At 44.6% G+C, this 55,964-nt stretch carries 60 protein-coding genes, 2 tRNA genes and 1 riboswitch (1 of these 63 running past the window's edge); of the genes, 47 read left to right on the forward strand and 15 right to left on the reverse strand.

Features of this window, described 5'->3' with window-relative positions:
• Nucleotides 1-345: 345 nt before the first annotated feature.
• The 8 genes from ICN26_RS06420 (at nt 346) to ICN26_RS06455 (ending at nt 9,095) form a co-directional block, all read left to right on the forward strand.
• Entirely contained in the window at nt 346-900 is a 555-nt protein-coding gene (locus ICN26_RS06420; protein ID WP_216267680.1) for a demethoxyubiquinone hydroxylase family protein, read from the forward strand.
• Nucleotides 901-941: 41 nt separating this feature from the next.
• Complete coding sequence (locus ICN26_RS06425; RefSeq protein WP_216267681.1) at nt 942-1,550, forward strand: DsbA family oxidoreductase; 609 nt, start codon at nt 942-944, stop codon at nt 1,548-1,550.
• A gap of 428 nt (nt 1,551-1,978) precedes the next feature.
• Nucleotides 1,979-4,765: a phosphoenolpyruvate carboxylase gene (gene ppc / locus ICN26_RS06430; protein WP_255534420.1), complete on the forward strand. Its 2,787-nt coding sequence runs from the start codon at nt 1,979-1,981 to the stop codon at nt 4,763-4,765.
• Between the two features lie 125 nt (nt 4,766-4,890).
• A complete protein-coding gene (locus ICN26_RS06435; protein WP_046330019.1) occupies nt 4,891-5,235 on the forward strand; it encodes a nucleotidyltransferase domain-containing protein in 345 nt (114 codons plus the stop codon).
• Complete coding sequence (locus ICN26_RS06440) at nt 5,232-5,612, forward strand: HEPN domain-containing protein (RefSeq protein ID WP_216267683.1); 381 nt, start codon at nt 5,232-5,234, stop codon at nt 5,610-5,612. The genes ICN26_RS06435 and ICN26_RS06440 overlap by 4 nt, the downstream gene beginning before the upstream one ends.
• Before the next feature lie 135 nt (nt 5,613-5,747).
• The gene (locus ICN26_RS06445) at nt 5,748-6,545 is read left to right on the forward strand and encodes a hypothetical protein (RefSeq protein ID WP_216267684.1); all 798 of its coding nucleotides are present in this window, start codon (nt 5,748-5,750) and stop codon (nt 6,543-6,545) included.
• 18 nt (nt 6,546-6,563) lie between these two features.
• Complete coding sequence (locus ICN26_RS06450; RefSeq protein ID WP_216267685.1) at nt 6,564-7,394, forward strand: hypothetical protein; 831 nt, start codon at nt 6,564-6,566, stop codon at nt 7,392-7,394.
• A gap of 12 nt (nt 7,395-7,406) precedes the next feature.
• Nucleotides 7,407-9,095 carry an amidohydrolase gene (locus ICN26_RS06455; protein WP_216267686.1) on the forward strand — a complete coding sequence of 563 codons (1,689 nt, stop codon included), beginning with the start codon at nt 7,407-7,409 and terminating at the stop codon, nt 9,093-9,095.
• Between the two features lie 798 nt (nt 9,096-9,893).
• Here ICN26_RS06455 and maiA read toward each other — a convergent pair.
• The 4 genes from maiA to ICN26_RS06475 are packed head-to-tail and all read right to left on the reverse strand — an operon-like array spanning nt 9,894 to nt 13,614.
• Nucleotides 9,894-10,547: a maleylacetoacetate isomerase gene (gene maiA, locus ICN26_RS06460; RefSeq protein ID WP_216267687.1), complete on the reverse strand. Its 654-nt coding sequence runs from the start codon at nt 10,545-10,547 to the stop codon at nt 9,894-9,896.
• Nucleotides 10,547-11,335, reverse strand: a complete 789-nt coding sequence (locus ICN26_RS06465; protein ID WP_216267688.1) for an alpha/beta fold hydrolase — start codon at nt 11,333-11,335, stop codon at nt 10,547-10,549. Before ICN26_RS06465 ends, maiA begins: the two co-directional genes overlap by 1 nt.
• A gap of 47 nt (nt 11,336-11,382) precedes the next feature.
• Nucleotides 11,383-12,903: an aldehyde dehydrogenase gene (locus ICN26_RS06470; protein ID WP_216267689.1), complete on the reverse strand. Its 1,521-nt coding sequence runs from the start codon at nt 12,901-12,903 to the stop codon at nt 11,383-11,385.
• Between the two features lie 30 nt (nt 12,904-12,933).
• Nucleotides 12,934-13,614 (reverse strand): GntR family transcriptional regulator, encoded by a 681-nt coding sequence (locus ICN26_RS06475; protein ID WP_216267690.1) that lies wholly within the window; start codon nt 13,612-13,614, stop codon nt 12,934-12,936.
• A 209-nt stretch (nt 13,615-13,823) separates the two neighbouring features.
• On the opposite strand from ICN26_RS06475, the gene ICN26_RS06480 reads away from it, so the two are divergent.
• From ICN26_RS06480 to ICN26_RS06505, 6 genes are read left to right on the forward strand one after another with little or no spacing between them, the layout of a single operon-like run.
• Complete coding sequence (locus ICN26_RS06480; protein WP_216267691.1) at nt 13,824-15,071, forward strand: ABC transporter substrate-binding protein; 1,248 nt, start codon at nt 13,824-13,826, stop codon at nt 15,069-15,071.
• A 10-nt stretch (nt 15,072-15,081) separates the two neighbouring features.
• The gene (locus ICN26_RS06485) at nt 15,082-15,942 is read left to right on the forward strand and encodes a branched-chain amino acid ABC transporter permease (protein ID WP_216267692.1); all 861 of its coding nucleotides are present in this window, start codon (nt 15,082-15,084) and stop codon (nt 15,940-15,942) included.
• Entirely contained in the window at nt 15,939-16,874 is a 936-nt protein-coding gene (locus ICN26_RS06490) for a branched-chain amino acid ABC transporter permease (RefSeq protein ID WP_255534421.1), read from the forward strand. Before ICN26_RS06485 ends, ICN26_RS06490 begins: the two co-directional genes overlap by 4 nt.
• A 3-nt stretch (nt 16,875-16,877) precedes the next feature.
• Complete coding sequence (locus ICN26_RS06495; RefSeq protein ID WP_216267693.1) at nt 16,878-17,618, forward strand: ABC transporter ATP-binding protein; 741 nt, start codon at nt 16,878-16,880, stop codon at nt 17,616-17,618.
• Complete coding sequence (locus ICN26_RS06500) at nt 17,608-18,327, forward strand: ABC transporter ATP-binding protein (protein ID WP_255534422.1); 720 nt, start codon at nt 17,608-17,610, stop codon at nt 18,325-18,327. Before ICN26_RS06495 ends, ICN26_RS06500 begins: the two co-directional genes overlap by 11 nt.
• Nucleotides 18,327-19,145, forward strand: a complete 819-nt coding sequence (locus ICN26_RS06505; RefSeq protein WP_369411801.1) for an alpha/beta fold hydrolase — start codon at nt 18,327-18,329, stop codon at nt 19,143-19,145. Before ICN26_RS06500 ends, ICN26_RS06505 begins: the two co-directional genes overlap by 1 nt.
• Nucleotides 19,146-19,911: 766 nt before the next feature.
• Here ICN26_RS06505 and ICN26_RS06510 read toward each other — a convergent pair.
• Complete coding sequence (locus ICN26_RS06510; protein WP_216267694.1) at nt 19,912-20,241, reverse strand: hypothetical protein; 330 nt, start codon at nt 20,239-20,241, stop codon at nt 19,912-19,914.
• Nucleotides 20,219-20,509: a hypothetical protein gene (locus ICN26_RS06515; RefSeq protein WP_216267695.1), complete on the reverse strand. Its 291-nt coding sequence runs from the start codon at nt 20,507-20,509 to the stop codon at nt 20,219-20,221. The genes ICN26_RS06510 and ICN26_RS06515 overlap by 23 nt, the downstream gene beginning before the upstream one ends.
• A gap of 460 nt (nt 20,510-20,969) precedes the next feature.
• On the opposite strand from ICN26_RS06515, the gene ICN26_RS06520 reads away from it, so the two are divergent.
• From ICN26_RS06520 to ICN26_RS06530, 3 genes are all read left to right on the forward strand, one after another.
• Nucleotides 20,970-21,812, forward strand: coding sequence for a methyltransferase domain-containing protein (locus ICN26_RS06520; RefSeq protein ID WP_216267696.1), 843 nt, complete (start codon nt 20,970-20,972; stop codon nt 21,810-21,812).
• Between the two features lie 11 nt (nt 21,813-21,823).
• Nucleotides 21,824-23,176, forward strand: a complete 1,353-nt coding sequence (locus tag ICN26_RS06525; protein WP_216267697.1) for an APC family permease — start codon at nt 21,824-21,826, stop codon at nt 23,174-23,176.
• Between the two features lie 485 nt (nt 23,177-23,661).
• A riboswitch (glycine riboswitch) is annotated at nt 23,662-23,766 on the forward strand.
• 118 nt (nt 23,767-23,884) lie between these two features.
• Entirely contained in the window at nt 23,885-24,070 is a 186-nt protein-coding gene (locus ICN26_RS06530) for a hypothetical protein (RefSeq protein ID WP_216267698.1), read from the forward strand.
• A 302-nt stretch (nt 24,071-24,372) separates the two neighbouring features.
• On the opposite strand, the gene ICN26_RS06535 is transcribed toward ICN26_RS06530, so the two are convergent.
• Complete coding sequence (locus ICN26_RS06535) at nt 24,373-24,696, reverse strand: hypothetical protein (protein WP_216267699.1); 324 nt, start codon at nt 24,694-24,696, stop codon at nt 24,373-24,375.
• Between the two features lie 305 nt (nt 24,697-25,001).
• Between ICN26_RS06535 and ICN26_RS06540 the strand changes: the two genes are divergently transcribed.
• From ICN26_RS06540 to ICN26_RS06560, 5 genes are all read left to right on the forward strand, one after another.
• Nucleotides 25,002-25,610, forward strand: a complete 609-nt coding sequence (locus ICN26_RS06540) for an alternative oxidase (protein ID WP_216267700.1) — start codon at nt 25,002-25,004, stop codon at nt 25,608-25,610.
• A 427-nt stretch (nt 25,611-26,037) separates the two neighbouring features.
• Nucleotides 26,038-26,922, forward strand: a complete 885-nt coding sequence (locus ICN26_RS06545) for an amino acid ABC transporter substrate-binding protein (protein ID WP_255534483.1) — start codon at nt 26,038-26,040, stop codon at nt 26,920-26,922.
• 46 nt (nt 26,923-26,968) lie between these two features.
• Nucleotides 26,969-27,757: an amino acid ABC transporter permease gene (locus tag ICN26_RS06550; RefSeq protein ID WP_216267701.1), complete on the forward strand. Its 789-nt coding sequence runs from the start codon at nt 26,969-26,971 to the stop codon at nt 27,755-27,757.
• A gap of 20 nt (nt 27,758-27,777) precedes the next feature.
• Nucleotides 27,778-28,446, forward strand: a complete 669-nt coding sequence (locus ICN26_RS06555) for an amino acid ABC transporter permease (RefSeq protein WP_216267702.1) — start codon at nt 27,778-27,780, stop codon at nt 28,444-28,446.
• A 30-nt stretch (nt 28,447-28,476) separates the two neighbouring features.
• On the forward strand, nt 28,477-29,211 hold the full coding sequence (locus ICN26_RS06560) for an amino acid ABC transporter ATP-binding protein (protein ID WP_216267703.1): 735 nt from the start codon (nt 28,477-28,479) through the stop codon (nt 29,209-29,211).
• A gap of 1 nt (nt 29,212) precedes the next feature.
• Here the strand turns inward: ICN26_RS06560 and pcaC are convergent, their stop codons facing one another.
• Complete coding sequence (gene pcaC / locus ICN26_RS06565) at nt 29,213-29,590, reverse strand: 4-carboxymuconolactone decarboxylase (RefSeq protein WP_216267704.1); 378 nt, start codon at nt 29,588-29,590, stop codon at nt 29,213-29,215.
• Nucleotides 29,591-29,676: 86 nt separating this feature from the next.
• Between pcaC and ICN26_RS06570 the strand changes: the two genes are divergently transcribed.
• The 3 genes from ICN26_RS06570 to ICN26_RS06580 are packed head-to-tail and all read left to right on the forward strand — an operon-like array spanning nt 29,677 to nt 31,018.
• Nucleotides 29,677-30,024, forward strand: coding sequence for a hypothetical protein (locus ICN26_RS06570; RefSeq protein ID WP_216267705.1), 348 nt, complete (start codon nt 29,677-29,679; stop codon nt 30,022-30,024).
• Nucleotides 30,025-30,059: 35 nt separating this feature from the next.
• Nucleotides 30,060-30,746, forward strand: coding sequence for a DUF3313 domain-containing protein (locus ICN26_RS06575; RefSeq protein WP_216267706.1), 687 nt, complete (start codon nt 30,060-30,062; stop codon nt 30,744-30,746).
• 8 nt (nt 30,747-30,754) lie between these two features.
• Nucleotides 30,755-31,018, forward strand: a complete 264-nt coding sequence (locus ICN26_RS06580) for an EF-hand domain-containing protein (protein ID WP_255534423.1) — start codon at nt 30,755-30,757, stop codon at nt 31,016-31,018.
• A gap of 1 nt (nt 31,019) precedes the next feature.
• Here ICN26_RS06580 and ppk2 read toward each other — a convergent pair whose 3' ends face one another.
• The gene (gene ppk2 / locus ICN26_RS06585; RefSeq protein ID WP_369411803.1) at nt 31,020-31,793 is read right to left on the reverse strand and encodes a polyphosphate kinase 2; all 774 of its coding nucleotides are present in this window, start codon (nt 31,791-31,793) and stop codon (nt 31,020-31,022) included.
• Nucleotides 31,794-31,817: 24 nt separating this feature from the next.
• Nucleotides 31,818-32,111 carry a serine/threonine protein kinase gene (locus ICN26_RS06590; protein WP_216267707.1) on the reverse strand — a complete coding sequence of 98 codons (294 nt, stop codon included), beginning with the start codon at nt 32,109-32,111 and terminating at the stop codon, nt 31,818-31,820.
• A 219-nt stretch (nt 32,112-32,330) separates the two neighbouring features.
• Here ICN26_RS06590 and ICN26_RS06595 point away from each other — a divergent pair, with 219 nt between their 5' ends.
• Nucleotides 32,331-33,323, forward strand: a complete 993-nt coding sequence (locus ICN26_RS06595) for a sulfurtransferase (protein WP_216267708.1) — start codon at nt 32,331-32,333, stop codon at nt 33,321-33,323.
• A gap of 75 nt (nt 33,324-33,398) precedes the next feature.
• Here the strand turns inward: ICN26_RS06595 and ICN26_RS06600 are convergent, their stop codons facing one another.
• The 3 genes from ICN26_RS06600 to wrbA form a co-directional block, all read right to left on the reverse strand.
• The gene (locus ICN26_RS06600; RefSeq protein ID WP_046330073.1) at nt 33,399-33,584 is read right to left on the reverse strand and encodes a hypothetical protein; all 186 of its coding nucleotides are present in this window, start codon (nt 33,582-33,584) and stop codon (nt 33,399-33,401) included.
• 119 nt (nt 33,585-33,703) lie between these two features.
• A complete protein-coding gene (locus ICN26_RS06605) occupies nt 33,704-34,096 on the reverse strand; it encodes a DUF2069 domain-containing protein (RefSeq protein ID WP_216267709.1) in 393 nt (130 codons plus the stop codon).
• Between the two features lie 8 nt (nt 34,097-34,104).
• Nucleotides 34,105-34,701: an NAD(P)H:quinone oxidoreductase gene (gene wrbA / locus ICN26_RS06610; protein WP_216267710.1), complete on the reverse strand. Its 597-nt coding sequence runs from the start codon at nt 34,699-34,701 to the stop codon at nt 34,105-34,107.
• A gap of 30 nt (nt 34,702-34,731) precedes the next feature.
• On the opposite strand from wrbA, the gene ICN26_RS06615 reads away from it, so the two are divergent.
• The 4 genes from ICN26_RS06615 (at nt 34,732) to ICN26_RS06630 (ending at nt 38,450) form a co-directional block, all read left to right on the forward strand.
• Entirely contained in the window at nt 34,732-35,580 is an 849-nt protein-coding gene (locus tag ICN26_RS06615; RefSeq protein ID WP_216267711.1) for a YihY family inner membrane protein, read from the forward strand.
• A gap of 77 nt (nt 35,581-35,657) precedes the next feature.
• Nucleotides 35,658-36,113, forward strand: a complete 456-nt coding sequence (locus tag ICN26_RS06620; RefSeq protein WP_216267712.1) for a CBS domain-containing protein — start codon at nt 35,658-35,660, stop codon at nt 36,111-36,113.
• A gap of 43 nt (nt 36,114-36,156) precedes the next feature.
• The gene (gene aroC, locus ICN26_RS06625) at nt 36,157-37,272 is read left to right on the forward strand and encodes a chorismate synthase (protein ID WP_216267713.1); all 1,116 of its coding nucleotides are present in this window, start codon (nt 36,157-36,159) and stop codon (nt 37,270-37,272) included.
• Between the two features lie 32 nt (nt 37,273-37,304).
• Nucleotides 37,305-38,450, forward strand: a complete 1,146-nt coding sequence (locus ICN26_RS06630) for an MFS transporter (protein WP_216267714.1) — start codon at nt 37,305-37,307, stop codon at nt 38,448-38,450.
• A gap of 24 nt (nt 38,451-38,474) precedes the next feature.
• Here ICN26_RS06630 and ICN26_RS06635 read toward each other — a convergent pair whose 3' ends face one another.
• Entirely contained in the window at nt 38,475-40,145 is a 1,671-nt protein-coding gene (locus ICN26_RS06635; protein ID WP_216267715.1) for an electron transfer flavoprotein-ubiquinone oxidoreductase, read from the reverse strand.
• A 214-nt stretch (nt 40,146-40,359) separates the two neighbouring features.
• Between ICN26_RS06635 and ICN26_RS06640 the strand changes: the two genes are divergently transcribed.
• The 16 genes from ICN26_RS06640 (at nt 40,360) to ICN26_RS06715 (ending at nt 54,377) form a co-directional block, all read left to right on the forward strand.
• Nucleotides 40,360-41,058, forward strand: a complete 699-nt coding sequence (locus ICN26_RS06640) for a CoA transferase subunit A (RefSeq protein WP_046330080.1) — start codon at nt 40,360-40,362, stop codon at nt 41,056-41,058.
• 50 nt (nt 41,059-41,108) lie between these two features.
• On the forward strand, nt 41,109-41,759 hold the full coding sequence (locus tag ICN26_RS06645; RefSeq protein WP_215356471.1) for a CoA transferase subunit B: 651 nt from the start codon (nt 41,109-41,111) through the stop codon (nt 41,757-41,759).
• A 65-nt stretch (nt 41,760-41,824) separates the two neighbouring features.
• Complete coding sequence (locus tag ICN26_RS11095; protein ID WP_216267716.1) at nt 41,825-43,645, forward strand: alpha/beta fold hydrolase; 1,821 nt, start codon at nt 41,825-41,827, stop codon at nt 43,643-43,645.
• Between the two features lie 14 nt (nt 43,646-43,659).
• Complete coding sequence (locus ICN26_RS06655; protein ID WP_216267717.1) at nt 43,660-45,681, forward strand: RelA/SpoT family protein; 2,022 nt, start codon at nt 43,660-43,662, stop codon at nt 45,679-45,681.
• A gap of 19 nt (nt 45,682-45,700) precedes the next feature.
• A tRNA-Val gene (locus tag ICN26_RS06660) sits at nt 45,701-45,777 on the forward strand.
• A gap of 112 nt (nt 45,778-45,889) precedes the next feature.
• Entirely contained in the window at nt 45,890-47,812 is a 1,923-nt protein-coding gene (thrS, locus tag ICN26_RS06665) for a threonine--tRNA ligase (RefSeq protein ID WP_216267718.1), read from the forward strand.
• Between the two features lie 33 nt (nt 47,813-47,845).
• Nucleotides 47,846-48,379 carry a translation initiation factor IF-3 gene (gene infC, locus ICN26_RS06670; protein ID WP_370624483.1) on the forward strand — a complete coding sequence of 178 codons (534 nt, stop codon included), beginning with the start codon at nt 47,846-47,848 and terminating at the stop codon, nt 48,377-48,379.
• 138 nt (nt 48,380-48,517) lie between these two features.
• Nucleotides 48,518-48,715 (forward strand): 50S ribosomal protein L35, encoded by a 198-nt coding sequence (gene rpmI, locus ICN26_RS06675; RefSeq protein WP_046330084.1) that lies wholly within the window; start codon nt 48,518-48,520, stop codon nt 48,713-48,715.
• 26 nt (nt 48,716-48,741) lie between these two features.
• Entirely contained in the window at nt 48,742-49,107 is a 366-nt protein-coding gene (gene rplT, locus ICN26_RS06680; protein WP_216267719.1) for a 50S ribosomal protein L20, read from the forward strand.
• Between the two features lie 29 nt (nt 49,108-49,136).
• The gene (pheS, locus tag ICN26_RS06685) at nt 49,137-50,183 is read left to right on the forward strand and encodes a phenylalanine--tRNA ligase subunit alpha (protein WP_216267720.1); all 1,047 of its coding nucleotides are present in this window, start codon (nt 49,137-49,139) and stop codon (nt 50,181-50,183) included.
• Nucleotides 50,184-50,214: 31 nt separating this feature from the next.
• Entirely contained in the window at nt 50,215-52,674 is a 2,460-nt protein-coding gene (gene pheT, locus ICN26_RS06690; protein ID WP_216267721.1) for a phenylalanine--tRNA ligase subunit beta, read from the forward strand.
• Between the two features lie 41 nt (nt 52,675-52,715).
• The gene (locus ICN26_RS06695; RefSeq protein WP_046330087.1) at nt 52,716-53,039 is read left to right on the forward strand and encodes an integration host factor subunit alpha; all 324 of its coding nucleotides are present in this window, start codon (nt 52,716-52,718) and stop codon (nt 53,037-53,039) included.
• Entirely contained in the window at nt 53,017-53,367 is a 351-nt protein-coding gene (locus tag ICN26_RS06700) for a MerR family transcriptional regulator (protein WP_216268411.1), read from the forward strand. The genes ICN26_RS06695 and ICN26_RS06700 overlap by 23 nt, the downstream gene beginning before the upstream one ends.
• Before the next feature lie 25 nt (nt 53,368-53,392).
• Nucleotides 53,393-53,469, forward strand: a tRNA-Pro gene (locus ICN26_RS06705).
• A gap of 22 nt (nt 53,470-53,491) precedes the next feature.
• Complete coding sequence (locus ICN26_RS06710) at nt 53,492-53,893, forward strand: PaaI family thioesterase (RefSeq protein ID WP_216267722.1); 402 nt, start codon at nt 53,492-53,494, stop codon at nt 53,891-53,893.
• Between the two features lie 199 nt (nt 53,894-54,092).
• On the forward strand, nt 54,093-54,377 hold the full coding sequence (locus ICN26_RS06715) for an H-NS histone family protein (RefSeq protein WP_216267723.1): 285 nt from the start codon (nt 54,093-54,095) through the stop codon (nt 54,375-54,377).
• A gap of 87 nt (nt 54,378-54,464) precedes the next feature.
• On the opposite strand, the gene ICN26_RS06720 is transcribed toward ICN26_RS06715, so the two are convergent.
• Nucleotides 54,465-55,166: an excisionase family DNA-binding protein gene (locus tag ICN26_RS06720; protein WP_216267724.1), complete on the reverse strand. Its 702-nt coding sequence runs from the start codon at nt 55,164-55,166 to the stop codon at nt 54,465-54,467.
• 299 nt (nt 55,167-55,465) lie between these two features.
• On the opposite strand from ICN26_RS06720, the gene ICN26_RS06725 reads away from it, so the two are divergent.
• Nucleotides 55,466-55,964, forward strand: the start of a protein-coding gene (locus ICN26_RS06725; protein WP_216267725.1) for a 2-oxoglutarate dehydrogenase E1 component. Its footprint extends 2,357 nt past the window's final position; 499 of the gene's 2,856 nt are visible here — the first part of the coding sequence; its start codon is at nt 55,466-55,468; its stop codon lies off the right edge, out of view.

A 55,964-nucleotide genomic window follows, 5' to 3' on the forward strand; every position in this document is an offset into this window, starting at 1 on the left:
GTGTTAGGGTTAACACTTAAGTAGTATGCGCTCAATTTATTGATGGTGCAGAGCGACAAAAACCCCTTTATTAGTAGTTTTATACGTAAAAGCCTCGACAGGTAGAGAATGTTGTTTGACTTTTGAACGGCCTCAAAAGTCCTTCAGTCGCCTTTAGGCGACTTCTTTTTTAAAGTAACCGCAAAAGCGTAATGGAAATCAGAGTAACGACGTAATAAGCCCCAAAGCTTGGCCCTAACATCCATTTTGATTCCAGTGATTACCTTCAATAATAAAAATGAGATTGATTCAAAAAATGCGACAGTTTTATGACGAGATAGTCAGTTACATCAGGGCATGTTTAAGATGAGCGCCGTGATTGAGCCTGGCATAGCTCCATACTCTGAATACCTAGAGCAAGAACTTCGATCTGATCATGCGGGTGAAACAGGCGCTGTCTATATTTACAAAGGAATCATCGCTATTGCAACCCTATTTAAGAATCAGGAGCTCATCTGTTTTGCAAAAGAACATGGAGCAACTGAGGCAGAGCACTTGCGGCTAATAGAGGCTGTCTTTGAGGAAAAGTATCGTAGCCGTTTGTTAGGGCCATGGCGGATAGCGGGATGGCTAACAGGAGCCATACCAGCATTATTTGGCAGAAAAGCGGTCTATGCCACTATTGATGCAGTTGAGACATTTGTAGAGCAGCACTACCAAGAGCAGATTAATCACCTTAAAACACATAGCGGCTATGAGCAATTGCTTGACCTCTTAGTCCGTTGTCAAGCCGATGAGATTAATCATAAAAATGAGGCACGATCAAAAGTCTCCCCCTCATTACCCTTAGCCCTAAGAGCATGGTGCGCTATGGTGGGTAGCGGCTCAGCCGTAGCAGTTTTGCTGGCAAGGCGTATATAAAAAAATGATGAATGTAGTGAGTTACTAAAGGTAAAAATACGATGATTCAGATCCAGGTCTGGGCTGATTTTGAATGTCCATATAGTTATTTTCAAACTATTGTTCTTGAAAAAATACAAGCGCAGTATCAAGACAGAGTGGAGATAGTGTGGAGGGCATTTGAGTTAACTCCAGTCGATGGCAATATTTTGCCGTCAAAGTCCTATATCAATACTTTTGATGAGGCCAAGCTAGAGCTCATTGTTGTAAATGAGGGGCTTAAGCTCTTAACGCCAAAATTTCTGACCTATACATGGCTTGCACAAGAGAGTGTGTACTTTGCTAATTCACAGGGGTTATCGCTAAAGCTTGCTAGAGCATTATTCGATGCATTCTTTTTAGAAGGACTTGATATTGGCAATGAAGAGGTGGTCATGCAAATTGCTTCCCAGAGTGGAATTGATTGCCAACTGTTAAGGCAGGCTCTTGATAGCAGTGAGCTGACTAAGCACGTCATGGCTGATGAACAAGAATTTAAGACCTATGGTTTCCAAGGATTACCGGCAATGTTAATCGGTGAGAAAGATTTTTCACCTAAGAGTTTTATGCCCATTAATGGATATAAAACGTTCGATGAATTATCTGCAATTATTCGAAGTCTTAATATCTAAAGGCGTAGGCCGCACGTTTAGATTGTACTTTCTGAGTCATGTTCCACCAAGGTCCGCTTTGGGTCGGCCTCTACCGGCCATTAGCAGTTACAGCATAGGGCTGCTTTGTGATCAGCAACAGTCCATTACTATTCCTGACGCTGCGATGTCGGTTTAACCGACAGTAGATAATTCGGGTCTCCCAAAGACTCAAAACTGCATTGCACAGTTTATTACACAGTCCTGATTTATGCGTCTAAGTTATTGAAATATATAAACTATTGAGCAGCCACAAATCCTTCTAAGGCGTAGGTCGCACGTTCGAATCGTGCTGGGCAGGCCAAAGGCCTGACTGGCCCTTGATATTTAGTCAAATTACCTGCTCGATTGGCTTTAGCATCGATGAGTTCACATAGCATATGGACGGCCTTGCTATAGTGATAGTTAATATGAAAAATACTGAATTACCGTTAATTGATGATATTCGTCTATTGGGAAAAATTCTAGGCGATATAGTTCGTGAGCAAGAGGGCGAACCTGCCTATGCTTTGGTAGAACAAGTCAGAAAATTATCTGTAGCCTTTCATCGTGATGCAAATCAAAAAGCTAATCAAGAGTTAGGCAAACTACTTAAAGGCCTTACTAGCGAAAGCGCTGTAAAAGTACTTCGTGCTTTTACTTACTTTAGTCATTTAGCTAATTTGGCTGAAGATAGGCATCACATTCGTCGTCGCATAGCGCATGAGCGCGTTGGTAGTTATCAAGATGGCAGTATTCCCATGGCAATGAAAAAGCTTCAAGCTGCAGGGGTGACTAGCAAGATGATCTCCAAGGCATTAGAAGAAAGCTTGATCTCGCCAGTACTCACTGCACATCCAACTGAAGTGCAAAGAACGAGTATTTTGGAGGCTGAGCGAGATATTGCTAATCTATTAACTGCACGCGATCAGATTAAAGAATCATCTAGAGCAAACAACCCTAAAAAAGATGCCTTGTTAAATAAAGAGCTTAAGGCAAATGAAGAGCAAATTCGCACACGAGTACTTCAGCTCTGGTATACGCGTTTATTGCGGTTTACTAAGCTCACGGTTGCTGACGAGATCGAGAATGCTCTCACCTATTACGAGACCACTTTTTTAAGAGAGATTCCCAAGATCTACGCTCAATTGGAAGACTCGCTTTCTGGGAATGCTGTAGCTAGTTTTCTGAAGATGGGTCAATGGATTGGTGGCGATCGCGATGGGAACCCCAATGTCAGCGCTAAGACACTAGAGTACGCTGTTTCAAGACAGGCTGAAATGGTCTTACGTCATTACTTAACAGAGGTGCATTACTTGGGTAGAGAGCTATCTGTATCTGCATTGCTTCTGAAATTTCCAAAAAAGATGCAAGAGCTTGCAACAAGTTCGCCAGATACGAATGAGCATCGTCAGGATGAGCCTTATCGAAGGGCGCTAACTGGCATTTATTCAAGACTTGCAGCTACTTTAAAGCAATTGACCGGTACTGATGCAGCTCGCCATGCAGTCCCGCCTCAAAACTCCTATATCAGCGCACAGGAATTTATATCTGATCTCAAGACAATTGAAGCTTCACTCATTTCTCAGGGTGCAAAAGTACTAGCGGATCGCCGCTTACGTGGCTTAATCAGAGCGGTTGAGGTTTTCGGCTTTCATTTAGCTACTGTTGATTTGCGTCAAAGTTCAGATATGCATGAAGCTGTTTTGGCTGAGTTGCTTGGTATGGCGTCGATTCAAAAGGAATATCCAAATCTCTCTGAACAGCAAAAACGTGAGCTTTTGCTATCTCTCTTAAAAGATCCAAGACCACTGCGAGTAGTTGGCCATCAATACTCTGAGTTTGCACTTTCTGAAATCGTTATTTTTGAAATGGCTAAGAGGATACGCAAGCTTTTTGGTAATGACGCTATTCGCCACTACATCATTAGCCATACCGAGACTGTCAGTGATCTACTAGAAGTTTTATTGCTGCAAAAAGAAGTGGGCTTAATGCATGGAACTTTAGGTAAGAAGTCCTCAGCTGACCTCATTGTTGTACCTTTATTCGAGACAATTGAAGATTTGCGCAATGCTGCGCCAATCATGCAGGATTTTTATGCCTTGCCTGGCATTTTAGATTTAGTAAAGCGCTCTGGTGCTGAGCAAGACATTATGTTGGGCTACTCCGACTCCAACAAGGATGGCGGTATTGTCACTAGTAATTGGGAGTTGTATTGCGCAGAGCTTGCTTTGGTTCAGGTATTTGAGCCTCTAGAACAAAAGCATGGGGTGAAACTGCGCTTATTTCACGGTAGGGGTGGCACAGTAGGCCGTGGTGGTGGCCCAAGTTATGAGGCAATCCTCGCTCAGCCTCCAGGCACGGTTCGGGGTCAAATTCGTTTAACCGAGCAGGGTGAAGTGATTGGATCAAAGTATGCCAACCCTGAAATTGGTAGACGTAATTTAGAAACATTAGTAGCCGCCACCCTAGAGGCCACGTTATTAAAGCCAACTAAACAAGCTACCAATGCTTTTTTAGATGCTGCCGCACAAATTTCTCAAACGAGTATGGATGCGTATCGACGTCTCGTATATGAAACCCCGGGATTTGCAGAGTATTTCTTTGATGCAACGCCAATTCGAGAGATTGCAAAGCTCAATATTGGTTCTAGGCCGGCTAGTCGAAAGGCTAGTCAGAAAATCGAAGACTTAAGGGCGATTCCATGGGGATTTAGTTGGGGTCAGTGTCGTCTAACACTCCCAGGTTGGTTTGGCTTTGGTTCTGCTGTTGATGAGTTCTTAGATCATCCTCAGGCTGCAGACAAGAAAGCGGCACTCGCTCTTTTGCAAAAGATGTATAAGGATTGGCCATTCTTTAGGACCTTGTTATCGAATATGGATATGGCCCTAGCCAAGAGTGATTTAGCATTGGCTTCTCGTTATAGCGAGCTAGTCCCTGATGTGAAGCTGCGCAAGAGGATATTTATTGCTATCGAAGCTGAGTGGAATAAAACAGTAGATGCCTTAAACTTGGTCACTGGTGAAAAAGTACGTCTAGCCAACAATCCATCCTTAGCAAGATCGATACGGACCCGCTTTCCTTATATCGACCCACTACATCATTTACAGATCGAGTTAGTAAGACGCTATCGAGCAGGCAAGCATGATGATAGGGTGCAGAGGGGTATACATATTGCTATTAATGGAATTGCGGCCGGACTTAGAAATACTGGCTAGATTAAAGCTTCTAAGGCCCAGGCCGCACGTTCGAATCGTGCTGGGCAGGCCAAAAATCCAACTAGTACCCCTATTTAGTGCGTATCTGTTGCTCAGATACCTATTTCTTAGCATAATTACATCATATGAATACAGCTCTGATCGACTTAGCTACTCAAAATGCAGCTCATGCATTTATGGAAAAAATTGCACATCAATATGATGTCAGCAAGGCTTTTTTGTTCGGTAGTCGTGCTCGCAATACGCACCAAGGTGAGAGTGATGCTGATATTGCTATTTTATTGCGAGGCAAACCGGGCCGCTTTATGGCTACTAAGTTTGCGATGGATGATCTGGCCTATGATGTTCTATTGGACTCCGGCATTCGCATTCAGCCTCTACCTATTTGGCAGGAGGAGTGGGATCACCCAGAAAATTATTCCAATCCGAGTCTTTTAAGGAATATTCAAAATGAAGGCATTGTTCTTTGAGGGCGAAAGAACTTTTTACTAAAGCTCAAACTGCAGCAGCTTCAGCTCGAATTTTGTTAAATGCTGGGGATGTTGATGGTGCTTGTAACCGTGCTTATTACGCCATGTTTGATGCTGCTAGGGCAGCTCTTTTGGCATCTGGTATCGATGAATCAACAGTCAATACAAAGACCCATAGTGGCCTTATATCAAAATTCAGTCTTGAGCTTGTTAAATCTGGTCAAGTTTCCGTAGAGCTTGGCAAGTCACTAAACAAAGTCGAGGATCTGAGATTGATGGCGGACTATAAAGGGGATGCCATTTTGGAAGAGGATGCCACTTGGGCAGTTAATCAGGCCGATATATTTGTTGAGACCTTACAGACCACTTTTAGCTAAGGCGTAGGTCGCACGTTCGAATCGTGCTGGGCAGGCCAAAAACTTCAAAAATATTGGTAACTACTACCTAGGAAGTACTAAAGTACCTTCTATATCTAATAACTTTAATTAACATATAAATTCAAAGGGGTAGGGATGTCAATATTCTCAAAAAAACTAGTTGGATTTTTGTCGATTTTAATGGTGACTTCACCAGTGTTTTCTCAAGATAGCAATGTTTCAAATCCACTACCAAAAGTCTCGCAAGAATGGCGTTTTGAAGCAACTCCCTATGTATGGGCGCCTGGCATTAAAAGCACTATAAATTTTGATAATGGCCTTGCTAAAACTGCTGATTTTTCTTCAAGCAATGTGCTTAATAATCTAAAGTCTGGCGCGATGATGACTGCTGAAGCACACAAGGGTAATTGGGGCATCATGGGCGATCTTGTCTCGGCAACCTTACAAAATTCAGGATCAATTCCCGTATATGGCGGCGCTGCCACCGTGGCAGACAAAATTACGCTGCAGCAAACGGTTTTAACTGGTGCTGCGACTTATACACTTGCTAATACACGGGACATATACGTTGACGCCTTGCTAGGAGCTCGAGCAATTGATATCACGGCTACCTTAAACGGCAATTTAGTGGGTACTGCTGAAAAAGAAACAATTTCAAAGAAAACCTCAACGGTCGACCCTATTATCGGTGCTAAGGGACGCTACCGTATCGCAGACTCTAGTTGGTATCTACCTGCCTATGCTGATATCGGCGGCGGTGGTGGCACTACGAATTTGACATGGCAGGTGATGGCTGGCATTGGTAAATCATTTGGTAGCTTGATTGATGCGTCATTGACGTATCGCGCGCTGTATTACGACATGAAGGCTGGTGGTGTTTTGCAAAAGACCACGATGCAAGGCCCGCAAATGGCCATTACTTTTAAATTTTGATTCTGAACGACTGGTCCCATGAAAATATTCAAATGTATTCTTGTAGTTATCGCAGCGACTGCATGGTCTAGTCTAGTATCTGCTCAAAGTAGCAGTACTCCCGATGGGGGTGTGGATAAGGTCGGCATTGCTAAAAAACTAGCCAACCCGATTGCCAATATGATTTCGGTGCCACTGCAATACGAATTTAGTCGTGGTGTTGGCAAAAATCAGGGGGGCTCAGAGCAGACCTTACTCTTTCAACCGGTGATGCCATTTAATTTGGGTGGTGGAGATACTTTCATTGTTCGCCCAATTGTCGCCGGTGTAAGAGAGGTCAGTGTTCAGGCTGCGAATGGACAAAGCTTTTCTGGCTATGGCATTGCCAGCGTTACGGTGGAATCGTTTTATGCACCCAACACTAATTCATCTTGGATCTGGGGGGTAGGTCCCTATGCCGTATCTCCCTCGGGCAATAGCGGCAAGTTTGGCTCACAAGAAACTGGTGCTGGTGTGACGGGTGTAGTACTCAATCGTCATGGCCCCTGGACGTATGGATTGCTAGGTTATCAGTCTTGGAGTGTAGGTGGCAATCCAAGCTTTGGCACGCAAAACAATTTATATGGCCAACCGTTTGTCGCTTTCACCAACAAGGACGCATTTACTTATACCGTGAATATGGAGGCGCAATATAACTACGACACGCATCGCACATCCAACCCCCTATATGTCGGCGTATCGAAATTAATGGTATTTGATGGTGTACCTTTGCAGTTTGCCGCTGGCCCTATGTATTACATCAGTAATACTCCAGGTGGTCCGTCAGGATGGGGTGCTCGCGCCACAGCAACCTTAGTTATTTTAAAATAAATAAAAGCATTTATGAAAAAATTTCAATGTTATCTATCGGCACTCCTTCTTTTAATTGCCACCCAAGTCTTTGCCGACAATGCAGCGATTTATTTCAATGGTGACATCCTGACGATGGAGGGTGATAAGCCACAGTATGCTGAAGCTGTTGTTGTAAAGGGTAAGAAAATTACTTTTGTCGGCAATCTGCGAGACGCTTTAAATGGAGCCGGCGCTAATCCAGTAATGCAGGATTTAAAAGGTCAAACTTTACTACCAGGATTTATAGATGCCTGGGGCCACTTTACCCTGATTGCTCAGAACACTCTCGCTGTCAATCTAGGGTACTTTTCAAAGAATCCGCCAAAAACTACCAAGCAGCTAATAGACCGCTTGAAAGCAGAAGCAAGGCCATTTAACGGTTGGATTATTGGCGCAGAGTATGCAGACGCTTTTCTTACCGATGGCCCTTTAACCATTGCTCAGTTAGATGCAGCATTTCCTAATCAATCAGTATTTGTTAATAATATTTCTACCCTGACCGGGATCGTGAATACTGCGGGACTCAAGAAGCTAGGATTTACCACAGCCACTAAAGTGACACAAGGCATGCTGCCCGTTGATCCAAAGACAGGAAAACTTACTGGTGAGTTGATTGGTGACCCTAATTTCGAGGCAACAGTGAAGGTATTCGGTAAGTATTCTCAAGATTTAATGATGGAAACTTATCGCAAAGCCGAACAGATCTATGTCTCAAATGGATACACTACTGCGCAAAGCTATGAAACTACGATTCAAGATATTAGTAATATGCGCCAAGCAGTTGATCGCAATGTGATCAGCTTAGACCTGATTGCGCTACCCACCTATGATGTGGTTGATCAATTGCTTGCAACTAATAAAAATTATCCTTTTGGAGTCTATACCAAGGGTGATGGCGGCTTTAAGGTTGCTGGAATATTGGTTTCTACAGATGGTGCGCCACAATTACGTTTGGCCTATTTCACCAAGCCTTATAACGACACCACAGGATTTCCAAAAGAATGGCGCGGGATGGCTGTTGCTTCTCAGGATTTGGTTAATAAGTACGCAAAGTTAGCTTATGAAAAAAATATTCAGTACTTCGGCTATTCCAATGGCGATGCTGGTATTGATATGGCGCTTTCTGGAATTTCTAAAGCAATAAAAGAAACAGGCGTTACTGAAGATCGTAGATCAGTGATCTCCCATTCATTCTTTGTTCGTGATGATCAATTGGACCAATATAAAACCCATAAAATCCTGCCTCAATTTATGCCTAACCATATTTGGATGTATGGCGATGTATATAGAAAGATTCTAGGGGACGAGAGGGCTAACAATATGGTTCCGCTGAATTTGGCTAAGACAAAAGGAGTTCAATTTGGCCTTCACAATGACACGCCTTCATCTGGCCCCAGTGCATTGTTCACGATTTGGACTGCGGTTAATCGCAAGACCTATGGAGGCAGTACTTTAGGACCCAATCAACGCATAGATCCATATACCGCTCTGCGTGGCTTTACTGCTATGCCTGCATATCAGTACAAAGAAGAGGCATCAAAGGGCACTATTACAGCTGGAAAACTTGCGGATATGGTGATTCTTGACCGCAATCCAATGAAAGTGGACCCAATGGAAATTAAGGATATTCAGATTGTGAAGACCATTAAGAATGGTAAGGATTTGTTTATTCGTCCATAGTTGGACAAATTGTTTTTTTGAGGTTAAGTAAACTTCGTGCGATAGATTGCTTTGTGATTAGCAACAGCCCATCGCGGCCCTGACGCTGTAATGTCGGTTTAACCGACACTAATTAATTCAGGTCGCCCAAAGACCCCAAACTGCACTGCACAGTTTATTACACAGTCCCGATTTATTAATCTAAGTCATTGAAATATATAGACATTCCAGTAGCCACGAATTCTTCTAAGGCGTAGGTCGCACGTTCGAATCGTGCTGGGCAGGCCAAAGGCCTGGCTGGCCGATGAGATGACTCCAAAAAACCTTGTTTTATTTAATTCAGTTGACCAAGCTCGCCCATCTTATGGAGCGCCCGGGCAGGGCGTAGGTTGATTCTGGATGACTGCTTTCGGCCAATTGCGGACTTTCAAGAAATGATATAAAAAATGATCGTTATGTTGAAAGCATGACTTTAAAACACAATTTATATCTACGATTACGCAATGACCGTATTCCAGGACTTTTAGCACCCGAACTAATAGTTTTTTTCGAAGTCTGCCAACCTTAACTTCAAGGTTATTTTTAGTAGTGTTCGGTTCGCCGCTTAAGTGCTGCGCCACTTGCTAATGCTCAAGCGAATTTGAGGGGGCCAGGAGTCTGAGTTATTAAATGCTGTGAAGGATAGACATCCAGCTTGGACTGATTGAGCCAAAAGCTACCTCATTTTTAATCGGGAGCTTACTGCTTAAAGGGCTAAGTCGACTCAGTTGCTGCCAAGCGTGCTTTGAAATTCTGATAGATTTTTATAGGACTTGAATACTATACTTGATTGGGCGCACCTGTTTGTTTCAGGGGGTGGGCGTTTGAAAAGCTGTCCAGCTTCATACAGTTTTCAAAGATGCCGTTCAGAATGGGGGCCGTATTCATATCTACACCAAAAATTTTAGCGCCAATGACGTGGGATACCAGGGCAATATCAGCTATGGTTAGCTCATCACCAAATGAGTAGACCTGAGACTTTGCCAACTTCTTCAGCATATTTTCGATGGCTTCATTGCCTTCAGAAAACCAATGTTGAGCCCATCTAGTTTGATGAGACTCATCCAAACCCCATTCTTGATTCAGAAAGTTTCTAACTCGCGGTATGATGAGGGGGTGGGTATCGGCGATAGCTATCAGAGCTAGCGCTCTGACCTCTGCTTTGTCGATAGGCATACTGGGGATCAGTTTTGGATTAGGCCAAACATCTTCGATGTATTCAAGAATGGCTAGCGACTGACCAATTTCATGGCCATCATGCTTAAGCAATGGCACTACATGCTGAGGATTGATTAAGCTGTATGCTTCTCCAAATTGTTCCCCATTCGCTAAATTGATCGATATCTCTTCAAAGGGGACTCCCTTCAGCGATAGCGCAACCCTAACTCGATAAGCTGCTAGGGATCGCCAGTATCCGTAAAGAGTGACTTTCATTATTTGGTGTTTATGAAGTTTCGAATCGCATCCATAAAGATGGCTGGTGCCTGCAACTGTGGTACATGCGCTAAGCCTGGCAGGATATTTAATGTTGCGTTTGGCAGCCCAGCATGAAGTTCTACAGACATGGATGATGGAGTGGCTTCATCCAATTCTCCAACTAGCACGAGCACTGGTTGGAACACTTTTGAAAGTTGATCGCGAATATCAAGTCCAGCTAAAGCGGAGCAGGCACCGTGAAAGGTTTCGGTATCGAGAGCTAAGAAGCGTTTTTTTCTATCCGCAACCAAGCTTGGGTTCTGTTCCTGAAATTCTGGAGCAAATAAGCGGCGCATTGCCACATCTGCAATCGCTTCCAACCCTTTTTCTTTAGCAGCGGCTGACATGCCTCTGAAGGCTGCACGCCCTGGTTCAGTGAACATCGCACCGCAATCAGCCAAGATTAAGCGTGCGGCTAATTGTGGGTGGCGAATGCTGGTAATTAAGGCTATAAATCCGCCATAACCGTTACCCAAGAATATTGGCTTTTCAGAAAGTTTCAGGGATTCAATGCCTTTAGCAATATGATCAGCGATCACATTAAGGTCACCGCCCACAAAGTCAGAGCCTTCAAATCCGGGAAGATTTAAAGTGATAACTTGATGAGTTTTTTCTAACTCATGAGCTAGTGGCTTAAAAGAGCTGCTGTCTGCAAGCAATGAGTGGAACAAAATAACTGGGGTGCCTGTGCCTGTAATTTCCAGACTCAACTTTTTGTTGTCGATATTTAGCGTTTGATGTGCCATATTATATTGTTCCTTTAGTTCTTATATTCTTAAAACTACTTTTCGTATTAGTTCAGTCGTGGCTGGCTAGCAGTATCTTTGTACCAGTCAAATGGCGCATCATCCAATCGAATCATGACACTCTTAGTTTCAAAGTGTTGGTCAAATGACTCTGTTCCGCACTCGCGGCCAATTCCTGAGTCTTTGATGCCGCCCCAAGGTGAAGCTGGATCCAAGCGATGATGGTCGTTTACCCAGACAATGCCGCATTTAAGTTTTGCAGCAACACGGTGGGCTCTAGTGACATCATTTGTTCGAATTGCACCAGCCAAACCGAACGGAGAGTCATTTGCCAGTTCAAGACCCTCTTCTTCGGTTGTAAATTTAGTAACCGATACAAATGGGCCAAATACCTCCTCTTGGAAGATGCGCATGTTTCTAGTAACGTCAGCAAAAACAGTCGGCTCTACAAAGAAACCATTCTGAAGACTTGGGTCAGTAGGCACCTTGCCTCCGGCAACCAAGCGTGCTTTATCTTCATTTAATCCAATATCGATATATTTCAGAACGCGCTGCTGCTGGCGAGCTGAAACTACAGGTCCAAGTTGCACACTAGCGTCAATGGGGTTTCCGATACGAATCGATTTTGCCTTAGCTGCCAACTTTTCTACGAACTCATCGTAAATGCTTGCCTGAACAATTTGACGGCTACCACAAATACAAGTTTGTCCTGCGCCAATGAAGGCGCCAAAAGCAGCGTAGTTCACTGCTTGATCAACATTGAAGTCGTCAAACACGAGAACAGGAGTTTTGCCGCCAAGTTCTAATGTTTGGTGGGCGAAGTTACTACCTGCTAAAGCCCCGGTAATACGTCCAGCTTCGGTGCCGCCAGTCAGCACCCATTTTGCTAAACCAGGATGCTCAGCTAGCGCTTTGCCAGTAGAGGGCCCAAGTCCGGTGATCACATTAAACACTCCAGGCGGCAAGCCTGCTTCAACGAATAGTTGCGCGAGGCGCAGTGTGGTTAGTGGAGTGTACTCAGATGGCTTCACTACGGTAGTACAACCAGATGCCAGCGTAGGGGCTAAGCTTTTCACCATGATCATTAAAGGATGATTAAATGGTGTGGAATTACCGACAACACCAATTGGAGTGCGCAAGGTGTAGTTAAGGTAGTTGCCATCTACTGGAATGACGGAATCACGGCGCGCAATGGCAAGACCTGCGTTGTAGCGAAAAAAGTCAGGTAGACGCGAAACTTGTGCACGCGTTTCATTTAAAGAGCGACCATTGTTAGCAGTTTCTAAGGTGTAGATCTCTTCTAAGTTGGCTTCAAACACATCCGCTAATTTATTAATTAATTTAGCGCGTGTGCGATTAGACATTGAACTCCACTCGGGACTAGCAAATGCTTTTGCTGAGCTCTTCACTGCCTTGTCAACATCGGCATCAGTTGCGTGTGAAATTTGCGCAAGCATCTCACCAGTCGCTGGATTTAATACATCCAGTAAATCAGGCTGGGAGGCCGGAACTTCCTTACCATCGATAAATAGTCCACGGATAGGTGCTTGCTTTTGAGTTGTTGGCATGAGGATCCTTATTAAAAAATATGTGTTGAATTAACTGACGATCATTCCGCTTGACACAGCATTGCTGACACGCTTACCTGCTGCAAGCACATGCTGCTCCGCTAATCTCTGGGCGGTCTTGACGGATCTAGATTGAATACCATCTATGATTTCGCGATGTTCTGCTACCAATGCTTCCGGAGTTCCATGATCTATATTTCTAACGCTAATTTGCACAGCTCTTTCCATCAGATCAATGAGGTCGATCAGTTGATCACGCATTCTTGGATTGCCGCCTAATTCAGCTAAGAGTCGGTGGAATTTTTTGTTGTAACCGATAAAACCATCGGGCCATTGGTCCCGATGAAAGCTCTTGAATTGATCAAGCATTTGAAGTTGCTCATCACTGGCATTACGAATGATGCGTTCAATATTGGCGCGCTCAAGGGCAGCTCGCAAATGAAACATGTCCAACATATCAGAGATGGATACTGGTGCAACGCGGTATCCTTGACGGGGAATAGTAATCACAAGACCTTCGCGCTCTAGGCTAATGAGCGCATCGCGGACGGGGGATTTACTGACCTCAAAACGAACCGCTAACTCAGCCTCTCGTATTTCAGCGCCAGGCATAAGATTGCAAGTCAGAATGTCATGACGCAACTCTTCGTAGACTCTTTCTCGAAGCAGTCGGCCGTCAGATTCTATGGGTTCTATGGTGGTACTTGCCATGGGCTTAAAAATATTAGGTAGTCCTTAATGATCCCTGCTAATATATCACAAGAGCTTTTTACGGGTATAGGTAAAAATATAAGCAATTGATTTTAAACAATAAATAAATTTTCAAAGGACTTATTGATTTAATTAAATTTTATTGTAGTATATCAAGTAGATCTACAAAACAATTTTAAAAGACTACCAAACATCGTGAGGAGACATTCATGTTGAACAAGATACGTTTAAAGGCTGTAGCACTTGCCCTAGTAGGCGCGTTATTGGCACCAAGCTCTTTTGCCGCTGATAAGGCGCCAATTAGAGTCGGATTTCTAACTATCAAATCAGGCGCTCTTGCTGCTGGTGGAAAGCAGATGGAAGAAGGCATTAACTTGTTCATGAAGGAGCGTAACAATACGATTGCAGGCAGAAAGATTGAGCTTTTTGTCGCCGATACATCTGGTCAGCCAGCAATTACCAAAACCAAAATGCAAGAGCTCGTTGAAAAAGATAAAGTTCAAGTCATCATTGGACCATTAGCTGCATTTGAGGCATTAGCTGTGGATGACTATATTAAGAAGGTAGGGGTTCCAGTGATATCCCCTTCAGCTGGAGCTGAAGATTTAACCCAGCGCAAGCCAAATCCTTGGTTTGTTAGAGGCGTTGGAACTTCTGCCCAACCAAGTCATGCTCTTGGAGAGTATGCCGCTAAAGATTTGAAGTACAAGCGCATTGCTATCATTGCCGATGATTTTGCTTTTGGCCATGAAATTGCCGCCGGATTTCAGAGAACTTTTGAAGAAAATGGCGGCAAGGTAGTTCAAAAGCTATGGTCTCCTTTGAACGTAGCTGACTATGGTACTTACATTGGTCAGATTAAGCCAAATGTGGATGCGGTATTTGCGGCCTTCGCTGGCGGTAACGGCGTGAAGTTTGTAAAGCAATATAGCGAGTACGGTTTAAAGGGAAAAATTCCTCTCCTCGGCGCAATGACCACTGTAGATGAGGGTATCTTGCCTTTCATGGGTGATGATGCGCTAGGCGTAATTTCTACTGGCTGGTACTCTGCGAACTTAAACAATGCAGCTAATACAAAGTTTGTTAAGGATTTCAACGCAACGTATAAAAAAGATCCTGGCTACTATTCTATGGGTGCATATGGTGCAGCTTTAATGCTTGAGCAAGCACTTAAGGATGTCAAAGGCAATATTGAAGATAAGAATGCATTTATGGCTGCATTACGTGCAGTTCAGTTGCCAAATGATCCAAGAGGTAAGGTTACCTTGGACGCCTTGGGCAACCCGATTATGGATATTTATATTCGTAAGGTTGAGAAAAAAGACGGTAAGCTCAGCAACGTTGTGATTAAGACTTATCCATCGGTTAGTCAGTTCTGGACATATAAAACTAAAGACTTTCTCTCCAATCCCGTCTATTCAAGAGATTACCCGCCAGCGACGAATTTAGAGAACTGATTCTTTAATAATGTCTTTTTGGCTAATTCAGAGCCTCAATAGCCTTGCTCTAGGGGGAGTTCTTTTCACCCTAGCAGCAGGCTTTTCATTAATTTTCGGATTAATGCGTATCGCTAATCTTTCACATGGTGCTTATTTCATGTTGGGCGCTTATGTTGGGTTAAGCGTGATCGAGGCGGGGCACTCTTTCTATTTAGCCATTTTGGCTGCAGGGATAGCGATTGGTCTTTTGGGCTGCATTGTTGAGTGGTTAATTTTGCGTCGCCTTGCCGGCAACAGCTTGTCTCAGGTATTGGCGACTTTAGGGGTTGCTTTCGTCATTGCCGATTGTAGTCTTTGGTTTTGGGGTGGTGATCCTCGTCCAGTCGCTGCACCCAGTTTTCTGAGTGGCGGTGTTCAGATATTCGGGCAAACGTTTCCTCTTTACAGAATTGCTTTAGTAATTTTTAGTATCTTTATTGCGCTTGGTTTGTGGCTATTACTAGAAAAAACCAAACTTGGTGTCATGATTCGTGCCAGTGTTGATGATCGCCAAATGGCACAAGGTATTGGTGTACCAGCTACCAAATTGTTTTCAATTGTTTTTTGTTTGGGTGCTGCATTAGCAGGGGTGGGTGGTATTGCTGCAGCCCCAATTCTTTCAGTTTACCCAGGCTTAGATGCGGATATGCTGCCAATTGCATTGGTAGTGGTGATCTTGGGGGGTCTCGGTAGTTTAATGGGTGCATTCATTGGCAGCTTCCTCATTGGATTTATCTACAGTTTTGGTCAAGCGCTTTTTCCAGACTTGGCTTACATCATCTTGTTTTTACCAATGCTCATCATTCTGGCAGTTAGACCACGTGGCTTGTTCGGAAGGATAACTGCTTGAACCGCATTTTTTATATTGCCATTTTCGCGGTACTACTTGCCCTCCCTTTGATTCTTGGGGGCACTTATTACACTAACTTAGCGAGCCAAATTCTCATTGCTGCAATTTTTGCAATGAGCTTGAATTTACTTGTGGGATATGCTGGCTTAACCTCTCTAGGCCATGCAGGGTATCTTGGCCTAGCAGCCTATATCAGTAGTTGGCTGACAGTAAAGTTGGGATGGGATCATGCAAGTACTGCGGCGATTGCAATCATCGGAACTACCGTCATTGCAGGAATCTTTGGTTTGATTGCCCTGCGTGCAACAGGCATTAGTTTTTTAATGATTACTTTGGCGTTCGGTCAGATTCTATGGGGCTTAGCTTATCGCTGGGCTAGCGTTACCGGTGGCGATAATGGAATATCTGGTATTACAAGACCGCCATTTTTTGGTTTGGATTTGGGAGAGGCTAGTTATTTTTATTACTTTACTCTGTTCATCTTTTTGTTGGTTTGGATTGCGATTGCAGTCTTAGTGCGATCTCCTTTTGGAGCCACTATCCGAGGAACTAAAGATCAGCCTCGTCGTATGAGTGCGCTCGGTTTTAATGTCTGGTTAATTCGCTGGATTACTTTTACAGCCTGCGGCTTCTTTGGGTCTATTGGCGGCATCATGTACGTCTACTATCACCAATTTATTAGCCCCCATAGTCTGTCATTGGCCAATTCTGCTGAAATGCTACTGATGGTGATTGCTGGTGGTGCTGGCACTTTAGCTGGGCCAGTCATTGGAGCTGCCTTGGTGATGCTACTAAAGAATGTGGCAAGTCAATATGTTGATCATTGGGTCACTCTCCTCGGCTTGGTATTTATTTTCATTGTGATGTTTATTCCAGGTGGAATTGTTGCTGGATTTATGCGCATTAAAAGCGCATTTAATACACCCAAGTAAAAAATGAGTCCTATTCTTGAAGTTTCTGATTTAAGCAAATCTTTTGGTGGCCTTAAGGTAACCAAAGGAGTTAATCTTAGTGTGAACCCAGGAGAGCGGCACTTGTTAATTGGGCCAAATGGCGCAGGCAAAACGACACTATTTAATTTAATCGCAGGAGACTTAGCCTCTGACTCAGGTTCCATTAGGCTCAATGGGAAAAATATTACCAAGCTCACGACTGCTAAGCGTGCGCAACTCGATCTAGCTAGAACTTATCAAATCTTGACGCTCTTTGGTAAGGATAATTTAATCTCGAACGTGAAATTGGCATTGTTAGGAAAAATGTCGCTGCGTTGGAAGTGTTGGGGCGCATTCTCGACAGAGCGTGCCTTAGATAAAAAAGCGCTAGATATTTTAGAAAAGGTAGGGCTGGACTCCAAAGCCTATTTGCCTTTAGAGCAAACATCGTACGGTGAGAAGCGTCGACTTGAGATTGCTATGGCCTTGGCTCAAAATCCAACTATCTTATTGCTGGATGAGCCTTTAGCAGGCCTGTCTACTGAAGAGCGTGAAACGATTACGACATTGCTACAAGGCATTAATCGCGCTATCACCATACTGATGATTGAGCACGATATGGCAGTTGCCTTAGCTTTCGCTGATCGAGTAACGCTATTGCACTATGGTGAAGTGATTACAAGTGGTACGCGTCAAGAGGTAGTAAATGATCCCCGTACCAAGGAGATATATCTTGGCCACTAATACTATTTTGAGGGTCGAGGGCTTGAATGCTTTTTATGGCGATAGCCATATTCTTTACGACGTTTCCTTTGACTTAAAAAGAGATACTGTACTTGCACTCCTTGGAAGAAACGGCGCTGGAAAAACAACCTGTATTAGTTCTATTATTGGCTTTCTAGCTGAGCGTAATGGCTTAATTGAGCTTGACGGGGTGCCATTGCAAAAACTCTCTCCTGAGAAGATTTGCAAAGCAGGCATTGGGATTGTTCCGCAAGGGCGACGTATTTTCCCTAGCCTATCGGTGAAAGAAAATCTTGAGGTAGCCTATCAAACGCCTCGTTCCGCAAGTTGCCGAAAATGGGTTCTTGAAGATATATTTCAGTTTTTCCCGCGCCTTCAAGAACGTCAAAATCAAGTTGCAGGGAGCTTGTCAGGGGGCGAGCAGCAGATGCTTGCTATTGGTAGGGCGTTGATGACCAACCCAAAAGTATTGTTGTTAGATGAGCCATCTGAGGGTTTAGCTCCGCAAATCGTTAAAGAAGTTGGCAATATTATTGCGATGCTCAAGCCATTTATTTCGATTGTATTGGTTGAGCAAAATCTCAGTCTTGCTTTAAGTGTTGCAGATGATATTGTTTTGCTCAATGGAGGCAAGGTAGTGTTTTCTGGAACTAAGGCGCTTTTTAATGAAAAGCAAAATGAATTACAAAGTCATTTGAGTGTGGAATAGTGAGCGGAGCAATGGAAGAGCACTTAAAAACTAGCAAAATTGGTAAATACGATATTCAGTATTTAGATATTGGTGAAGGTATTCCTGTTGTCTTGATTCATGGCTTGGCTGGCGATTACAGTGCCTGGACTAGTCAGATTCAAATCTTGAAAGATCATTACAGGGTTATTGCTTTTGATAACCGTGGAGCAGGAAAAAGCACCCAAATTGATGAGCCTATTAGTACCCAAGATTTGGCAAAAGATACCTTGGGCCTGATGGATTCTCTTGGTGTGCAGTCGGCACACATCGTCGGTCGCTCGATGGGTGGTGCGGTAGCGCAGCATATGGCACTAATGTCCCCTGAGCGTGTGAAATCCTTGGTGTTGTGTGCATCATTCGCTATTTTGGATCCTCTAGGGCGTCGTGTTCTGTTTAATATGCGGGAGGCGCTTGAATGGCGCATGAATTGGGCGGATCATGCCCGTCACTCAGTACAAAACTTTGTATCTGCTGATTTTTTTAACCACAAGCAAGAGCAAGTGAAAAAGATTGAATCCTTAATTGGTGGCGAAACCAGATTACCAGCATGCTACATTCGTCAGAATGAAGCATGTCAAAATCATGATACAAGCACCCAATTGGCTCTGATCAAGCAGCCAACCTTAATCATGGCAGGAACAAGCGATCCTATTTGTTCATTAACTGCTACGCATACTCTCAGTAGTGGAATTCAGGATTCGCAAACCATCTTATTTGAAAATGCTAGCCATTTTTTCTTAATGGAGCAAGCAGAAAAATTTAATCACAGCCTCTTAAGTTGGCTTAACTCGCATTAATTAAAAAGCCCTCTTAATAGGGGGCTGGTTCACTGTCTAGGATCGTTTTGTAGTCAGATGAGTATGGCAGCTAGATACTTATATAGCGCATAAAGGATTTAAAAAATCTTTTAAATGCGGTTTAAGCATACACAGAAATCCTTAATTACTATTGACGCATATTAAAAAGACCTTTTGTAAAGACTAACTATCAAACCTCTTATTTAGATCGTAGCGCCGGCACCATAAGATAGTCTGTAAGAAAGCCGGATCAAGGCGCTGTGCTGGCAGAATTTCTTGGGGAAACTCAGCTACGTAGTTGTAGTTACTTAATCCTAGTTTGGTGACGATGCTGCCATACTAGTGGCGCTGCATCCCCATCAAAGCCATTCGCCTTTTATTAAACCGCTAAATCTATTTTCTAGTTGTTTTTTGAGAGGCTGCTTTGGGTCGTTTTGAGCCTACCATCGGTAAGTAAGGCGAAGATCTGCTTTATGTAAAGCAACACTTTATCTCAGCCCTGGTGCAACGCTGTCGGGTGAACCGACAGTAACCAATGCAGGTGGCCAAATATCACCCAAAAATAATTGCACAGTTTATTGCACAGTCCCGATTTATGAGTCTAAGTCATTGAAATATAAAGACTTTTGAACAGCCACGAATTCTTCTAAGGCGTAGGTCGCACGTTCGAATCGTGCTGGGCAGGCCACTTTACTAGGGTCCGGACCGGACACATGGTTTACATCCAGCACCGAGCGCATAAATTTACAGCTGCTAGTCACCCTAACTATTTTTTCCCATAAGCGGCATCATGGTCTGGCTCTATCAATAAGACTCGTAAAAAGTGATTTTCTCTAAAGCCAATCCCTCGAATCGATTTGCTTACACGAAAGGAGTAGAGCGCTTCAATATTTTTAGGGGCTGCAATACTGTGAATCTTTTCCCATTTCAAGCCCTTATCTCTATAGACCTGATTCCAGGTTAGTTGTGTGCGCTTATTAAAGGTAGCAAATGCCTTTTCTTGCTCAGCTAGCTCTAAATCACTCCAGGCGGATTTAAAAACAGGACTATTAAGATCGAGTTCGACTAATGGCTCAGGCTTTACGCTTTGTGCCATGCGCTTTAGCCATTTTTAATTTAGAAAGGTCGCTTACTTTAGCGGGTGTTTTTTGTGCCCAAGCTAAAGCAGCAGTTAAATCCTTTTTAAGGGCTGGCGTATGCATCCACTTTTCATTATCTGGAACAACAGTGGCAGTACGAATCAACCAAACTCCAGGCTCTGGGTTTTCAACTAGAACTTGACGTCCTGCATATTCTTTTCCAAGCGAGATTTGCCCACTCGATCCAATTGATTTAATAACTTGGTGATCTATAACTGCGCCCATGACATTCTCCTATATTCATGCAGCATTATTGCATGATTGCATGATTGCATGAATTTTGTCAAATAATGCTTATTGAGCGTTGAAAGCTAGATGAGGATTTTGTCTTTTAAGCAGTACTTATGTATTGCACAGTGCCATTTTTACACTGTAAGCCATTAAAATATATAGACTTTCCAGCGGCTATAAATTCTTCTCAGGCGTAGGTTGCAGATTCGAATCGTGCTGGGCAGGCCAAAATATCCAACTTCGTCCGGCACTCAGCTTGGTTTAGTAATAGCCAAAATCACTCTGCCTATAAATTTCCTCTACGACAGATCTTCTTTAGGGTGCATTTGTTGAAATACGTATTTTTCTGAATAGTCTAAAATAATTAAGTCAAATCAGAATATTTACTCTGCTATGTCTTTTCTTAGTTCTTCACTGTATAAATCATCTAACTACTTTCTTTTATGGAAATTTTATGAAGTATTTTAAAGTTTGGTTTACTATTTTCAGTGCTTTTTATACTCTCAATACATTTGCCCAAGGCGTCTTAGACGGTGGCGATGATCAATATAAGCCTCGAGTTGGTCAAGAGGGTAAAGACGTGGTTTGGGTACCTACTACGAACGAGTTACTTGCCATCATGTTAAAAACTGCCAAAGTCAATTCTAACGATTTAGTCTATGACCTTGGCTCTGGCGATGGCAGAATAGCGATTGCAGCTGCGAAAGATTTTGGTGCGCGAGCTGTTGGAATCGAATTTAATCCCGCAATGGCAGAATTAGCCCAGCGTAATGTTAATCGCTCTGGAGTTGGCGATCGCGTGAAGATTATTAATGGTGATATCTTTGTAGAAGATTTTAGTAAGGCATCTGTGGTCACCATGTATTTATTGCCTGAATTAAATATCGCCTTACGTCCTACGATATTAAAGATGAAGCCTGGCACGCGGGTAACATCACATGCATTTAATATGGGTGATTGGGATGCGGATATTGAAATCGATAGTCCTGCTAAAGCTTACTATTGGGTTGTTCCTGCTCAAGTGCAGGGAGAATGGTTAATTTCTGGAATGGAGCCAAGTAGGACGATTTTAAAACTGTCTCAGTATTTCCAAAAAATAGGCGGTAGTATTCAAATTGGCAATGATTCACAACCTCTTCTCAACCCTAAATTAGATGGGTCAACTCTGAGCTTCACATACCTTGATCGTGATAAAAGTTCACATTTTGTGATGTTGACTGTAGATAATAATGAGATCAAGGGCATCTATAAAAGTAGGTCTTACAACGACAACAAAATTACTGGTAAGCGTCTTTAAGATTTCATTGGATGTCAGTTAATGATTCGGGGGCTTTGCCTCAGCGCCTACTCAGCCCCTTAGGGGCTGTTGCAATTATTGTTGGCATCGTCATTGGTGCTGGCATCTTTAAAACACCATCCTTAGTAGCTGAGATTACTGGTGATGTGGGTTGGGCTCTTACCCTTTGGGTGGGGGGAGCCATCATCTCCCTTGCCGGCGCTCTTTGTTATGCCGAACTGGCAACTCTTTACCCTCATGCAGGCGGAGATTATCATTTTTTAACCAGGGCCTACGGTAAGAATGTTTCTTTCTTATATGGCTGGGCTAAAGCGATGGTGATCAATACTGGATCAATTGCATTGCTCGCTTTTGTCTTTGGTGATTACATGACCAAGGTGATCCCCTTAGGGTCTCACTCAGATATTTACTGGGCAGCGGTGATAGTTGTAGTCCTGACTATCATCAACTTGCTTGGTATTCAGGCATCAGCCAATATACAAACGGTATTAACAGTTTTAGAAATTTCTGGTCTGATAGCCATCATTATTGCTGGTTTTGGTCTTTTCACTTCCCCACTGCCACCCGTTGTAAATCCTCCTTTATTTTCTAGTACACCGCAATTTGGGATGTTGGGTCTCGCAATGGTTTTTGTCTTGCTCACTTTTGGTGGTTGGAACGAGTCTGCTTATATTTCAGCCGAACTAAAAGGAAGTCTTCATACGATTGTCCGGGTGATTGCCTTCAGTCTTTTAATCATCTCGATTATTTATATTTTAGTAAACATGGCACTCATTAATGGCCTAGGTTTAAAGCAGTTGGCCAATAGCAAGGCAGCATCCGCCGACCTACTTGGTCTTGCTTTTGGTCCGATCGGAGAGAAGTTACTCGGCCTTTTTGTAGCGGTTGCTGCGCTAACTAGCATAAATGCCACGATGATTGTTGGAGCCCGAACCAACTTTGCAATGGGTGAGGATTGGTATGGTCTTCGTAAAATGGCCCATTGGGAATCTTCCCGCGGTACTCCTGTGTTCGCCTATCTGATACAAGGTGTTATTAGCCTCGCCTTAGTTGGCTTTGGTGCTTTACAAAGTGATGGCTTTGAAGCTATGGTCGAGTTTACTGCCCCCGTATTTTGGAGTTTCTTATTCTTAGTGGGTATTAGTCTGTTTATTTTGCGAGTAAAGGATCAGAAAACTCGGGTATTTTCTGTACCGCTATATCCGATTACCCCATTGATATTCTGTTTGGCATCCGCCTATTTAGCCTATTCTAGTTTTAGCTATGCCCATAGCAAAGGAGCGGTTTTGATCTCCTTGTATGTAATGCTTGTAGGTCTTGTAGCACTGCTCATTCTGCGGCTTAAGAAAAATATTGCACATTGAACTGACTCAATCCCATGGTTTTGACAGTCCAATCATCCTCTCTGAGTTATGGCTTAAGGTCGGGTTGCTTGTGAAATTAAAATATATTTAGCCAGCGCTTTTAAGGGTAATTAACCCTCGAACTTATTGCTCAGTTGAATTTTTGCAATGTAAGTCATTGAAACATAAAAATATTCCAGAAGCCACGAATTCTTCTAAGGCGTAGGTTGCACGTTGGAATCGTGCTGGGCAGGCCAAATAAGTTCTACCCCCATCCTTTTAAATCAATGCTTTGCAATCAATTTCAGAAGCTAAAACAACATCTACTAAGTTGTCCAATATAACGAGAACTTGTCCAAAACACCGATTGCTTTAAATAACACTTGAATAGATACCAATCTTAAGGATATACTTTTTCGCAAGCAGGAGAGTGAGATCTTATCTCCACCGAAGGCGCAAACTCCCATGAACGCTCAGGTATCCATCAGGAAGGTACTGCTTATCCTAAATAGCCGTCTGGAGAGACACCATTTTTATGGTGCACCGAAGGAGCAAGCACTCAGCCACGCTGTAGTGTGAATCTCTCAGGTATCAGGGACAGGGGGAGCGGCAGCCATATTGATATGGCACTTTAGGAGATTTCGTATGTACATACTTCCGAGCTAATTCAGTTTTTGCAAATGCGGATCAATTATTTTAATTTCCATTTACTGAATAAGGATACATATCATGAGCAATAAACTAGTCCAAGAAGCCCCTTTTCACCCTGGGTATGAGGATGCTTCCTATAAAAATGAAGTTTCACCAGTGATTGCCGAATTAGAGGGCTTTAGAAAAATGAATGCTCGCCACCTTGGCTTTTCAGAGCTAATAGTGGACTTCTGCAAGTCTTCAAAATCATTTACTCCAGCCTGATAGTCAATCAACATCCCCAGTTAGAAATAGCTGGGGTTTTTTTATGGCTTAGACCGCACGTTGGAATTGCGCTGAGCAGGCCCACCTATTAAATCAAAAAATGCTAATGACTTTGATTTTTCTCTCTCTTCTTCAGATCTTTTTCTCGCTCCTTTTTAAGGTCTCGCAATTGCCACCATGCAAATAGTAAAACCCCTCCGAAGATCAGCACTACTTCAATTAAGATAACGGGACCGAAGTTATCCATTTAGTTCACTTTAAGCGTCGATTTAATACTGATGTTGTATTGGTATATAGAAATGCTATGTATTCATTTTAGGATCTGAAATACAGGCCTTCATTGCTTTTAACTCTATAACTTTGAGCCATTCAGGCTTTACTTTTGGACTCATCAGCAACTCTTTGACTTGTCCATTGGAAGCATTTTTAGAAATGTAGTCTGCTTGGCAAGCGCAATAAACTGTAAAGTCTTCCTCAGTAAGGGCTTTGCCTTTAATGCCTTGATGCTCGGCTGCTTGTTCGCGAGCACAATTTTTTTGATAGTCCTTAGAGATTGCCTGAGCAAATGACTGATTAGCCATAATCAACATAAATGCTAACGATAGAACGGTGCGAAATATTGACATGTTGACTTTTCCTTTTTAAAACTGATTAGTAGACATTCTTCCATAAATATCAATATCGGATCTATCTAGCTCTAAGTAATCTTCTTTAATGGCAGGCGCTATCTCATTGGGCAAAAAAGTCTTTGCACAGTGCCATTTATATACTGTAAGTCATTGAAATAATGAGATATTCGAGCGGCCACGAATTCTTCTAAGGAGTAGGGCGCACATTCGAATCGTACTTGGCAGGCCAAATATTAAGGCTCCGTGTAAGTAAAACAGAGACTTGCGGGCACAAAAGTCAAAAAACACTTAAAGTATTTGTTATGAAAGACCCCATTCACTACACCCCCATTGAATTTTCTGATCGAGTCGCTCTGTCTTTTACAAAGGGCATGCGTTTTTTTGCTGATGCTTTTTTTAAGAAACGTTACGGGCACCGAGCTGTTGTTTTAGAAACCGTCGCAGGAGTTCCGGGAATGGTTGCTGGTATGTGGACTCATTTAACAAGTCTACGCAGTATGAAGGTAGGCTATGGACCAAAGATTCGCACGCTTTTAGCAGAAGCGGAGAACGAAAGAATGCATTTAATGACCTTTATCGAGATTGCAAAGCCCAATATATTTGAGCGCTATTTGGTCTTGATTACACAAGCCATTTTCTGGAATTTCTTTTTCATTATTTATGTGTTTTTTCCAAGAACAGCACATCGCATAGTCGGCTATTTTGAGGAAGAGGCTGTTTACTCCTATACCGAATATTTAAAAGAAATTGATGAGGGACGCACACCCAATATCCCTGCCCCTAAGATTGCTATTGATTATTGGAAACTTGATGCCAATGCAACCTTGCGTGATGTAGTGATTGCTGTCCGAAATGATGAAGCCCACCATCGAGATACAAACCATCAATTTGCCAGTGACTATGACAGATGATTGCATTTGTTAAGTCGTAGGTTGCACGTTTGAATCGTGCTGGGTATGCCAAATTTCACAATAAGCCCTCAGCTATAAACTCTCAGTTTTATATGAAAAAGATGAATTCTAGAGGGCCTGTACGGTATGAATGATGATGATCTAAAAGCAATTGCCCACTACATGTCACAATTGCAGTAATTTAGTGATGAGCTGCTTGAATCTTGGTGGCGTTTCAAGCGAGATTTGTGGTTATTTTCCACTTTAAAGGGACACCCCTTCGGAGGCTTAGCTTGCCCACTCAAATCTTACTAAGTAAGTAGCCCCTTTATTAATGATTACGAAAATGGCTTTACTTTTTTCGTATCGATATACTGGCTATTAATATATTGATATCTATAGCAAAAGGGAGATATTCGTGAAAAGTAAAAAACTCAGCACTAAGTACTTGATCGCTACAACATTATTTTTGGGCGCTACAAATGTTTTGTCTGCTAGCGCAACAATGGATAAGATGAAATCAACCGGTGCAATCACTATGGGTGTACGTGAATCCTCTATTCCTATGTCCTATACCACTGGTGATAGCCGTTTTGATGGTTACCATGTTGAAGTTTGCCGAATGGTTTTGGGTAGCATTAAAGACCAGTTAGGTATGAGCACTCTGCGCATTAACTATCAACCCGTAACTTCACAAAACCGTGTACCTTTAGTGCAAAACGGTACTGTAGATATTGAGTGCGGTACTACTACTAATAATTCTGCGCGTGCTAAAGATGTAGGCTTTGCTAATACTTTATATGTTGAGGAGGTACGAATTGCCGTAAAGGCAAACTCAGGAATTACTTCCATCGCGCAACTAGCAGGAAAAAAAATCGCAACCACGACTGGCACTACTTCAGTACAGTTATTACGCAAACATGAAAAAGCCAACGGCGTTAATTTTGACGAAGTATTTGGTAAGGATCACGCCGATAGCTTTTTATTGCTAGAGTCGGGTCGCGCAGATGCGTTTGTAATGGATGGCTCCATTCTGGCGGGCAACATTGCTAACTCTAAGAATCCAAAGGATTACAAGATTGTTGGTGAGGTGTTGGCAACTGAGCCTATCGCCATCATGGTCCCCAAAAATGATCCAGAATTTAAGGCTGCTGTGAATGCCGCAATTGCCAAGATTGTTGCTAATGGCAATATGCCTAAGCTTTGGGATAAATGGTTTTTGAAACCAATCCCACCAAAAAATATTATCGTAGGTCTTGAATTATCTCCGGCAACTAAAAACGCTTGGGCTAATTTGAATGATAAGCCGGCGGAAGATTACAACAAGAAGTGATTGAATTTGATAAGTCTTCACTAGTACCCGTAGCAGGGTCTTCAATATGTCTTTAGATCTAGGCGTCTTTTGTAAGAACACCCTAGATGGAGAGATAGTTGAGCACTGTTTCTCCGCTGTCTTTGGGTTTGCTCAGAATAGTGATCCAAGCTATCTTGATTGGCTATTAAAGGCCTGGGGCTGGACTTTAGCAGTAGCCGCAATAGGTTTGATTATTGCTTTTACTGTTGGCGCAGTGATAGGTACATTACGTACTTTGCCAGCTACTAGCCCTCTGAATAGATGGCTAATTCGTATTGCTACTGCTTGGGTAGAGCTATTTAGAAATATCCCCATCTTGGTTCAAGTATTTCTTTGGTATCACGTTATTCCATCTTTCGTATTGCCCTTAAAGTCCTTGCCATCATATTGGTTGGTGAGTATTGCTCTTGGTTTCTTCACATCTGCTCGTATAGCTGAGCAGGTTAGGGCGGGTATTCAGGCACTGCCAAGCGGACAAAGGGCTGCTGCAACTGCATTGGGTTTAACAACCGTACAAAGTTATCGTTACGTTATCTTGCCAATGGCATTACGGATTGTGATGCCACCACTGACTTCTGAGAGCATGAATCTCATTAAAAACTCTTCAGTAGCTTTTGCGGTTTCTGTACCCGAACTGACCTTATTTGCAATGCAGGCCCAAGAAGAAACATCTAAGGGCGTTGAAATCTATTTAGCAGTGACTTTGTTATACGCGCTCTCGGCATTCGCGGTGAATCGAGTGATGACTCTGATTGAAAAGCGTAGCTGTATTCCGGGTTTTATTATTTCTCATGATGCAAGCTTAGCTCACTAAAGGTTAATAGGATTGATGGGATGTTGAACTTAGACCTGAGTTTTTATAACTGGGAATTATTTACTAACTATATTCTGAAGGGCTTGGTATTTAGTGTTCAGTTGACTATCTTTGCAACGGTTGGCGGCATCCTATTCGGGACATTTTTGGCGTTAATGCGTTTGTCTGGAAAATCATTCTTGGTATATCCAGCCACCTTCTATGTCAATACCATGAGGTCCATACCCTTGGTGATGGTGATTCTTTGGTTTTTCTTGCTCATCCCGATGTTGATTGGCAGACCCATTGGCGCAGATCTCTCAGCCACAATTACTTTCATTGCATTTGAGGCGGCATTTTTCTCAGAGATTGTGCGCGCTGGTATTCAATCCGTACCAAAGGGGCAGAGCTATGCAGGTGAGGCTTTGGGCATGACTTATGGCCAGAACATGCGTCTTGTAGTTTTGCCCCAAGCTTTTAGAAACATGATCCCTGTTTTTATGACCCAGACCATTGTCTTGTTTCAAGATACCTCATTGGTCTATGCCATTGGCGCATATGACTTACTTAAGGGATTTGAGATTGCTGGTAAAAATTACGGCCGCCCAATTGAAACTTATATTTTGGCTGCAGCAACTTATTTTCTAATTTGTTTCTCTCTTTCTAAGCTAGTACGCAAGATACAAGCTAGAGTCGCCATTATTCGCTAATCTTCCCTAGTGCAAATTAAATAGATCATCATGATTGAACTTCAAAACGTTTCTAAATGGTATGGCTCATTTCAGGTGCTCACTGATTGTTCTACTTCGATTAAAAAAGGTGAGGTAGTTGTGATTTGTGGACCATCCGGCTCTGGCAAATCCACTTTGATTAAAACCATTAACGCTCTTGAGCCTTTTCAGGCGGGTGAGATTAGGGTTGATGGAATTGCGCTACACGACCCAAAAACTGATTTACCAAAACTACGTTCACGTGTTGGTATGGTATTTCAACACTTTGAGCTATTCCCGCATCTCAGTGTTACCGAAAATCTGACGCTTGCCCAAATGAAGGTCTTAGGTAGGTCGGTAGATGAAGCCAGGACTCATGGTCTTAGGTATTTAGAGCGTGTTGGACTAATGGCTCAAAAGGATAAGTTTCCTGGGCAGTTGTCTGGTGGCCAGCAGCAGCGAGTAGCGATTGCCCGTGCCTTGAGTATGGATCCGATTGTGATGTTATTTGATGAGCCAACCTCAGCCTTAGACCCCGAGATGGTAGGTGAGGTGCTAGATGTGATGGTGAAACTCGCTCATGAGGGGATGACGATGTGCTGCGTTACTCATGAAATGGGCTTCGCTCGTAAGGTGAGTCACCGCGTGATCTTTATGGATCAGGGCAAAATTATTGAGGACTGCAGCAAGGAGGAGTTCTTTGGCAATCCGGAAGCGAGATCGTTAAGAGCCAAAGATTTCCTCTCAAAAATTTTAGATTATTGACTTAAATTTCCATCTCAGCAAAAACTTCCTTGGCGCATCGGAAGCTATCGATTGCTGCTGGCACTCCGCAGTAAATGGCAGCCTGCAAAAATACCTCCTGAATATCTTCTTTGCTTAGCCCATTATTAATAGCGCCACGCACATGAAGCTTAAGTTCGTGGGGGCGATTTAAAGCGGTAATCATGGATAAATTAATAATGCTTCTAGTCCTGCGGTCTAGTCCAGGGCGATTCCAGATTTCATTCCAACAATACTCAGTGACTAATTCCTGCATAGGCATATTGAATGCGTCGGCATTCTTGATAGAGTTGTCTACATAATCCGCCCCCAGTACTTCGCGGCGAGTTTTGAGGCCTTTTTCAAATGCTTCTTTATTCATACTGATCTCCTGTGCTGTTGCCATGTTAAATAGATTTCATATATTGCCACTATTCAGGCGTCCCCGTTTAGCCTAGAATGATTTTTATGAACCTGCCTCTTAATTTGCGTGTTACTGCCTTATTTTTCACCTTGACTCAACTCAGTGCCTGCACTGTTGATAAGCTCGAGGCTAGGTTGCAGGCTGACCCACAATGTAAATCAGTGATGAATTCTAAAACGGGGGCTTTAATGCCATGCCCTGGCACCGATAAAGAATTTTATAAATCTGCTCTGGCCCTAAATACGATAGCGTCCAAGGTGGCTCAAGCCGAAGTGGTGCAAGTATCTGCTTCTAGCTTGGCATCCACTCCAAAAGTCATTACTTCTCCAGTAGAGTGCAAACCACAACTTCATCAAAAATCAGGTAGCCTGATGCCTTGCCCAGCACCGTAATCAAAGATCACATAGATCATTCACCGAAAGAAAATATGAACAAATTAGGCGCTCTAGTTGCAGCAATCTCTGTAGCTACTTTGTTGGCTGCTTGTAGTAACACCCCTAAATTGGCAAGCCAGCCAATGCCCAAGTCTGGTTTTTTACCAAATTACTCGGTGCTGGTGCCGATGGCGACATCTGAAGCTGATACTCGTATTTGGAGATACCGTAAAGACGGGGTTAATCCAGGCGCCTATACCGCAGTGATTTTAGATCCAATTTACTTGAACCAAAATGCTACGAAGGAAATTTCTCCAGAGGTGATTCATCAAGCGCAGATTGCATTGCAAGATTCCATGGTGAATGCAGTCAATAGTCGTGGCAATATTAAGATCGTAAATCAACCTGGTTCAGGTGTTGCTCGAATCTCCGTTGGTATTACTGGTGCAGAGAGCTCGGCAGATAGCCTTCAGCCATGGAATTTTACGCCGATTGGCTTGGCGATGAATGCAGCTGCTTATGCTGGTGGTGTGAACTCTAAAACGCCAGCAATGTTAGTGGAGAGCAAAATTACTGATAGCCAAACTAAAGAAGTGATTGGCGAGGGCTTAGTCACCATTCAGGGTGAATCTTTCCGCACGGGTGGTGGTTCAGTTGAATCATTTGTAGCTATGGCTAAGAAGGTGGTCAGGGTAGCAATGGAGACTTCCGCTGATCCAAGAGCAACTTCTACAAAATAAGGGTCTCCATGCGATTCCCTATTGGTAACTTATGCTTCATCGGTACAGCAACGTTCATGTTTCTGGCAGTTCCTGTCTACGCTGATGAAGCTTCACGTAATAGAGAAATTCAAGAACGCTTTGCTAAATGCGATACCAATCGAGATGGTAAGTTGACTATGGATGAGGCCAAAGGCTGTATGCCTCGAATCTACAGCCATTTCAGTAGAATTGACGAGCAGGGCAGAGGCTATGTCACCGTTGCTCAGATTCAGGCAATGGCAGATCGTTAATCTATTCGGAGAGCTTCGGTAGTTTTTTAGAATTCACAGGCCAAGTCAGCACAATCTTGGGGTCAATCTTCAAGATCTTCTTGTCTTTGTTTGGGTAATCAACTTGTGACAACAAATTGGCAATCAGATTAAGGTGAGCAAGCCTTTTATCGTTAGCACTAACGACTGTCCATGGAGCATCTGATGAGCTAGTTTTCTTGAGCATAGTGTCTCTAGCATCTGAATAGGCGTCCCACATTCTCTGTGCTTTTTGGTCTATCGGACTAATTTTCCATTGCTTGAGTGGATCCTTAGCGCGATCCTTGAGTCGAATGGCTTGCTCCTCTTTGCTGATATCCAAGTAATATTTAATGAGCTGAATATTGGATCCGACTAGCAGAGACTCAAAATCATTGACCGTATTCATAAACTGCTTGTACTGCGCATCAGTACAAAATCCCATGACTTTTTCAACGCCCGCACGGTTATACCAACTGCGGTTGAATAATACGAATTCACCAGCGCTTGGAAGTTGCCCAACATATCTTTGGAAGTACCATTCCCCTTCCTCGTGCGGGGAGGGCCTATTCAAGGCAACGACTCTAGTATCTCTAGGACTTAAATTTTCCGTAACACTTTTAATGGACCCATCTTTACCAGCGGTATCACGCCCTTCGAAAATCACTAAGAGACGCTTACCTTTTTGAATAATGTGACGCTGGAGTTTGACTAATTCAATTTGAAGAAGTCTGAGGTCTGCCTCGTAAGTATGTTCATGAATTTCAGATTTACTCACGGGCAGCCTTCACTAAGCAATTTGCTATTCAGCAGTAGGTGTTGCTGAAATCACTTTTTTCGCAACAGCTTTTTTGACTGCTACTTTTTTAGCCGGGACCTTTTTTGCTAGTACTTTCTTAGCTGCAACTTTTTTAACTGGAGTCTTTTTAGCCGTAGCTTTCTTTGCCACTGCTTTTTTGGAGGCTACCTTTTTAACTGGAGTTTTCTTCTCGAGCTTATCCAACGCTTTTGCTAGTTTGTCGATTAGCTTTTCTCTATCTGCCTCGAGCTTATCTAGTTTTTTCAATAACTGCTTAACTAATTTTTTCTGACTCATGGTGTATTCCTTTCAAGAGAGTACTGTTTATTCAATCTGCAAAATGGCTGATATCTAACCTCTGATCCTACGTTTTATTGGGATGAGTTTCAAGCGATTGTGACACTTAGTGCCATATTTAATTCGGTGCTCTATGTATTTCTTCCGCATCAAGAGCAAGGAGATAATATTTAATCCTAAGCCCTATTTTGAAAAGAAGACATCTATATGCGCCTACCCATGAAATACATCCTCTCCATCAGCCTGTTGCTCGTAAGCTACTTAGTTAGCGCCCAAAAAAATGATGCCATTATTCAGATGGGGCAAGTGCAGGAGGCCATATCCCGAGGTGCAATTATTTGGGATGTGCGTGATGAAAAAAGTTACTTAGAGGGACATATCCCTGGCGCCATCAATATTGGTGATGCAGGCAATATTCTGAGGGATGCCAATAAAGAGGACTACATCGCCACCGCAAAAATTCAATCCATTTTTAATGCTGCCGGACTCGATGTGAATAAAGATATTGTGGTTTACGGCTCCCGTGGAAATCCCTATGCTTACTTCGGCCTTTATACGATTCATTACTTTGGCGGTAAGCAGGCTCAAATCTATCATGATGGGATTGATGCTTGGAAATCGGCTGGATTGCCGCTGCAAAAGGAGCGCCCCAATCTGCCGGCTGTCTCTGTAACACTGGTGCCTCAGCCTCATTTGTTGGTGACTAATGAGGAGATGTTGAAGTTGGCTCAATCCAAATCGGTTCAAATTATTGACGTGCGAACTCCTGATGAGTTTTCTGGCAAAGATGTGCGTGCAATTCGAGGTGGACATATTCCCAATGCGATTAATATTCCTTACGAGGAAAATTGGCAGGATCCTGCAACGTCTATCAAACTTGGTAAGAAGCAGGTATCTGATAATGCGGGGATGAGCTTAAAAAGCCAGGCGGATTTGAAAAAGTTATATTCGAGCCTGGATCCCAATCAAGAGACGGTTGTCTATTGCCAAAGCGGCGTTCGTGCTGCCGAAACGGCTACAGTCCTCAAAAATCTTGGCTTTAAGAAAGTAAAGGTCTATGACTCATCTTGGCTTGGCTGGGGAAATAACCTCAAAGCGCAAGTATCTGACGAAAGCTTTTTAAATGTAGGCGCCTTGAATGCAAAAATATCTGCGATGCAAAACAAGATTAATCAGCTGGAAGAGGCTTTAAAGGCCAGAAGTAGCAATTAATGCCCGCTAATGGCTGGATCCAAATTGAAAAACCCCAGATAGGAGATCCTCTGGGGTTTTTTTGAGCAAGGCGGATTATTCTGGGTGGAAGTTATTACTGGCCATAAAGCTGATAGTGCGCTCAAAGCCCAAAATGCGGATATAGCGCCAGGCGATGTCGCGGTATTTGCTGTCTAAATAGCCAATAGCGACTTCAGGCGTCCTTTTGGACAAGTCGATCTGTTCAATTGTGCGGGCCCAACGTTTCAGTCTTGTTGACATTTTTACTACCTCCATGTGCATACAACGCATGGAAAAGTGGCTGGGATGACAGAAATAAGTAATATTTTTAAAGAAATTGACAAAAACCGGTCAAATCGAGTGTTTTTGACCCCTTAAGGCTACTTTTCCGCTGCAGCCCGCTCCTTTTTTGCTGCTTTAGCCCGCGCTTTGATGGGTTTGAGGAACATCAGCAGACATATAAACCCAACTGTTCCAATAGTAGTTTCTAGGGCGGCCATCCAGAAATTGACTCCAGTTTCCAAAATACGGACCAAGCCCTCGGTGATATAGAGCAGGATCAGCATGGAGGCCCATTGCATGGTGTAGACATTGCCTCTCCATATTCCCGGAATCGCAAACAACAAGGGGATAGCCTTGAGAATGAGCCAAGAGCCTCCTGGCCTGAGTGGCGAGATAAACCATTCCCAAGCAACGCACAGAATGAACAGGTCAACAAAAGCTGCCGTAGCGATCAGCTGGTAAGGGTTTTTGGAGAGCCAGCTTTTGAGCATGAATTGCCTTAAATGAGTTTGAGTGCTGCAAGTGCCAAGCGCTTGCCTTGAGCAATAGCCAGGCGCTGTTCTTCGGCGCTAATGGGCGCTCGACCATCAGCATGCGCCAGGTGGGTAACGCCATAAGGACTCCCACCGCTTGAGGTGCTCATCAGGTCAGGCTCGCTATACGGAATACCCATGAGCATCATGCCGTGGTGAAGCAGGGGAATCATCATGGTGAGCAGGGTGCTTTCTTGACCGCCGTGCAGGCTACCCGTACTAGTAAAGACGCAGGCTGGTTTACCAATGAGAGCTCCATTGAGCCATTCTGAAGAGCTTGCATCCCAAAAGTATTTCATCGGAGCGGCCATATTGCCAAAGCGCGTAGGAGAGCCTAGGGCTAGACCAATGCATTCTTTTAAATCGGCATATTCAACATAGGGTGCACCATCAGCTGGGACAGCAGATTCAGTAGCTTCACATACTGTGGAGATCGCTGGCACGGTGCGTAGTCTAGCGTTAACACCCGGGATACTCTCAATACCCTCGGCAATAAGTCGAGCTAAGTCTCGGGTCGCTCCGTAGCGTGAGTAGTACAAAACTAAAATGTCGGATTGGCTCATATTCTTCTCTTATCTCTTATGATATGGGCGATGCGCCTCATACAGAATCCTCAATTATGGCTCTCTCTTGGAAAAGAGATCTGGGAGCGTAACCGGGGTCAAAATCTGAAGCAAGTAGCCGCTAGCTTGGCCTTTACTACTACGCTTGCCTTGATTCCCATGCTGACTGTCGCCTCCATTTTGATTGGCTATCTCCCCAGTGTGGTGCGGATTAAGTATGCCTTTCAGGCCTGGTTGCTCGATACCTATATGCCCGGGGGCTTAAATCAGCAGGTCTTTAATTACTTGGATCAATTTTCAGCTCAGGCCAAAGGCCTCACCTTGATTGGTTTGCTTGGCTTGGTGATTACGACCATCATGACATTGGCAGTGATTGAAAGCGCCTTTAATCAGATCTTTCGTGTCGTTGAAAGTCGACCTATTTTGAAGAAGGTTGCGATTTATTCCTCTGCGACCATATTGGGGCCCATTCTCTTGGGTATTGGCACCTACTTAAGTGGTCTTCTATTTAGTGCTGCAGAGGGGTGGACGGAAACCCTGAGCTTTGGTTTGGGGTTTGTGGCAACGGTGGTGCCAGTACTACTGGCTGTGTCCGTATTTTCAGTCGTTTACAAAATCCTCCCTTATACCCACATTGAGTGGCGTGATGCTTTCAGTGGTGCTTTTTTTGCAGCCCTGACCTTTGAGTTGATGAAGTTTGGCTTTGGCCTCTTTCTGACCAATGTCGCCTTTTACAAAACGGTCTATGGCGCTTTTGCGATCTTCCCCTTAGCGCTGATTTGGATTTACCTTACTTGGTGGATTACCTTGGCAGGGGCAGTCTTGGTTGCCAATCTTCCCAGCATTCGCAATGGGTTGCTTAGGGTTATTCGTTACTGAAATACTTCCCATGTCGCTTGATTCCTGGGGGGCATGAGCATATATTGGTCGAATAAGAACTCATTCTTGGAGATCACATGAAAGTTTGCGACATACTGCGCGTAAAGGGCAGCACACTATTTACGGTGGCGCCGGATACTGCTTTGCAAACTGCCGTCTTGGTCATGAGCGAGCACGACATTGGTTCATTGGTAGTGATGGAGTACGACAAGCTCGTCGGTATCCTGACATTTCGTGAGGTGATTGCAGCTTTAGCAAAACACCATGGCAAATTAGATGAGCTCAAGGTTCAAAGCGTTATGAATGCCAAGCCTCTGACTTGCAATATGGAGACAGAGATCGATGAGGTTCGCCGCATGATGCTAGTGGATCATGCCCGCTACTTGCCGGTGATTGATCAAAAGATGCTGATGGGCGTGATTTCTTTCTACGACGTGGCTAAATCCGTTGTTGAGGCTCAGGACTTTGAAAACACCATGCTCAAGGCTTACATCCGAGACTGGCCAGAAGAGGCTGAAAAATCTACCCCATAGGCTCAGCCTAGCCCAAGCCACCGAGCAATGACATAATGTCAATATGTCAGGAAATACCTTAGGCCTTCTTTTTACTGTCACCACTTTTGGTGAATCCCACGGTCCCGCTATTGGCGCTATTGTTGATGGCTGCCCTCCAGGCATGTCCCTGTGTGAAGCAGACTTGCAGATTGATCTGGATCGTCGCAAGCCGGGAACCTCTCGTCATGTGACCCAACGTCAAGAGGCTGACAGAGTTGAAATTCTGTCTGGCGTCTATGAAGGCAAAACCACGGGTGCGCCCATTGGCTTATTAATTCGAAACACCGACCAACGTAGCCAAGATTACGGCAATATCCTGCAAACATTTAGACCCGGTCACGCTGATTACGCTTATCACTATAAATATGGCTTGCGTGATCCTCGTGGCGGCGGGCGCTCTTCAGCAAGATTGACTGCGCCGGTAGTAGCTTCAGCTGCAATCGCCAAGAAGTGGCTCAAAGAACAATATGGCACCGAGTTTTATGGCTACATGAGCCAACTCGGTGAAATTGAAATCCCATTTAAAGATGCAGCACTGATTGAGAGCAATCCTTTCTTTGCTGCTAATGCCGATATCGTTCCTCAGTTAGAGGCTTATATGGATGGACTGCGCAAAGCAGGGGATTCTTGCGGAGCGAAGATTGAAGTGCGGGCGCGCAATGTTCCGATTGGATTGGGCGAGCCTTTATTTGATAAGTTAGATGCGGATATTGCTCATGCCATGATGGGCATCAATGCAGTGAAGGGTGTTGAGATTGGCTCAGGCTTTAAGTCAGTAACGCAACGCGGTAGTGAGCATGGTGATGAGTTGCATCCAGATGGTTTCGCTAGTAATAATGCGGGTGGCACTGTAGGCGGCATCAGTACTGGTCAAGATTTGCGGGTGTCGATTGCCATTAAGCCAACCTCTAGTATTTTGAGCCCAAAAGAATCGGTTGATTTAGACGGTAAGCCGATTACCGTGCAAACCAAAGGTCGTCATGATCCTTGTGTTGGTATTCGTGCCACTCCAATTGCTGAAGCGATGCTAGCCTTAGTATTAATGGACCACGCTTTGCGTCACCGCGCTCAGTGCGGCGATGTGAAACATCCTATTTCTTCGATCCCAGCTGCACGTCCCGACTCTGTAAAAGATTGATACAAAATTCACTTTAGAAACCTAAAAAGAAAATGACACCTTCAGTGCGTTGGGCCTTCGGGTCCTTTTTCTTTTTATATTTTGCTTATGTTGGTTTAGTTTCTCCATATGCCAGCCTCTTTTTTTTAGATCGTGGCTTTAGCGTTATTGAGATTGCAGTTTTAATGTCCATGCTACAAATCACCCGAATAGTGGGACCATTCTCTTGGGGTTGGTTATCAGACTACCTATCGGATCGCATTGGCATCATTCGCTTTTGCGCATGTTTAGCCGCAGTCACTTTTCTAAGTATCTTTTTTCTCAATAGCTATGTTGCATTTTTTATTTGGATGTTTGTATTGCACACCATCCTCAGTAGCTTGATGCCATTGGGTGAGTCGGCAACTGTGCATGCCTTGTTTAAAGACAATTCATTTGATAAGCGTTACGGCCGTTTGCGTTTGTGGGGCTCAATTGGTTTTATAGCGATGGTCTTATTTGCGGGTGAATTATTTCAGCGCAAGGGTATTGAGCTCTATCCCATCGTGGGCGCGGTGATTTTGACCTTCTTGGCTTTGGTTACCTTTCGCTTGCATGAACCTAAGATGGAGCGTCGCAAGATGGTCAAGGGTGAACTGCTGATTGTTCTATTTAATCCGGATGTGCGCTGGTTCTTGCTCTCAGGATTTTTTATGATTTTTGCGCATGCTGCTTTGTATGTTTTCTATTCGCTTTACCTGGCCGATTTAGGTTACGATAAATTTCAGATTGGTTTGTTCTGGGCCTTAGGTGTTGCAGCTGAAGTGATCTTCTTTTATTTCCAGAGCAAAGTGCTCAGTCGCTTGGATGCCGAAGTCGTTTTGCAAATCGCTTTTGGCATAGGCGTGTTTCGATTTATCTTGATGGCCTTCTTCCCGCTCACTTGGGTATTGATTCTGGCTCAGCTCATGCACGCCGCTACTTTTGGGGCGCACCATAGCGCTGCTACAAAACTATTACAACGTTGGTTTACTGGCCCACTTCAGGCTCGAGGACAAGCTCTAATGGCAACTGTGTCTTATGGCTTAGGCGGAACCTTAGGCGGTTTATTTGCTGGTTGGCTATGGGATGCTACTGAGCCTCGCAATGTCTTTGTGATGGCCGCTTTAGCCTGCGGCTTAGGGGGCATGGCAATTGGAAAGCTACGACCTCGCCACTAGCCCGAGATAACTGGATCAGCAGCTTTACATTGATCCGTAGTTCGGGCCACCACCACCTTCAGGGGTAATCCAAACAATGTTCTGACTTGGATCCTTGATATCACAAGTCTTGCAATGCACACAGTTTTGCGAATTAATCTGCAACTGCGGTTGCCCCTCTTTTTCTACATATTCATACACACCAGCAGGGCAGTAGCGTTGCTCTGGGCCTGCATAAGTTTTGAGATTCAAGTTCACGGGTACCGACGCATCTTTTAAGGTGAGATGAACAGGTTGATTCTCAGCATGATTGGTATTGGAGATAAATACCGATGAGAGCCGATCAAAAGTAATCTTGCCATCCGGCTTTGGATAATCAATAGCTTGATGCTGCGCTGCTGGCTCTAAGCATTCATGATCTGCATGCTTTAAATGAATGGTCCAGGGCATATTGCCACCCAAAATTTTCTGTTCAAGGCCAACCATGAGGGTGCCTAAATACAAACCTTTTGACATCCACGGCTTAAAGTTGCGCGCCTGATTTAATTCAGTATGGAGCCAGCTATTTTTGAACGCACTTGGATAGGCAGCCAGCACATCAGCGGAACGATTCTCAGCAAGCGCTGCAACTGCTGCTTGTGCAGCCAGCATGCCGGTCTTAATAGCAGCATGACTCCCTTTAATGCGTGAGGCATTGAGGAATCCAGCATCACAACCAATGAGTGCACCACCGGGGAAAACAGTTTTAGGTAAGCTATTTAAGCCACCCGCTGTCAACGCCCGTGCACCATAGGCTAGGCGCTTACCACCTTCAAAGGTTTCACGAATCTTCGGATGAAGCTTGTAGCGCTGAAATTCTTCAAACGGAGATAGGTGGGGATTCTTATAAGAAAGCCCTACTACTAAGCCTACTGCAACTTTGTTATCACCTAAGTGATATAAGAATGAGCCACCATAGGTATCACTTTCCAATGGCCAGCCTGCGGTATGAACTACTAGACCAGGCTTACTCTTGGAGGGCTCTACTTCCCATAGTTCTTTAATGCCAATGCCGTAGCTTTGTAGATCGGCATCTTGATCTAAGGCAAACTTGGCAATCAGTTGTTTGCCTAAATGTCCGCGCGAACCTTCGGCAAATAGGGTGTACTTGGCACGCAATTCCATGCCGAGCTGAAATTGATCAGTGGGTTGACCCGCTTTATCCAAACCCATTGAACCAGTGATCACGCCGCAAACTGCGCCTTGCTCGTTATAGAGAATTTCTGCAGCAGGAAAGCCTGGAAAGATTTCTACGCCCAAGTTCTCAGCCTGTTGACCTAGCCAGCGCGTCACATTGGCCAAGCTAACAATATAGTTGCCCTCATTCTTAAAACAATGGGGCAGCATCCAGTTTGGAACTTGAAATGAGCTCTCTTTAGTCAGAAATAAAAACTGATCTTCGCTTACTTCGGTATCCAATGGCGCGCCTAACTCCTTCCAGTTGGGGAAGAGCTCAGTTAATGCCCTAGGGTCCATGACGGCACCAGACAGGATGTGCGCGCCGATTTCAGATCCTTTTTCAAGCACGCACACGCTTATTTCTTTGCCGGATTCATCGGCTAGTTTTTTTGCTTTAATGGCTGCGGATAAGCCTGCAGGACCACCCCCTACGATGACGAGGTCATAGTCCATGGATTCTCTAGGTCCAAACTGTTCGAGTAATTCCTGGGCTGTCATTTCATTTCTCCGACATTACTTATCAATAGGGCGCATTAGGCATTGTGGCTATTTTGGTATTTTGTGCATTTCCGCAACCTTTAAAGCACTAAGCTACACCTATAGTTTAGTTCTAAGCCATAAAAACCAAGTTAGCGCCCAATGCCAATAGGCTGAGAGGTCTAAGGCGTTATGATTACTTTTTTATCTTTTTTGGCAATATTAGGACGAATTTATGAACAAAACTTACCCATCGGCTGTGGATGCCTTACGGGATATCTTAAAAGATGGCCAAAAACTGGCTGTTGGTGGTTTTGGCTTGTGCGGTATTCCTGAAGCCTTGATCCAAGCGGTTAAGGACCTCGGTGCGCAAAATCTGACTGCGATTGCTAATAACGCTGGGGTGGATGGCTTTGGCTTGGGTCTACTGCTGAACTCAAGACAAGTCAAAAGGATGGTTGCTTCCTACGTAGGTGAGAACAAAGAATTTGAGCGTCAGTTTTTGGCTGGTGAGCTCGAGCTGGAATTTACTCCGCAAGGAACGCTTGCTGAGAAGTTGCGTGCTGGCGGTTGCGGCATTCCTGCTTTTTATACTAAAACAGGTGTGGGTACATTAGTTGCTGAGGGCAAAGAAGAAAAAGAGTTTGACGGTGAGCGCTACATCATGGAGCGTGCAATCGTCTCTGATATCTCCCTGGTAAAAGCCTGGAAGGCGGATAAATCCGGTAATTTGATTTATCGCTACACCGCCCGAAACTTCAATCCTATGGTTGCAATGGCTGGCAAGATCACGGTTGCTGAAGTTGAAGAAATTGTAGAGAACGGTGAGTTAGATCCCGATCAGATTCATACACCAGGCATTTATGTGCATCGCTTGGTACTAAACACTACGCCTGAGAAGCGTATTGAGCAACGTACTTTGTCTGCTGCTTAATACCTATAGACGCCATATAAAAACAGTACAGAATATTTAGGAAGATCGATATGCCTTGGAATAGAGATGAAATGGCAGCACGTGCTGCTAAAGAGCTAAAGGATGGTTATTACGTCAATTTAGGCATTGGTATGCCAACCTTAGTGGCCAACCATGTGCCTGAAGGCATGGAGGTATGGCTTCAGTCTGAAAATGGTTTGTTGGGTATTGGCCCATTTCCAACTGAAGAAACGATTGATGCGGATTTAATTAATGCGGGCAAGCAAACGATTACTACTTTGCCTGGCTCATCTATTTTTTCTTCTGCAGATTCCTTCGGAATGATTCGTGGTGGAAAAATTAATATCGCAATTTTGGGTGCGATGCAAGTAAGCGAATATGGTGACTTAGCGAACTGGATGATCCCTGGCAAGATGGTAAAGGGTATGGGCGGCGCTATGGACTTGGTTGCAGGCGTAAAGCATGTGGTTGTTTTGATGGAGCACGTTGCCAAGAAAAAAGATGGCACAGAAGAAATCAAGATTCTACCTAAGTGCACTCTGCCATTAACTGGTGTGGGTGTTATTAGTCGCATCATTACTGACCTTTGCGTACTCGACATTACGCCAAAGGGTTTGAAGTTGGTGGAGTTGGCTCCCGGTGTAACTAAGGAAGAAGTCATATCCAAAACAGGTGCCCCTATAGACGTCGCAGGTTTCTAACCTTTTTTGATGGATAGTGAAATAATGGGGTCAATGACCCCATTTTCTTTTTTAAAGATTCCCTTATGAGCGTTGTAGATCACTCGCTTCACGCACACAAGCAGGGCGATGCTAAGCATACCCATAGCAAGGAAGTCTCCAACCAGAATCTCTTGCTGATTGCCTTAGTGCTCACACTCGGTTTTTCAGGGGTTGAGGGTGCCGCTGCTTACTTTGCGAATTCTTTAGCACTGATATCCGATGCTGGCCATATGGTGACAGATGCTGCCGCGCTAGGACTGGCGTTGTTGGCACAAATCATTTCTCGTCGCCCGCCATCACCAAAACATTCGTTTGGGTTTGGAAGGGCTGAAGCCTTGGCGGCCTTTGTTAATAGCATTGCGATGCTGGCCTTAGTTGCCTGGATTATGGTTGAGGCAATTAGTCGATTCTATGACCCACATAAGGTGGATGGCTTAACTGTCACGATAGTAGCAGCCATTGGCTTACTCATGAATATTGTGGTGGCATGGGTGCTGTCGCGCGATAAAAAGAGTGTTAATACCCGCGCTGCCTTGGTTCATGTCATGGGTGACTTGCTGGGGTCTATAGCCGCTCTGATTGCGGGTATTGTGATTCAGCTTACTGGATGGATGCCAATTGATGCCATCTTATCTATCTTGGTTTCCCTCTTAATTTTGAAGTCCACCATTTCTATTCTGAAAGAGTCCTATCACTTCCTGATGGAGGGGGTGCCTCTCCATATCGACTATCTTCAAGTGGGTCAGGATTTAAAAAAAGTGCCAGGCGTTTTAGCAGTACATGATCTGCATGTTTGGGAGATGACTCCCAGCTTCCCAGCCCTGATCGGTCATATTGAAATTGAGCGTATTGGAGAATGGCCTGAAATCATGGCACGCATCAACGCGATGTTGCTAAGGGATCATGGTATTGATCACGTAACGCTGCAGCCAGAAGTTCCAGGTATGGCTGATGTGCATGCTCACGATGAACACCTTGCTGCTGAGATTCAACAGCCGAATGTTATTCATCAGGGTGATACTTTTTATGTGACCTGTACCAGCCCCGATGGCCCGCATCGGATGGCTTATCACGCCTGGGGTAATCCGAATAATTCCAGGGTTCTAGTTTGTGTTCATGGCCTCACGCGCAGGGGGAGTGATTTCAAAACTCTGGCAGAGGCAATGAGTCTAGATTACTACGTGGTTTGTCCGGATGTAGTGGGCCGGGGTGATTCTGATCGACTTAAAAATCCTATGCTCTATGCCGTTCCCCAATACGTCGCAGACATGGCAAGCTTAATTGGGCATCTCGACGTTGCGCAGGTAGATTGGTTAGGAACCTCTATGGGTGGTTTGATTGGTATGGTCTATGCCGCAATGCCCAAGAGTCCAATTCGTCGTATGCTGATTAATGATGTGGGTCCACGCATTGAGCCTGAGGCCATCAAGCGTCTGGGCTCTTATGTTGGCCAGCCTTTTAGCTTTTCTAATCGCGCTGATGCATTGCAACGTTTAAATCAGATCTGCGCTTCATTCGGTGCTCATACCCCAGAAGAGTGGGAGATTTATAACGGTCCCATGCTCGTGCAAAAAGATGGTCTTTGGGTAATGCACTACGACCCTGATATTTCTGTACCGTTTGCATCGGTCAATCCGATTATGGCAAAGGCGGGAGAGATGGCGATGTGGCATGCCTTCAAGCAAATTCATATCCCGATGTTGATTGTGCGTGGCGGTGAGTCAGATTTACTTTCCGCTAAAACGGTAGCCGAGATGTGCAAGGTCAATCCTTACATTCGGAGTATTGAAATTCCGGAAGTTGGTCATGCGCCTGCCTTCGTGAAATCAGAGCAAGTGGCTTTAGCAAAAGAATTTTTTAGTTAAGGATTTCTTCGCTCATGTCAAATGCCGGTCATGCATCTGAGGCCATCAAAATTATTGATGGTTGGTATGGCGAGCCTTCTGAAAATCATGCCGCTGGTGTACTCAGCATATTGAAGCTGCTTCACCTAGATGAAGCAACCCTTACCGCTGCACTTAATATTGCCCGCACCCATGGCAAAGAATCACTCACCAAATTAATTGGCGATGAGTCAGCCAGACTGTTGATTGGCTACCGGGGCCTGAGGCAGGCTCAAGCCAAGCTCGTTCGCAATGATGGCGGTCTGAGTATTTCTGGGCAAGAAGAAATGCTCAGAAAGATGTTGCTTGCTTTTGGTGATGATCTACGCGTCGTTCTCATTTATCTTGCTTCACGCTTACAAACGCTGCGTTGGATTACTCATGAAAAAATTGCGATGCCAAAAGCTTGGGCGCAAGAGATTCTGAATATTGATGCATCACTTGCGAATCGCCTCGGTATTTGGCAAATGAAATGGGAGATGGAGGACTTGGCATTCCGAGTTCTCTCACCAGAGATATACCGTGACATCGCCAAGATGTTGGATGGTAAGCGTATTGAGCGTGAATCTTTTATTAATCTGATTGTGAGCAAGCTTAAAGAAGAATTAAATGTTGCCCGTATTGAAGGTGAGGTTCAGGGTCGCCCAAAGCACATCTACAGTATTTGGAAAAAGATGCAGGGCAAGTCATTAGATTTTGCCAATCTCTATGACGTTAGGGCGTTTAGAGTTTTAGTAGATGACGTTAAATCCTGTTATGCCATTTTAGGAATAGTGCATAACGTCTGGCAGCCTGTGCCACGTGAATTTGATGACTACATTGCGAGGCCAAAGCCAAACGGATATCAATCTTTGCATACCGTAGTGATGGATGAGCACGGAACGGCATTTGAGATTCAGGTGCGCACCAATGAAATGCATCAACAGGCTGAGTATGGTTTGGCAGCTCATTGGCGCTACAAGGAGGGCGCTTATGTTGGCACTGCAACTCCGCCAAAAAATAAATCCAATGATGTAAATCCAAGTCATCAAACTGGTACCCACAGTGCAGCAGTTGCCTATGAACGTCAAATTGCTTGGGCAAGGCAACTCATTTCTTGGAAAGAGGATGCTTGGGAGCAACTCAAGCACCATGAGATCGATGACCATATTTATGTACTCACTCCCTTAGGAAAAGTAATTTCTTTAGAAAAGGGTTCATCGCCGATTGATTTTGCATACGCAGTTCATACCGACCTAGGTCACCGCTGTCGTGGCGCTCGCGTAGATGGTGCGATGGTACCTTTAGACACGTCATTGCAGAATGGTCAAACGGTTGAAATCGTCGCCGTAAAGCATGGCGGCCCTTCACGAGATTGGATTAGTCCTAGCCGCAATTACTTGCGCTCGCAGCGTGCTCGCACACGTGTACGCGCTTGGTTTAATGCTTTAGATGATGAAGAGGCGGGATCTAAGTCCACCGACACCAAGGTGGAACAAAAGACAGAGGCGAAGGTTATTACTCCAGCCCCAGACATTGTTCTTAAGCAAAGCACTCGCAAGCAGGGTCATGCAAGTGATGTTTTGGTAGTGGGGGTGGATTCATTGATGACTCAGTTGGCGCGGTGCTGCCGGCCGGTGCCACCCGATGCGATTGCAGGCTTTGTAACCCAAGGTCGTGGTGTATCGATTCATCGGCGCTCTTGCAAAACGTTGAGAGGTTTATTGGAGCGAGCCCCTGAGCGCGTTATCCAAACGGCCTGGAATGATTCTGGGGTTGAAACGGCCGCCGGAAATGATCCTCGGCGTGTATTTCCTGCAGATTTAGCCGTAACCGGGCTCGATCGCCCTGAGTTGATGCGCGAGTTGTTTGAGATTCTGACACGACAGGGTGTCCACGTGATTGATCTTCGCAAATCTGCCAAGCGAGGCCTAGCTCAAATACTGTTGACAGTAGAGATTAAAGACTCGGAAGCCTTGCGGCTTACCCAAAATGCGCTAGAAGAAGTCAAAGGGGTGACCCAGGTACGCCGCCGGTGATAAACTCTAAGGCTTATATAGGCTCGTAGCTCAGCTGGTTAGAGCACCACCTTGACATGGTGGGGGTCGTTGGTTCGAGTCCAATCGAGCCTACCAACGAATAAAGACCCAAAAGTGCGCGGTTGCCCAAAAGCTCCCGCGCTTTTTTTTGGTGGATGTTGTGCAGTAAATCAGTCTTTCGGCTGAATCTTAATAAGATGGAGCGGTCATGCTTGTAGTTACCCTGCCAGATGGATCTAAACGTGAGTTTGAGGCTCCCGTGCGCGTTCTTGATGTTGCCCAAAGCATTGGAAGTGGGCTTGCCAAAGCCGCCCTTGGCGGCATAGTGGATGGCAAGATGGTGGATGCCAGTTTTCTTATAGACAAAGATAGTCAACTGGCAATCATTACTGATAAAAGCCCAGAAGCGCTAGAAATTGTGCGCCATTCCACAGCTCACTTATTGGCCTATGCCGTTAAAGAGCTGTTCCCAGAGGCGCAAGTTACTATTGGCCCTGTCATCGAAAACGGTTTTTATTACGACTTCTCATTTCATCGCGCATTCACGCCTGACGATTTGGTGGCAATTGAGAAGAAAATGACTGAGCTGGCCAAGAAAGATGAGTCAGTAATTCGTACAGTAATGCCGCGTGATGAGGCTGTGAAGTTCTTCAAGGATCAGGGCGAAAATTACAAAGCAGAAATTATTTCTAGCATCCCGCAAGGCGAGGATGTGTCTTTGTATGCCGAAGGAAAATTCACTGACTTATGTCGCGGACCCCATGTGCCATCTACTGGCAAGCTCAAAGTATTTAAGCTTCTGAGCGTTGCTGGTGCTTACTGGCGTGGCGATAGCAAGAATGAAATGTTGCAACGGATCTACGGTACGGCTTGGTTGAAAAAAGAAGATCAAGACGCACATCTGCATATGCTCGAAGAAGCTGAGAAGCGTGACCACCGTCGCCTTGGTAAGTTCTTAGATTTATTTCACTTTCAAGCTGAAGCGCCTGGTTTAATTTTCTGGCATCCAAAAGGCTGGTCTATTTGGCAAGAGGTTGAACAGTACATGCGCCGCGTTTATCAGCGCGAAGGCTACCAAGAAGTAAAAGCCCCGCAAATTTTGGATCGTGGTCTTTGGGAAAAGTCTGGCCACTGGGATAACTACAAAGAAAACATGTTTACAACCGAGTCAGAGAATCGTGCATATGCATTAAAGCCGATGAACTGCCCAGGACATGTGCAGATTTTTAATTCTGGCTTGCATAGCTATCGTGAATTGCCATTGCGCTACGGCGAGTTTGGCCAGTGTCACCGCAACGAACCATCTGGCGCATTGCACGGTTTGATGCGCGTCCGCGGTTTCACGCAAGATGATGGTCACATTTTCTGTACTGAAGATCAAATTCAGTCTGAAGTAGCTGCCTTTGATAAGGCGGTTCGTGAGGTTTATCAAGATTTTGGCTTTACTGAGGTGGCTGTCAAGCTAGCCTTGCGCCCAGTAAAACGCGTTGGTGATGACGCTATTTGGGATAAAGCGGAGGCTGCCTTACGTGGCGCCTTGACCGCTTCAGGTCAAGAATGGGAAGAATTACCAGGTGAGGGTGCTTTTTATGGTCCGAAGATTGAATATCACCTGAAAGACTCGATTGGCCGTACTTGGCAGTGCGGCACGATTCAGGTGGATTTCTCGATGCCAGCACGTTTAGGTGCTGAATATGTCACCGAAGAGAACACTCGCAAGGCTCCAGTGATGCTTCATAGAGCAATTGTGGGCTCTTTGGAGCGTTTTATCGGTATTTTGATCGAAAACCATGCTGGAAATATGCCAGTTTGGCTTGCTCCGACTCAGGCTATAGTCCTCAATATCTCGGATAATTCTGCTGCGTATGCTCAAAAAGTCCAGCAATCTCTGAAAAAACAAGGGTTTAGAGTCGAATCGGATTTGCGAAATGAGAAAATTACGTATAAAATACGCGAGCACGCATTACAGAAGCTCCCATTTTTGTTAGTTGTAGGGGACAAAGAAGCAGAAAGTAATTCGGTGGCCGTTCGTGCCCGTGGCGGAGTGGATTTAGGGGTAATGCCTCTTGATGCCTTCGTTGCCCGACTCCAGCAGGATATTTCTCAGAAAGTCGGACCCGAGCTTAGCTAGGGGTGGAATGGTTTTTATTGTTTTTTTAAAGGAATTAAGAAGATCGCTACTGATAAATCGCAGCGCATAAATCGGGAGATTACTGCTCCTGAAGTGCGTCTGATTGGACTGGATGGAGAACCCATCGGTGTAGTTAAGTTGAGTGAAGCCCTGGCTTTAGCAGAAGAGAAAGAAACCGATTTGGTTGAAATTGCTCCGACGGCTGTGCCACCTGTAGTCCGGATCATGGACTTCGGCAAATTCAAGTACCAAGAAGCCAAACGTTTGCATGAAGCTAAGCTCAAGCAAAAAGTGATTCAGGTGAAGGAAGTTAAATTCCGTCCCGGCACAGATGATGGTGACTATGGTGTGAAGCTACGCAATCTAATCCGCTTTTTGGAAGATGGCGATAAGACAAAGATTACGCTGCGGTTTCGGGGTCGTGAAATGGCTCACCAAGAAATCGGAGTCAGAATGTTGGAACGTTTGAAGTCAGACCTGATTGAGCATGGTCAAGTAGAACAGTTTCCAAAGATGGAGGGTCGCCAAATGGTGATGGTGTTGGCCCCCATTCGTAAGGCTAAGTAATAAACCAAATCGCAAGATGAGGTTTGTTGTTTAAGTAGGGAGGGGTCGTAGACCCTGGTAGCAAGAAGTGCTTCTAGGTACAGGAAGCGTAACCGTCGGTTACCACCTAAGTTGCACATGCAGAAGAAGGGGTGCTTTATGCCCAAGATGAAGAGTAAGAGTAGCGCCAAAAAGCGCTTCACGGTTCGCGCAGGCGGAACGATCAAACGAGGCCAGGCTTTCAAACGCCACATCCTCACCAAGAAGACCACAAAGAATAAGCGTCACCTACGTGGTACTACCGAAGTTGCGAAGGCAGACGTTAAGTCAATTCGCTCCATGCTTCCATACGCTTAACCTCAGACTAGATTAGGAGAATTTAAATGCCAAGAGTCAAACGTGGGGTTACAGCAAGAGCCCGTCATAAGAAAGTCACCGATGCCGCAACAGGCTATCGTGGACGTCGTAAAAACGTATTCCGTATTGCTAAGCAAGCAGTTATGCGTGCTGGTCAATATGCATACCGCGACCGTCGTAATAAGAAACGTGTATTCCGCGCATTGTGGATTGCTCGTATCAACGCGGCAGTTCGTCAGCATGACATGACCTATAGCGTATTCATGAATGGTATGAAGAAAGCCGCGATCGAACTCGACCGTAAAGTGCTTTCTGATATGGCCATTGCTGATAAGGCGGCTTTTGCTGCTTTGGTTACTCGGATCAAATCCGTAGTAAGCGCTGCAGCTTAATTCTTAGTCCATAAAAAAACTAAGCTGCAATGGTTTCTCTCGACCACATTGTCGAGGATGCTAAACGTGATTTCCTCGGAGCTGCCGATTCGGCAGCTCTAGAGGACGCGAAAGCCAAGTATCTCGGTAAGTCAGGTGTTCTCACTGAGCGTTTAAAAGCGCTAGGTGGAATGTCGCCTGATGAGCGCAAGAGTGCTGGCGCCCAGATTAATCAAATCAAAACTCAAGTAGAGGCTTCATTGCAGGAACGTCGCCAAGCATTGGCTGATGCGGTATTGCTGCAACGGCTTGCGGCGGAATCGATTGACGTCTCTTTGCCTGGCCGTGGCCAATCTGTAGGTAGCTTGCATCCGGTGATGCGTACCTGGGAACGTGTTGAAGAGATCTTCCGCTCTATTGGTTTTGATGTAGCTGACGGCCCTGAAATTGAAACTGATTGGTTTAATTTCACCGCCTTAAACAGTCCCGAGAATCATCCTGCACGTTCAATGCAGGATACTTTTTATATTGATGGCAAAGATTCCAATGGAAAGCCTTTGTTATTGCGTACGCATACTAGTCCGATTCAGGTTCGTTATGCGAGTGAGCATGTCAAGAAATACGCCCATGCCGATGTGATGCCGCCAATTAAGGTTATTGCGCCAGGTAGAACCTATCGCGTGGATAGTGACGCAACCCATTCACCGATGTTTCATCAGGTTGAGGGCTTGTGGATTGCTGAGAGCGTTTCCTTTGCAGACCTTAAAGGTGTGTATACCGATTTTCTCAGAACTTTTTTTGAAACGAATGAGCTGCAGGTTCGTTTCCGCCCATCGTATTTCCCATTCACTGAGCCTTCGGCCGAAATTGATATGGCCTTCGGTAGCGGCAAGCTAGCCGGCCGATGGTTAGAGATTTCTGGTGCAGGGCAGGTTCATCCAAATGTATTGCGCAATATGGGTATTGATCCAGAGCGCTATACCGGTTTTGCTTTTGGCTCTGGCTTAGAGCGTTTGACGATGTTGCGTTACGGCGTTGATGATTTACGTCTTTTCTTTGAGAACGATCTCCGTTTCTTAGCGCAATTTCCGGCTTAATTCGCCAACCTTCTAATAGTAGATAGCGCATATGCAATTTTCTGAATCTTGGTTACGCCAATATGTAAATCCTTCGCTCGATAGCAATGCATTAGGTCATGCAATGACTATGGCCGGGCTTGAGGTGGAAGAGCAGCATTCAGTAGCGCCTGCATTTACGAAGATTGTGGTTGCACAAATTCTTTCTGCTGAGCAGCATCCTGATGCAGACCGCTTGCGCGTTTGCAAGGTCGACGCAGGAACTGGCCAAGAGTTACAAATTGTTTGCGGTGCGCCGAATGCGCGTGCTGGTATCAAAATCCCTTGCGCGATGGTTGGCGCTGAATTGCCACCAGCAGATGTGGGTGGCAAACCATTCATGATCAAAGTGGGTAAGTTACGTGGTGTCGAAAGCCAGGGGATGTTGTGCTCTGGTCGCGAGCTTGGTCTTGGTGATGATCACGAAGGTATTTTGGAGTTACCTGCAGATGCCCCAGTGGGTGAAGATATTCGTCAGTATTTAAGTCTAGATGATCAGATCTTTGTGATTAAGTTGACTCCTAATAAAGCGGATTGTTTGTCTCTAATGGGGATGGCGCGTGAAGTGTCAGCCATCACTGGTGCTGCATTGTGCGCACCCAAGTGGAACCCTGTTGATGTTTCTATACAAGACAAGCTCAAAGTTACGGTTGAAAGCACTGATCTTTGCGGTCGTTTTGCTGGTCGCGTGATTCGTGGCGTCAATCCAAAAGCTGCAACACCAGATTGGATCATTCAACGACTTTGCAATGCCGGTCAAAGAAGCATTTCTCCATTGGTGGATCTTTCTAACTATGTCATGTTGGAAATGGGTCAGCCGACCCATGTATTTGACATTGATAAATTGACTGGTGACTTATCTGTTCGTTGGGCGAAGACGGGTGAAAGTCTTGAGTTATTGAACGGCCAGACGGTGACTTTGCAAGGTCCAGATTCTGCGGGCAAGATCCAGGATGCTGGTGTGGTTGCCGATCAAAATGGTCCTGTAGCGTTAGCTGGGATTATGGGTGGCAATCATTGCGCCGTGACTGATGACACTAAAAATATTTATGTTGAGGCCGCTTATTGGCAGCCTTCGGCAATTCAGGGGCGTGCTCGTCGTTTTAATTTCAGCACCGATGCGGCGCATCGCTTTGAGCGTGGTGTTGATCCACAAAATACGGCTAACTGCCTAGAATATTTAACGGCTTTGATTGTTGAAGTATGCGGTGGCCAAGTTAGCCCAATTGATGATCAAGTATTAGCTATTCCTGAGCGCAAACCAGTCAGCATGCGTTTAGCTCGCGCTATGAAAGTCATCGGTATTCCGCTCACTGCTGAAATTGTTGCTGATGTGTTCAAGCGCCTTGGTTTTGAGTTCAAGCAAGAAGCAGGTGATGTATTTGTTGTAACACCGCCAAGCTATCGCTTCGATATCGAAATTGAGGAAGATTTAATAGAAGAAGTCGCCCGCATGTACGGCTTTGAAAATATTCCTGATGTGCCGCCAATTTCCTCCTTAAAAATGAGCGCCAGGGCTGAGGCAAAGCGTGGCCTGCATTTATTGCGCCAGCGTTTAGCTCTACAAGGCTATCAAGAGGCGGTGAACTTTGGATTTACTGATCTTGAGAGTGAACAACGATTAGCTGCAGCCACTGACAAAGACCTCATTGCTGTGCTCAACCCGATTGCCAATCAGTATGGTGTGATGCGCAGCAATCTGTGGGGTGGTTTGTTGACTAACCTAAAGTCAAACTTAAATCGTGGTGCTGGACGTGTCCGTTTATTTGAAACAGGTCGTGTATTTAAGCGTGATGTAAGCGTACAAGAAGAGGCTGGCAGAGTTGCAGGCTTTCATCAGCCTCAGCAAATTGGTGGTTTGGCTTATGGATCATTTGTAGCGGAGCAGTGGGCAAGCATTGATCGTGCAGTCGATTTCTTTGATGTGAAGGGTGATCTGGAGCGTGTGCTCGATCCATTGCATTTCACGACTGAGGCTGCCGTTCATCCTGCACTACATCCAGGTCGCAGCGCACAAATTCACTTGATAACCCCGACTGGAAAACACCATATTGGCTGGATTGGTGAATTACATCCTGGTTTACAGCAAGCCTACGAGTTGCCACAGGCTCCAGTTCTTTTTGAAATGGATTTAGAGGCTATTCGCAATTTAAGTATTCCGCAGCCGGAAGAGTTAAGTAAATTTCCTGCTGTACAGCGAGATCTAGCAGTAGTGGTAAAGCAATCCATTTCTTCACAGACTTTGCTCGATGCAATGAATGCGAAGAAGCAGAACTTTGTTAAGGCGATTGAGCTATTTGATGAGTTCAAACCAAAAGCTGGCTCTAGTAGTATGGCCGATGATGAGAAGAGTTTGGCCTACCGTGTGACTTTGCTCAATCCACAGGAAACATTACAGGATGCTCAAATTGAAGCGGTTATGACTGCTTTATTAGCGACACTTGAGAAAAATTGCGCAGCCCGCCTGCGCTAGGTTTAATATAAGCAATAGATCAGTAAGAAGAGACTTTCGCCATGAATGATTTAGTTAGCAACGATACCGTTACCAAGAATGAGCTCTCGGAAGCTCTCTTTGATCAAGTTGGCTTAAATAAGCGCGAAGCTAAGGACATGATTGATGCCTTCTTTGACCGTATTGGAAAATCTCTGGAGACTGGTGTTGAGGTGAAGATTTCTGGATTTGGTAATTTTCAGTTACGCAACAAATCTGCTCGCCCAGGACGTAATCCAAAAACTGGTCAAATGATTCCAATTGCTGCTCGTCGTGTTGTGACATTTCATGCAAGCCAAAAGCTGAAGGACGTAGTTGAGTCTCATGCTCGAGAAAACAGCATTTGATACTGGGTCGGTGCTGCTGAGTTCGCAGCTCCCCCCAATTCCTTCTAAGCGTTATTTCACTATTGGTGAGGTATCCGAGCTTTGCGGTGTTCGTTCCCATGTATTGCGCTATTGGGAGCAAGAGTTTACCCAACTAAGCCCCCAAAAGCGTCGCGGTAATCGCCGCTACTATCAACATCATGAAGTTGTCTTAATTCGTAAGATTAGGGCGCTTTTATATGAAGAGGGCTTCACGATCAGCGGTGCCCGAAATCGTCTTGATGAGGCTCGTGGTGAGCTTCGCTTGCGCGATGAGTTGCAGGCTGTCCTGCAAATTCTCTCCAAATAGTTACTGATACAATTTTGTTTCTCGTCGGGGCGTAGCGCAGCCTGGTAGCGTACATGCATGGGGTGCATGTGGTCGGAGGTTCAAATCCTCTCGCCCCGACCATTCAATTGCACATCTCCTTCTTATGACATCAAACTCAAACAACACTACGTATTTTGGATTGACCATCCCTTTTTTGGCTCACTTGGGGGTTGTTCCTGAGTATGCCGAAGGCGGTAAATCCCGTATTAGCCTAGTCATCAAACCAGAATTCGAGAATAGCTTTCAGATTGCTCATGGTGGCGTTGTCATGACCCTATTAGACTTTGCGATGGGAGCGGCAGCTCGCAGTACTGTGAACCAGCAACTTGGCGCCATGACAATTGATATGAACGTCAGCTTCTTGCGCCCAAGTATCGGCAAGATTGCGGTGGAGGGTAGCGTTCTGAAGTTTGGTAAAACGATTCATTACTGCGAGGCCGTAGTATTGAATGAGGACGGTGAAGTTACTGCTAAATCTAGCGGGACATTTATGCTGAGAAGGTAATGTAACTTATTAATAATAAATATAGTATTTATAATGATATTTATATAATTCCAGCATTAGTACGAAAAGCATTAACCTATTCAGGTTTTATGGTTTATTCACTAAAATCACTCTCCAATTCATATTAAGCGTATAATGTGAATCTAGAAATAATTATCTTTTTGATTATCTCGTAACTAATATTCGGAGAAATTACTAAATGTCATCTTATAAAGAGCTTTTAGCCCAGCGTGAACAGTTAGATAAACAAATTAAAGAAGCAGTTTTACGTGAAAAGGCTGACGGCATCGCTAAAGCCAAGCTTATTATTGAGCAGTATGATTTAACAGCTTCAGACTTATTCAGTCGTAAAGCTGGCGCCCGTAGCTCTGGTGGCAAGGTTGCCCCAAAGTACCGTAATCCATCTAATGGTGATACTTGGACTGGACGTGGTAAGGCTCCAAAATGGATTGAAGGTAGAGATCGCAGTAATTTTTTGATATAAGCTATTGATTTAATTAGATTTTTTATTTAAAAAGCCGCTCAATATCAGATTGAGCGGCTTTTATGTTTTATGGGGCTGGCTTAGAGTCTAGGCACACTTTCTATTGAGCGCCTGAATAAATATAGGCTCCAAGAGTTCGTGCCGATTTTTATCCCCTACGTTATTTTCAAGCTCTGGGTTAGTAGCTGGATAGCCAATAATCAGCGGATTTTGGTCAATCAGGCCGTTTTCAAGTTCCTCCTGTAGCACTTCAGGGTAACGCGACTTTACGCCAACCGTATTTTCATCTGCAAGGCCTATAACCCCAGGATGAAGGCGAATAAATCCCTCATCCACCAAAATAGGAATACGCTGCGTGTCCTTGTTTTTGCTCAAATAATGGATGAGATGTACCTGCTCAACTGGTGGAATCAGGGCATCTAGAAAAATGAGGTCGGGGGCAATTGAAACTGCCTTCATCAGACCCTCAAGGCTATCAACAGATACCTCCATATCTACCTTTAGCTGCCAGCATTGAATAGATTCGATTAACTCATGGCTATTTTCAGCTCTTCTGAATATGCCCATCGCAATACAGTTTTGGGTAGTTTTTTGGCGCATGGCTCTTTTACGGCGTGCTAGCTGCTGATCTAGAGAGCTTGCCAAGATACGTCGGTGACCCCCACGCGTCTTCCAGGCGATTAATTCACCTAATTCAACCATTTTCTGGACGGTGCCAAGTGATACCTGCAGCACTTTTGCGCTTTGACGGGTGCTTAGATATTCCAATTCTGGGGTAATCGCTTTCATATGTCCCTAATCTCATTAATTTATTTGGAGATTTAGAGAATACGAATCAAGTCTGAGGGAATCTGTCGGGTATGGTTTAAATCAGAGTAGGAAAATTCTTATTCAAGTCCTAAAAAAGGGGCGGCGGCTCTAAAAGTCCTCAAATCAGGGAAAGCCCTTTATGAATCAATGGGTAGTCGTGTTAAATTAGTGTAGTTGTAAGAGTATTCGCACAGATCAATTCGTAAAGCGGTTTAGCCGTGGAGCGAATGGTTTTAACCACAGTCTTTATTCGGGAAACCCGATGAAAGGTGAGCATCATGATGCAAGATCAAAGAGATAGCTCTTATCTCTTCGGTGGAAACGCCCCTTACGTAGAGGAACTCTACGAATCTTATTTGCACGATCCAGGCTCTGTAGCCGACCATTGGCGAGATTATTTTGATAATGTGAAGCAAGTCCCAGCGTTCGATGGCTCCTCTAGGGCCGATGTCGCTCATGGACCTATCGTTGCTTCCTTTGCTGAGCGGGCTAAGCAAGGCCCCATCAGAACAGTTTCTGATTCGGCTGACTCTGAAATGGGGCGTAAACGCGTTGCCGTTCAGCAGTTAATTGCCGCATATCGTAACGTTGGTAATCGCTGGGCTGATATTGATCCTTTGAAGCGAATCGAGCGCAAGGATATTCCAGAGCTAGATCCTGCTTTTTATGGTTTTACTGATGGCGATATGGATATCGTCTTCAATACGAGCAATACCTTCTTTGGCCGCAACGAAATGACCTTGCGTGATTTGCTGCAGGCATTGCGTCAAACTTATT

Source organism: Polynucleobacter hallstattensis, from assembly GCF_018881835.1.
In the GTDB taxonomy this organism is placed as follows: domain Bacteria; phylum Pseudomonadota; class Gammaproteobacteria; order Burkholderiales; family Burkholderiaceae; genus Polynucleobacter; species Polynucleobacter hallstattensis.

What these genes read in the sequence shown, in the direction of transcription:
- ICN26_RS06420 (WP_216267680.1), top strand. Translation starts at nt 346, where the DNA reads ATGAGCGCCGTGATTGAGCCTGGCATAGCTCCATACTCTGAATACCTA.
- ICN26_RS06425 (WP_216267681.1), top strand. Translation starts at nt 942, where the DNA reads ATGATTCAGATCCAGGTCTGGGCTGATTTTGAATGTCCATATAGTTAT.
- ppc (WP_255534420.1), top strand. Translation starts at nt 1,979, where the DNA reads ATGAAAAATACTGAATTACCGTTAATTGATGATATTCGTCTATTGGGA.
- ICN26_RS06435 (WP_046330019.1), top strand. Translation starts at nt 4,891, where the DNA reads ATGAATACAGCTCTGATCGACTTAGCTACTCAAAATGCAGCTCATGCA.
- ICN26_RS06445 (WP_216267684.1), top strand. Translation starts at nt 5,748, where the DNA reads ATGTCAATATTCTCAAAAAAACTAGTTGGATTTTTGTCGATTTTAATG.
- ICN26_RS06450 (WP_216267685.1), top strand. Translation starts at nt 6,564, where the DNA reads ATGAAAATATTCAAATGTATTCTTGTAGTTATCGCAGCGACTGCATGG.
- ICN26_RS06455 (WP_216267686.1), top strand. Translation starts at nt 7,407, where the DNA reads ATGAAAAAATTTCAATGTTATCTATCGGCACTCCTTCTTTTAATTGCC.
- maiA (WP_216267687.1), bottom strand. Translation starts at nt 10,547, where the DNA reads ATGAAAGTCACTCTTTACGGATACTGGCGATCCCTAGCAGCTTATCGA.
- ICN26_RS06465 (WP_216267688.1), bottom strand. Translation starts at nt 11,335, where the DNA reads ATGGCACATCAAACGCTAAATATCGACAACAAAAAGTTGAGTCTGGAA.
- ICN26_RS06470 (WP_216267689.1), bottom strand. Translation starts at nt 12,903, where the DNA reads ATGCCAACAACTCAAAAGCAAGCACCTATCCGTGGACTATTTATCGAT.
- ICN26_RS06475 (WP_216267690.1), bottom strand. Translation starts at nt 13,614, where the DNA reads ATGGCAAGTACCACCATAGAACCCATAGAATCTGACGGCCGACTGCTT.
- ICN26_RS06480 (WP_216267691.1), top strand. Translation starts at nt 13,824, where the DNA reads ATGTTGAACAAGATACGTTTAAAGGCTGTAGCACTTGCCCTAGTAGGC.
- ICN26_RS06485 (WP_216267692.1), top strand. Translation starts at nt 15,082, where the DNA reads ATGTCTTTTTGGCTAATTCAGAGCCTCAATAGCCTTGCTCTAGGGGGA.
- ICN26_RS06495 (WP_216267693.1), top strand. Translation starts at nt 16,878, where the DNA reads ATGAGTCCTATTCTTGAAGTTTCTGATTTAAGCAAATCTTTTGGTGGC.
- ICN26_RS06510 (WP_216267694.1), bottom strand. Translation starts at nt 20,241, where the DNA reads ATGGCACAAAGCGTAAAGCCTGAGCCATTAGTCGAACTCGATCTTAAT.
- ICN26_RS06515 (WP_216267695.1), bottom strand. Translation starts at nt 20,509, where the DNA reads ATGGGCGCAGTTATAGATCACCAAGTTATTAAATCAATTGGATCGAGT.
- ICN26_RS06520 (WP_216267696.1), top strand. Translation starts at nt 20,970, where the DNA reads ATGAAGTATTTTAAAGTTTGGTTTACTATTTTCAGTGCTTTTTATACT.
- ICN26_RS06525 (WP_216267697.1), top strand. Translation starts at nt 21,824, where the DNA reads ATGTCAGTTAATGATTCGGGGGCTTTGCCTCAGCGCCTACTCAGCCCC.
- ICN26_RS06530 (WP_216267698.1), top strand. Translation starts at nt 23,885, where the DNA reads ATGAGCAATAAACTAGTCCAAGAAGCCCCTTTTCACCCTGGGTATGAG.
- ICN26_RS06535 (WP_216267699.1), bottom strand. Translation starts at nt 24,696, where the DNA reads ATGTCAATATTTCGCACCGTTCTATCGTTAGCATTTATGTTGATTATG.
- ICN26_RS06540 (WP_216267700.1), top strand. Translation starts at nt 25,002, where the DNA reads ATGAAAGACCCCATTCACTACACCCCCATTGAATTTTCTGATCGAGTC.
- ICN26_RS06550 (WP_216267701.1), top strand. Translation starts at nt 26,969, where the DNA reads ATGTCTTTAGATCTAGGCGTCTTTTGTAAGAACACCCTAGATGGAGAG.
- ICN26_RS06555 (WP_216267702.1), top strand. Translation starts at nt 27,778, where the DNA reads ATGTTGAACTTAGACCTGAGTTTTTATAACTGGGAATTATTTACTAAC.
- ICN26_RS06560 (WP_216267703.1), top strand. Translation starts at nt 28,477, where the DNA reads ATGATTGAACTTCAAAACGTTTCTAAATGGTATGGCTCATTTCAGGTG.
- pcaC (WP_216267704.1), bottom strand. Translation starts at nt 29,590, where the DNA reads ATGAATAAAGAAGCATTTGAAAAAGGCCTCAAAACTCGCCGCGAAGTA.
- ICN26_RS06570 (WP_216267705.1), top strand. Translation starts at nt 29,677, where the DNA reads ATGAACCTGCCTCTTAATTTGCGTGTTACTGCCTTATTTTTCACCTTG.
- ICN26_RS06575 (WP_216267706.1), top strand. Translation starts at nt 30,060, where the DNA reads ATGAACAAATTAGGCGCTCTAGTTGCAGCAATCTCTGTAGCTACTTTG.
- ICN26_RS06580 (WP_255534423.1), top strand. Translation starts at nt 30,755, where the DNA reads ATGCGATTCCCTATTGGTAACTTATGCTTCATCGGTACAGCAACGTTC.
- ICN26_RS06590 (WP_216267707.1), bottom strand. Translation starts at nt 32,111, where the DNA reads ATGAGTCAGAAAAAATTAGTTAAGCAGTTATTGAAAAAACTAGATAAG.
- ICN26_RS06595 (WP_216267708.1), top strand. Translation starts at nt 32,331, where the DNA reads ATGAAATACATCCTCTCCATCAGCCTGTTGCTCGTAAGCTACTTAGTT.
- ICN26_RS06600 (WP_046330073.1), bottom strand. Translation starts at nt 33,584, where the DNA reads ATGTCAACAAGACTGAAACGTTGGGCCCGCACAATTGAACAGATCGAC.
- ICN26_RS06605 (WP_216267709.1), bottom strand. Translation starts at nt 34,096, where the DNA reads ATGCTCAAAAGCTGGCTCTCCAAAAACCCTTACCAGCTGATCGCTACG.
- wrbA (WP_216267710.1), bottom strand. Translation starts at nt 34,701, where the DNA reads ATGAGCCAATCCGACATTTTAGTTTTGTACTACTCACGCTACGGAGCG.
- ICN26_RS06615 (WP_216267711.1), top strand. Translation starts at nt 34,732, where the DNA reads ATGCGCCTCATACAGAATCCTCAATTATGGCTCTCTCTTGGAAAAGAG.
- ICN26_RS06620 (WP_216267712.1), top strand. Translation starts at nt 35,658, where the DNA reads ATGAAAGTTTGCGACATACTGCGCGTAAAGGGCAGCACACTATTTACG.
- aroC (WP_216267713.1), top strand. Translation starts at nt 36,157, where the DNA reads ATGTCAGGAAATACCTTAGGCCTTCTTTTTACTGTCACCACTTTTGGT.
- ICN26_RS06630 (WP_216267714.1), top strand. Translation starts at nt 37,305, where the DNA reads ATGACACCTTCAGTGCGTTGGGCCTTCGGGTCCTTTTTCTTTTTATAT.
- ICN26_RS06635 (WP_216267715.1), bottom strand. Translation starts at nt 40,145, where the DNA reads ATGACAGCCCAGGAATTACTCGAACAGTTTGGACCTAGAGAATCCATG.
- ICN26_RS06640 (WP_046330080.1), top strand. Translation starts at nt 40,360, where the DNA reads ATGAACAAAACTTACCCATCGGCTGTGGATGCCTTACGGGATATCTTA.
- ICN26_RS06645 (WP_215356471.1), top strand. Translation starts at nt 41,109, where the DNA reads ATGCCTTGGAATAGAGATGAAATGGCAGCACGTGCTGCTAAAGAGCTA.
- ICN26_RS11095 (WP_216267716.1), top strand. Translation starts at nt 41,825, where the DNA reads ATGAGCGTTGTAGATCACTCGCTTCACGCACACAAGCAGGGCGATGCT.
- ICN26_RS06655 (WP_216267717.1), top strand. Translation starts at nt 43,660, where the DNA reads ATGTCAAATGCCGGTCATGCATCTGAGGCCATCAAAATTATTGATGGT.
- thrS (WP_216267718.1), top strand. Translation starts at nt 45,890, where the DNA reads ATGCTTGTAGTTACCCTGCCAGATGGATCTAAACGTGAGTTTGAGGCT.
- rpmI (WP_046330084.1), top strand. Translation starts at nt 48,518, where the DNA reads ATGCCCAAGATGAAGAGTAAGAGTAGCGCCAAAAAGCGCTTCACGGTT.
- rplT (WP_216267719.1), top strand. Translation starts at nt 48,742, where the DNA reads ATGCCAAGAGTCAAACGTGGGGTTACAGCAAGAGCCCGTCATAAGAAA.
- pheS (WP_216267720.1), top strand. Translation starts at nt 49,137, where the DNA reads ATGGTTTCTCTCGACCACATTGTCGAGGATGCTAAACGTGATTTCCTC.
- pheT (WP_216267721.1), top strand. Translation starts at nt 50,215, where the DNA reads ATGCAATTTTCTGAATCTTGGTTACGCCAATATGTAAATCCTTCGCTC.
- ICN26_RS06695 (WP_046330087.1), top strand. Translation starts at nt 52,716, where the DNA reads ATGAATGATTTAGTTAGCAACGATACCGTTACCAAGAATGAGCTCTCG.
- ICN26_RS06700 (WP_216268411.1), top strand. Translation starts at nt 53,017, where the DNA reads ATGCTCGAGAAAACAGCATTTGATACTGGGTCGGTGCTGCTGAGTTCG.
- ICN26_RS06710 (WP_216267722.1), top strand. Translation starts at nt 53,492, where the DNA reads ATGACATCAAACTCAAACAACACTACGTATTTTGGATTGACCATCCCT.
- ICN26_RS06715 (WP_216267723.1), top strand. Translation starts at nt 54,093, where the DNA reads ATGTCATCTTATAAAGAGCTTTTAGCCCAGCGTGAACAGTTAGATAAA.
- ICN26_RS06720 (WP_216267724.1), bottom strand. Translation starts at nt 55,166, where the DNA reads ATGAAAGCGATTACCCCAGAATTGGAATATCTAAGCACCCGTCAAAGC.